This window comes from Hymenobacter sp. BRD128, assembly GCF_013256625.1.
In the GTDB taxonomy this organism is placed as follows: domain Bacteria; phylum Bacteroidota; class Bacteroidia; order Cytophagales; family Hymenobacteraceae; genus Hymenobacter.
The window spans coordinates 1598640-1655345 of sequence record NZ_CP053908.1 but is presented as its reverse complement, the minus strand read 5'-3'; the positions used below and the strand labels follow the sequence as shown (position 1 = coordinate 1655345).

General features: G+C 63.5%; 51 protein-coding genes and 2 pseudogenes (2 of these 53 running past the window's edge). 35 read left to right on the top strand and 18 right to left on the bottom strand.

Annotated features, from left to right (window positions below):
* Window positions 1-834, top strand: the 3' portion of a protein-coding gene (locus tag GKZ68_RS07405; RefSeq protein WP_173112651.1) for a discoidin domain-containing protein. It extends 825 nt beyond the left edge of the window; 834 of the gene's 1659 nt are visible here — the last part of the coding sequence; its start codon lies beyond the left edge, outside the window; its stop codon occupies window positions 832-834.
* 421 nt (window positions 835-1255) lie between these two features.
* Here GKZ68_RS07405 and GKZ68_RS07400 read toward each other — a convergent pair whose 3' ends face one another.
* From GKZ68_RS07400 to GKZ68_RS07380, 5 genes are all read right to left on the bottom strand, one after another.
* The gene (locus GKZ68_RS07400) at window positions 1256-3565 is read right to left on the bottom strand and encodes a GH92 family glycosyl hydrolase (RefSeq protein ID WP_173112648.1); all 2310 of its coding nucleotides are present in this window, start codon (window positions 3563-3565) and stop codon (window positions 1256-1258) included.
* Window positions 3566-3613: 48 nt separating this feature from the next.
* Window positions 3614-4429 carry a bifunctional 2-polyprenyl-6-hydroxyphenol methylase/3-demethylubiquinol 3-O-methyltransferase UbiG gene (locus GKZ68_RS07395; protein ID WP_173112645.1) on the bottom strand — a complete coding sequence of 272 codons (816 nt, stop codon included), beginning with the start codon at window positions 4427-4429 and terminating at the stop codon, window positions 3614-3616.
* Between the two features lie 166 nt (window positions 4430-4595).
* Entirely contained in the window at window positions 4596-5942 is a 1347-nt protein-coding gene (locus GKZ68_RS07390; protein ID WP_173112642.1) for an MFS transporter, read from the bottom strand.
* 181 nt (window positions 5943-6123) lie between these two features.
* Window positions 6124-7695: an ABC transporter permease/substrate-binding protein gene (locus GKZ68_RS07385; RefSeq protein WP_173112639.1), complete on the bottom strand. Its 1572-nt coding sequence runs from the start codon at window positions 7693-7695 to the stop codon at window positions 6124-6126.
* 250 nt (window positions 7696-7945) lie between these two features.
* Window positions 7946-8578: a chloramphenicol acetyltransferase gene (locus tag GKZ68_RS07380; protein ID WP_173112637.1), complete on the bottom strand. Its 633-nt coding sequence runs from the start codon at window positions 8576-8578 to the stop codon at window positions 7946-7948.
* Between GKZ68_RS07380 and GKZ68_RS07375 the strand changes: the two genes are divergently transcribed.
* Window positions 8577-9344 carry an HAD family hydrolase gene (locus GKZ68_RS07375; RefSeq protein ID WP_254244199.1) on the top strand — a complete coding sequence of 256 codons (768 nt, stop codon included), beginning with the start codon at window positions 8577-8579 and terminating at the stop codon, window positions 9342-9344. The genes GKZ68_RS07380 and GKZ68_RS07375 overlap by 2 nt on opposite strands.
* Before the next feature lie 10 nt (window positions 9345-9354).
* Here the strand turns inward: GKZ68_RS07375 and GKZ68_RS07370 are convergent, their stop codons facing one another.
* Window positions 9355-10332, bottom strand: coding sequence for an ABC transporter ATP-binding protein (locus GKZ68_RS07370; RefSeq protein WP_173112634.1), 978 nt, complete (start codon window positions 10330-10332; stop codon window positions 9355-9357).
* Between the two features lie 45 nt (window positions 10333-10377).
* Window positions 10378-10764 carry a VOC family protein gene (locus tag GKZ68_RS07365; RefSeq protein ID WP_173112631.1) on the bottom strand — a complete coding sequence of 129 codons (387 nt, stop codon included), beginning with the start codon at window positions 10762-10764 and terminating at the stop codon, window positions 10378-10380.
* Between the two features lie 249 nt (window positions 10765-11013).
* Here GKZ68_RS07365 and GKZ68_RS07360 point away from each other — a divergent pair, with 249 nt between their 5' ends.
* The 9 genes from GKZ68_RS07360 to trmB all read left to right on the top strand — a co-directional run bounded on the left by GKZ68_RS07360 (window position 11014) and on the right by trmB (window position 22928).
* Entirely contained in the window at window positions 11014-14235 is a 3222-nt protein-coding gene (locus GKZ68_RS07360; protein ID WP_173112628.1) for a tetratricopeptide repeat protein, read from the top strand.
* 66 nt (window positions 14236-14301) lie between these two features.
* Complete coding sequence (locus tag GKZ68_RS07355) at window positions 14302-15927, top strand: hypothetical protein (RefSeq protein ID WP_173112625.1); 1626 nt, start codon at window positions 14302-14304, stop codon at window positions 15925-15927.
* Between the two features lie 260 nt (window positions 15928-16187).
* Complete coding sequence (locus tag GKZ68_RS22385) at window positions 16188-17705, top strand: SPOR domain-containing protein (protein WP_173112622.1); 1518 nt, start codon at window positions 16188-16190, stop codon at window positions 17703-17705.
* A 67-nt stretch (window positions 17706-17772) separates the two neighbouring features.
* Window positions 17773-18480 carry a MotA/TolQ/ExbB proton channel family protein gene (locus GKZ68_RS07345; RefSeq protein ID WP_173112619.1) on the top strand — a complete coding sequence of 236 codons (708 nt, stop codon included), beginning with the start codon at window positions 17773-17775 and terminating at the stop codon, window positions 18478-18480.
* 97 nt (window positions 18481-18577) lie between these two features.
* A complete protein-coding gene (locus GKZ68_RS07340) occupies window positions 18578-19000 on the top strand; it encodes a biopolymer transporter ExbD (protein ID WP_254244198.1) in 423 nt (140 codons plus the stop codon).
* A 92-nt stretch (window positions 19001-19092) separates the two neighbouring features.
* Window positions 19093-20004: a hypothetical protein gene (locus GKZ68_RS07335; protein WP_173112616.1), complete on the top strand. Its 912-nt coding sequence runs from the start codon at window positions 19093-19095 to the stop codon at window positions 20002-20004.
* A gap of 163 nt (window positions 20005-20167) precedes the next feature.
* Window positions 20168-21493 (top strand): folylpolyglutamate synthase/dihydrofolate synthase family protein, encoded by a 1326-nt coding sequence (locus GKZ68_RS07330; protein ID WP_173112613.1) that lies wholly within the window; start codon window positions 20168-20170, stop codon window positions 21491-21493.
* A gap of 32 nt (window positions 21494-21525) precedes the next feature.
* The gene (locus GKZ68_RS07325; RefSeq protein WP_173112610.1) at window positions 21526-22218 is read left to right on the top strand and encodes a potassium channel family protein; all 693 of its coding nucleotides are present in this window, start codon (window positions 21526-21528) and stop codon (window positions 22216-22218) included.
* Window positions 22219-22265: 47 nt separating this feature from the next.
* The gene (trmB, locus tag GKZ68_RS07320) at window positions 22266-22928 is read left to right on the top strand and encodes a tRNA (guanosine(46)-N7)-methyltransferase TrmB (protein ID WP_173112607.1); all 663 of its coding nucleotides are present in this window, start codon (window positions 22266-22268) and stop codon (window positions 22926-22928) included.
* Between the two features lie 79 nt (window positions 22929-23007).
* Here the strand turns inward: trmB and GKZ68_RS07315 are convergent, their stop codons facing one another.
* Complete coding sequence (locus tag GKZ68_RS07315; protein ID WP_173112604.1) at window positions 23008-23634, bottom strand: hypothetical protein; 627 nt, start codon at window positions 23632-23634, stop codon at window positions 23008-23010.
* A gap of 160 nt (window positions 23635-23794) precedes the next feature.
* Here GKZ68_RS07315 and mnmA point away from each other — a divergent pair, with 160 nt between their 5' ends.
* From mnmA to GKZ68_RS07300, 3 genes are all read left to right on the top strand, one after another.
* Complete coding sequence (mnmA, locus tag GKZ68_RS07310; protein WP_173112601.1) at window positions 23795-24955, top strand: tRNA 2-thiouridine(34) synthase MnmA; 1161 nt, start codon at window positions 23795-23797, stop codon at window positions 24953-24955.
* Between the two features lie 98 nt (window positions 24956-25053).
* A complete protein-coding gene (locus GKZ68_RS07305) occupies window positions 25054-25815 on the top strand; it encodes a hypothetical protein (protein WP_173112598.1) in 762 nt (253 codons plus the stop codon).
* Between the two features lie 286 nt (window positions 25816-26101).
* The gene (locus GKZ68_RS07300; RefSeq protein ID WP_173112595.1) at window positions 26102-27388 is read left to right on the top strand and encodes an erythromycin esterase family protein; all 1287 of its coding nucleotides are present in this window, start codon (window positions 26102-26104) and stop codon (window positions 27386-27388) included.
* Between the two features lie 336 nt (window positions 27389-27724).
* Here the strand turns inward: GKZ68_RS07300 and GKZ68_RS07295 are convergent, their stop codons facing one another.
* Window positions 27725-28006: a hypothetical protein gene (locus tag GKZ68_RS07295; RefSeq protein WP_173112592.1), complete on the bottom strand. Its 282-nt coding sequence runs from the start codon at window positions 28004-28006 to the stop codon at window positions 27725-27727.
* On the opposite strand from GKZ68_RS07295, the gene GKZ68_RS07290 reads away from it, so the two are divergent.
* The 17 genes from GKZ68_RS07290 to hisIE all read left to right on the top strand — a co-directional run bounded on the left by GKZ68_RS07290 (window position 28001) and on the right by hisIE (window position 44124).
* Window positions 28001-29185: a S8 family serine peptidase gene (locus GKZ68_RS07290; RefSeq protein WP_254244259.1), complete on the top strand. Its 1185-nt coding sequence runs from the start codon at window positions 28001-28003 to the stop codon at window positions 29183-29185. The two genes, GKZ68_RS07295 and GKZ68_RS07290, sit on opposite strands and share 6 nt — an antisense overlap.
* Before the next feature lie 93 nt (window positions 29186-29278).
* Window positions 29279-29602, top strand: coding sequence for a hypothetical protein (locus GKZ68_RS07285; protein ID WP_173112586.1), 324 nt, complete (start codon window positions 29279-29281; stop codon window positions 29600-29602).
* Window positions 29603-29746: 144 nt separating this feature from the next.
* A complete protein-coding gene (gene rpe, locus GKZ68_RS07280) occupies window positions 29747-30469 on the top strand; it encodes a ribulose-phosphate 3-epimerase (RefSeq protein ID WP_173112583.1) in 723 nt (240 codons plus the stop codon).
* A 114-nt stretch (window positions 30470-30583) separates the two neighbouring features.
* On the top strand, window positions 30584-33082 hold the full coding sequence (locus GKZ68_RS07275) for a carboxypeptidase regulatory-like domain-containing protein (protein ID WP_173112580.1): 2499 nt from the start codon (window positions 30584-30586) through the stop codon (window positions 33080-33082).
* Window positions 33083-33479: 397 nt separating this feature from the next.
* Window positions 33480-34010, top strand: coding sequence for an alpha/beta fold hydrolase (locus GKZ68_RS07270; protein WP_173112577.1), 531 nt, complete (start codon window positions 33480-33482; stop codon window positions 34008-34010).
* Window positions 34011-34319: 309 nt separating this feature from the next.
* Window positions 34320-34451: a hypothetical protein gene (locus tag GKZ68_RS22380; protein ID WP_302052009.1), complete on the top strand. Its 132-nt coding sequence runs from the start codon at window positions 34320-34322 to the stop codon at window positions 34449-34451.
* A gap of 198 nt (window positions 34452-34649) precedes the next feature.
* Window positions 34650-35501, top strand: coding sequence for an ATP phosphoribosyltransferase (hisG, locus tag GKZ68_RS07265; protein WP_173112574.1), 852 nt, complete (start codon window positions 34650-34652; stop codon window positions 35499-35501).
* Between the two features lie 121 nt (window positions 35502-35622).
* Window positions 35623-36933, top strand: a complete 1311-nt coding sequence (gene hisD, locus GKZ68_RS07260; protein ID WP_173112571.1) for a histidinol dehydrogenase — start codon at window positions 35623-35625, stop codon at window positions 36931-36933.
* Between the two features lie 111 nt (window positions 36934-37044).
* Window positions 37045-38109, top strand: a complete 1065-nt coding sequence (gene hisC / locus GKZ68_RS07255) for a histidinol-phosphate transaminase (RefSeq protein ID WP_173112568.1) — start codon at window positions 37045-37047, stop codon at window positions 38107-38109.
* An 8-nt stretch (window positions 38110-38117) separates the two neighbouring features.
* A complete protein-coding gene (locus GKZ68_RS07250) occupies window positions 38118-38567 on the top strand; it encodes an AAA family ATPase (protein ID WP_173112565.1) in 450 nt (149 codons plus the stop codon).
* Entirely contained in the window at window positions 38557-39321 is a 765-nt protein-coding gene (locus GKZ68_RS07245; protein ID WP_173112562.1) for a tRNA(His) guanylyltransferase Thg1 family protein, read from the top strand. Before GKZ68_RS07250 ends, GKZ68_RS07245 begins: the two co-directional genes overlap by 11 nt.
* Before the next feature lie 30 nt (window positions 39322-39351).
* Window positions 39352-40455: a bifunctional histidinol-phosphatase/imidazoleglycerol-phosphate dehydratase HisB gene (hisB, locus tag GKZ68_RS07240; protein WP_173112559.1), complete on the top strand. Its 1104-nt coding sequence runs from the start codon at window positions 39352-39354 to the stop codon at window positions 40453-40455.
* 59 nt (window positions 40456-40514) lie between these two features.
* Window positions 40515-41183: an imidazole glycerol phosphate synthase subunit HisH gene (hisH, locus tag GKZ68_RS07235; RefSeq protein WP_173112556.1), complete on the top strand. Its 669-nt coding sequence runs from the start codon at window positions 40515-40517 to the stop codon at window positions 41181-41183.
* A gap of 62 nt (window positions 41184-41245) precedes the next feature.
* Window positions 41246-41980 (top strand): HisA/HisF-related TIM barrel protein, encoded by a 735-nt coding sequence (locus GKZ68_RS07230; protein ID WP_173112553.1) that lies wholly within the window; start codon window positions 41246-41248, stop codon window positions 41978-41980.
* A 151-nt stretch (window positions 41981-42131) separates the two neighbouring features.
* A complete protein-coding gene (gene hisF / locus GKZ68_RS07225) occupies window positions 42132-42923 on the top strand; it encodes an imidazole glycerol phosphate synthase subunit HisF (RefSeq protein ID WP_173112550.1) in 792 nt (263 codons plus the stop codon).
* 81 nt (window positions 42924-43004) lie between these two features.
* Complete coding sequence (locus GKZ68_RS07220) at window positions 43005-43409, top strand: VOC family protein (RefSeq protein WP_173112547.1); 405 nt, start codon at window positions 43005-43007, stop codon at window positions 43407-43409.
* A gap of 43 nt (window positions 43410-43452) precedes the next feature.
* Window positions 43453-44124 (top strand): bifunctional phosphoribosyl-AMP cyclohydrolase/phosphoribosyl-ATP diphosphatase HisIE, encoded by a 672-nt coding sequence (hisIE, locus tag GKZ68_RS07215; RefSeq protein ID WP_254244197.1) that lies wholly within the window; start codon window positions 43453-43455, stop codon window positions 44122-44124.
* A 136-nt stretch (window positions 44125-44260) separates the two neighbouring features.
* On the opposite strand, the gene GKZ68_RS07210 is transcribed toward hisIE, so the two are convergent.
* A complete protein-coding gene (locus tag GKZ68_RS07210) occupies window positions 44261-45298 on the bottom strand; it encodes a hypothetical protein (RefSeq protein ID WP_173112541.1) in 1038 nt (345 codons plus the stop codon).
* A 264-nt stretch (window positions 45299-45562) separates the two neighbouring features.
* Here GKZ68_RS07210 and GKZ68_RS21980 point away from each other — a divergent pair.
* Window positions 45563-45708 (top strand): annotated as a pseudogene (locus GKZ68_RS21980) (IS3 family transposase); the annotation flags it as partial.
* Window positions 45709-46198: 490 nt separating this feature from the next.
* On the opposite strand, the gene GKZ68_RS21975 reads toward GKZ68_RS21980, so the two are convergent.
* The 5 genes and pseudogenes from GKZ68_RS21975 to GKZ68_RS07190 all read right to left on the bottom strand — a co-directional run bounded on the left by GKZ68_RS21975 (window position 46199) and on the right by GKZ68_RS07190 (window position 51432).
* Entirely contained in the window at window positions 46199-46411 is a 213-nt protein-coding gene (locus GKZ68_RS21975) for a hypothetical protein (protein ID WP_254244196.1), read from the bottom strand.
* A 93-nt stretch (window positions 46412-46504) separates the two neighbouring features.
* Window positions 46505-46570: pseudogene (locus GKZ68_RS22630) on the bottom strand (hypothetical protein); the annotation flags it as partial.
* 1025 nt (window positions 46571-47595) lie between these two features.
* Entirely contained in the window at window positions 47596-50226 is a 2631-nt protein-coding gene (gyrA, locus tag GKZ68_RS07200) for a DNA gyrase subunit A (protein ID WP_173112535.1), read from the bottom strand.
* A gap of 262 nt (window positions 50227-50488) precedes the next feature.
* Entirely contained in the window at window positions 50489-50752 is a 264-nt protein-coding gene (locus GKZ68_RS07195) for a hypothetical protein (RefSeq protein ID WP_173112532.1), read from the bottom strand.
* A complete protein-coding gene (locus GKZ68_RS07190; RefSeq protein ID WP_173112529.1) occupies window positions 50749-51432 on the bottom strand; it encodes an HD domain-containing protein in 684 nt (227 codons plus the stop codon). The genes GKZ68_RS07195 and GKZ68_RS07190 overlap by 4 nt, the downstream gene beginning before the upstream one ends.
* A gap of 102 nt (window positions 51433-51534) precedes the next feature.
* Between GKZ68_RS07190 and GKZ68_RS07185 the strand changes: the two genes are divergently transcribed.
* From GKZ68_RS07185 to GKZ68_RS07175, 3 genes are all read left to right on the top strand, one after another.
* Window positions 51535-52530, top strand: coding sequence for an NAD(P)H-dependent glycerol-3-phosphate dehydrogenase (locus GKZ68_RS07185; protein ID WP_173112526.1), 996 nt, complete (start codon window positions 51535-51537; stop codon window positions 52528-52530).
* A gap of 47 nt (window positions 52531-52577) precedes the next feature.
* Window positions 52578-52964, top strand: coding sequence for a hypothetical protein (locus tag GKZ68_RS07180; protein WP_173112523.1), 387 nt, complete (start codon window positions 52578-52580; stop codon window positions 52962-52964).
* Window positions 52965-53334: 370 nt separating this feature from the next.
* Window positions 53335-53763 (top strand): EamA family transporter, encoded by a 429-nt coding sequence (locus GKZ68_RS07175; protein ID WP_254244194.1) that lies wholly within the window; start codon window positions 53335-53337, stop codon window positions 53761-53763.
* A 32-nt stretch (window positions 53764-53795) separates the two neighbouring features.
* Here GKZ68_RS07175 and GKZ68_RS07170 read toward each other — a convergent pair whose 3' ends face one another.
* The 3 genes in view from GKZ68_RS07170 to GKZ68_RS07160 are tightly spaced (at most 48 nt apart) and all read right to left on the bottom strand, a layout consistent with a single transcriptional unit that may run on beyond the window.
* Window positions 53796-55601, bottom strand: coding sequence for a hypothetical protein (locus tag GKZ68_RS07170; protein WP_173112517.1), 1806 nt, complete (start codon window positions 55599-55601; stop codon window positions 53796-53798).
* 48 nt (window positions 55602-55649) lie between these two features.
* Window positions 55650-56147, bottom strand: coding sequence for a hypothetical protein (locus GKZ68_RS07165; protein ID WP_173112514.1), 498 nt, complete (start codon window positions 56145-56147; stop codon window positions 55650-55652).
* Window positions 56078-56706, bottom strand: the end of a protein-coding gene (locus GKZ68_RS07160; protein WP_173112511.1) for a hypothetical protein. The gene runs 742 nt beyond the window's last position; the window shows 629 of its 1371 coding nt (coding positions 743-1371); the start codon falls outside the window, past its right edge; the stop codon is at window positions 56078-56080. Before GKZ68_RS07160 ends, GKZ68_RS07165 begins: the two co-directional genes overlap by 70 nt.

Below are 56706 nucleotides of genomic sequence, written 5' to 3'. Positions count from 1 at the left end.
GGCACGCTGCGCGTCAACCAGTACGGCTACTCGCTGTATGAGCTGCAGGTATTTGCCGACGGCAGCTACGTCAACCTGGCCCTGAACAAGCTCGCCACGTCGTCGAGCGTCGAGCGCGCGGCGCTGGGGCCGGCCCTGGCCGTGGATGGCGACGCTAAAACCCGCTGGGCCAGCGCCTACCGCAACCCGCCCTACCAGTGTTGCGCACCAGCCAGCACCACCGACTCCGCCATCGGGGCCAACGGCTGGCACACCTACGGCCTCGACTGGTACACCGACCGCATGGAGTTTTTTGTCGATAACAACGTCTACCACATCCACTACTTCAACGACGGCGCGGTGTCGGGCGCCGTAGACGGGCAAAATGAAGAAGCGGAAGTCCTCCTCAACGGTAAAAAAGTGCTGAAGTCGGAATACTCGAATATGTATCCCGAGTGGCACCCCTTCGAGCATAAGCTGTATGCCATCCTGAGCGCCGGCGTGGGCGGCAGCAACAACACCTACGGCGGCCCCATCGCCGCCGGGGCCACTTTCCCGGCCGATGTGTACGTCGATTGGGTGCGCGTTTACGCCAACCAGGTCGTGACGGCCACCGCCGCCCCGGCGCTAGCCCCCTCAACTGCGGCTTTCCCCAATCCCGTAGCTGCCACCTGCCAGCTTACCAACGTGGCCGAAAACACGCCGGTAAAAGTCCTGGACGTGACCGGCCGGCTAGCCCTGCAAACCAAGGTCAGCGGCGGCGCCGTCGACCTAAGCGCCCTGCGCGCGGGCGTGTACGTGCTGGTGGTGCAGGGGCCGGGTGGGACGCAGCGGGTGAAGGTGAGCAAGCAGTAAGCGCAGCTTTAAACCAGTAGCCGACATATAGCTACCAGAACTAGTACGATGGGAAAGGGTATGGACGGCCAAGTAAATCTTAAGTATAATGGCAAGACTAATTCAAGCCATCTGGATTGGTAATGAGGCAGTTGGGGTAACAGTTGGTAGTTCTGGCCCAACGGATGATAACACCGATGTTGAGGTGGGATTTACTGATGGGACTAGGTACGTCGCTACTTTTTTTCACTTATGATAACATTGACCGATTAAGAAGAAGCTATGCCGCGACGGGGGAGTGCTTGCACGGAAAATATTTCTGGGCGAGCGATATGATTTTAATCGACCGTATTGATAGGGAAAGTATTGTGCAGGTAATCAATGACCTAGAGCGAGCAGGCTCCATCGATGGTATTTTTGCGCGGGTAGCCTAGGCTTTTGGCTAGTGGCGCGCCGGCCGTGCCCCCATCACAAACTCCAGCGTGCCGCCCTGCCGCACCTCGCTCACCGGTAGAAACGGGCTAGCCAGCAGCTTGCCATTGAGCCTAGCCGACTGCACGTAGACATTCTTATCGGACTGGTTTTTAACCGTCACGGTAAAGGTTTTGCCCTCGCCGACTTGCAGCACGGCGCCGTGCACGGCGGGGCTGCCGAGCGCGTACTCGCCCGAGGCGGGGGCCACGGGGTAGAAGCCCAGCGCCGAGAAGATGTACCAGGCGCTCATCTGGCCGCAGTCGTCGTTGCCGCCGAGGCCGTCGGGGCCCTGGTGGTACATCTTGTTCAGAATCATGCGAATGCGGGGCTGGGTTTTCCAGGGCTGGTTGGTCCAGTTGTAGAGGTAGGCGGCGTGGTGGGCGGGCTCGTTGCCGTGCACGTAGTTGCCGATGATGCCGTCGCGGGTGATATCCTCGGTTTCGGCGAAGAACTTGTCGGGCAGGTTCATCGTGAAGAGCGAGTCGAGGTGAGGCACAAAGCGGGCGCTGCCGCCCATCTTGGCGATGAGCCCGCTAGGGTCCTGCGGCACGTAGAGGCTGTAGTTCCAGGCGTTGCCCTCGATGTAGGCCGGGTCGCTGGTAGTCAGCACGTCAAACTTGGCCCGGAACGAGCCGTCGGCCGAGCGCGGGCGCATGAAGCCGATGCGGGCATCGTACACGTTCTGCCAGTTGGCGGCCCGCTGACGGAATTCCTTTTCAATATCGGTCCGGCCCAACTGCTTGGCGGCCTGGGCAATGCAGTAGTCGTCGAAGGCGTATTCCAGCGTTTTCGATACGGAGGCGCCGCTCTTGTCCTCGGGCACGTAGCCCTGGTCCATGTACAGGCCTAGCCCGTCGTACCAGCGCTGGCGGGCGGTGGTGACGCAGGCGTCGAGGGCGTGGTTCTGGTCGAAGGGCGCGTTGCCGAGCACGATGGCATCGCAGAGCACCGGCACCGCGTGGTAGCCAATCATGCACCAGTTTTCGTTGGCGTAGTGGCTCCACACGGGCAGCATGTGCTCGGTGCTCTGGTCGAAGTGGGCGAGCATGGATTGCACCATATCGGCGTTGCGCTTCGGCTGCACAAGGTTGTAGAGCGGGTGCAGCGCCCGGTAGGTATCCCAGAGCGAGAAGGTGGTGTAGTTGGTGAAGCCCTTGGCCAAGTGGTTGTTCTGGTCGAGGCCGCGATACTGCCCATCCACGTCCTGGTAGATGGTGGTGCCCGTAAAGGCGTGGTACATGGCCGTGTAGAAATTCTCCTTATCGACCCGGCGCGGCGCGCTAATGGTTATTTTGGCCAACTCCTGCTGCCACTGGGCCTGGCCCTTTTGCCGGTAGTCGGCGAAATTCCAGCCGGGAGCCTCAGCGCGCAGGTTGGCCAGCGCCCCGATGGTGCTCACGGGCGAGAGCGCCATTTTGAGCTTGACTTTATCGCCCGCTAGGGTCGGCCCGAAGTCGAAGTGCAGGCGCAGCTGGTGGGCGGCCAGGTCGGGCCAGTTGTGCGCCTGGTCGAAGCGGCCCCAGAAGCCGCGGTAGGTCTGCTTGGGGTCATAATTCTGGCTGCCGTAGGTTTTGAAAGGCCGCGAAAAACTGAGCGCGAAGTACACCGTGCGGGTGCGGCCCCAGCCGTTGGTTTGGCGGTAGCCGGTCACGAGCGAGTCGTTCTCGAACCGCACAAACGTCCAGACGTTCTTGCCGGGGTAGTTGTAAATCCCGGCCATTAGGTCCAGAATAATGTGGCTCTGGTCGGCTTGCGGGAAGGTATATTGGTGAATACCCACCCGGGTGGTGGCGGTCAATTCAGCCAGAATATCGTGGTCGGCCAGCCGCACTTTGTAGTAAGCCGGCTCGGCTACTTCCGAGGCGTGCGAGTAGGCCGAGCGGTAGCCGCCCAGCGGCTTATCGGCCGTGCCGGGGTTGAGCTGCAGCGGCCCGGTGGTGGGCATCACCAAAAAATCGCCCAAATCGGAGTGGCCCGTGCCGCTGAAATGCGTGTGGCTGAAGCCCACGATGGTGGGGTCTTTGTACTGATACCCCGCGCAGTACGAGTAGATTTCGGGGTTGTACTTGCCGTTTTGCTCGTAGCTGAGCGTATCGGTATCGGGCGAGAGCTGCACCGCGCCGAAGGGCACCGTGGCGCCGGGGTAGGTGTGGCCCATCTTGGCCGTGCCCACCAGCGGGTGGGCATACTGCACGAGGTTTTCGGGGCTAGCGGGGGCGGGGCGCTGGGCCAGGGTGGCCCCCGGCACCAGCAGCGCGGCCAGTAAAACATGCTTCATGGCGCCAAAATACGGGCCTGCCCACCGTTGGCTCGTATTTTGGCGGGGCTAGCCCCGCCGGGCCGCCGTAAAATTCAGGCCGAAATACAGGGTTTCCTTCAGCAGGGAGTTGCGCCGCCAAATAGTAGCTTCACGGGCCAGCAGCTGCGGCACGTTGCCATTTCTAAATAGAAAGGGGGGAAACAGCCGAATGTACTGCACGTCGGCTTCGGCAATGCACAGGCCCTTCTGAGCGAGCTCGCGCTGCCAAGTGGCTAGGTTACGAATGTTCTCGTTGCCAATGGTAATGTGCTTTTTGAGCGTCTCGTCGTAAATTTCGATGATACGCTTATTGCCCCGGCGCAAGTACAGCTTGAAGTTTTGCACTACGTTGCCACCGTTTTCTTCTACCACCACGAGCTGGCCGCCGGGCCGCAGCGTGCGCTGAAAGATGGCTAGCGCGTCTTGCAGCGGCTCGAGGTGGTGCAGGGTGTCCTGGATAATGATGTGGTCGTAGGAAGCCGGCGCGGGCGGTGAGTCAAACAGGTTTTCGTAGCTGTAAGTGAAGCCCGACACGTCGCCAAACTGCGCCCAGTAGCGTAGGCGCTCGGGCAGGTGGGCGTAGTAAAATTCGAGCGTGGTGCCGTGCACCTTATAGCCGTTGAGAGACAAGAAGATAGCCGTGGTTCCGTAGCCGCAGCCGCAGTCCCAGATAGCCGCCTCTTTGTCGGGCAAATGCGCCAGAATATATTCTAGCCGCTGCACTACGTAGGCCTTGCGAAACTCAAAGCTGGCCGGGCTTTCGAGCATCTTGTAGTAGCTGGTAAGCTGGGAGTTGCCACGTAACTCGTCGAGAAACAAGTCAAAAAACGTACTGACGGTCATGAACAACAAAAGGCGCCAGGAAAAGGAAGGAAAAACCGGCGACCAGGGGCGTAGGCTGGCCACGCGGCGAAAATAAGGGCTAGCCGGGACTAGGGAGCCGGTGCCACCCCGGCCGGCGGCCGAAGCCGGCCACTGGCCACTGGTCGTATTACGCTGGTTTTCTTTCCTAAGCGCGCGATACTTTGTAGAGCTTAGCCCCGTACAAAAACACCACCGCGTAGCAAATAATGGGTAGGTAATAGGCGTGGGCCACGCTCACATCGGCCACCGGGCCCATCACGAAGCGCGGAAAAAGTGCCGCGCCCACCACGCCCATCACGATGAACGACGAAGCGAGCTGCTTGTGCCGCCCCAGGTCTTTGAGCCCCAGGCTGTAAATGGTCGGAAACATGATGCTGAAAAAGAAATTGAGCGCAATGAGCGCCCCAAACGATACCCAGCCCAGATGCTGGGCCACCAGCAGGCACATGCCAATGTTGGCCAGGGCCACGGCGGCCAGCAGGCGGTTGGGGGCGATGAACTGCATGAGGTAGGTGCCCAGAAAACGCCCCAGCATCATGCCTACCAGGCTCAGGGAGAAGAAGTAAGCCGCCACGTCGTTGGCCAGGTGCGGCAGGCCGGGGGCTAGCCCCACGGTGCGCGAGAAAAGGGTGCCCACCTGCCAGAAGCCCTGCACGGCCGGCCCCGGCCGCAGGCCCATGTAGTCGGTGCCGTAGTTGATGAAGTACGCCCAGGTGCCGCCCTGCGCCGCCGTATTGAAGAGCTGGGCCACGCAGGCCCACACAAAGTGCGGGTGCTGAAACAATTTCTTGTCGGCCGCCAGGTTGGTGGGAGCTTCGGTGGGGGCTGCCACCTGCTCATCGGCAGGCTCATCGATAAGGGGGGGCACTTTCACGAAGAAAAACGCCAGCCCAATACTGCCCACCACCGCCCCGATGGCCGAGTAGAGCACCTTCACCGACGTGAGGTCGCCGCTGGCGTGGGCGCCGCGCAGCACAAAATAGCCCCCGATAAGCGGCCCCGACACCGCCCCGATGCCGTTGATGGCGTGGGCAAAGTTGATGCGGCGGTCGGAGCTGTGTAAGTCGCCGAGGCCGTCGAGGAAGGGGTGCGCCACGGCCTCCAGGGTAGCTAGCCCGCAAGCCAGCACGAAGAGCGCCAGGCGCAGGTAGCCAAATGAAAGGGCCGTGGCGGCGGGCACCATCAAAAAGGCCCCGGCCGCGTACAGCCCCAGCCCCAGCAGCACGCCTTTCTGGTAGCCAAAGCGCTTCATAAACCAGCCGGCGGGCAGGCCCATGATAAAATATGCCCCGAAAATGGACAGCTGCACCAGCGCCGAGTCGGCCTTGCTCACGTGCAGCACCTCCTGAAAGTGCTTATTGAGAATGTCGCCCATCGTGACGCCCACGCCCCAGAGCATAAACAGCGACACCACGAAGCACAGGGTGAGAATGTAGCGGCGCTCAGTGAAGGGCGGCGTAGCGGCGCGGACCGCAGGAGTAGAAAGAGCCATCGGCAAAAGGAGGGGCCGCCCGGTACCGCCGGGCCAGCCAGAGCTTAACCTTGGCCGGGTGGTTTAGTTAAGCGCCGGGTGAAGAATGTAGGGCTGGCCAGGCGGGGCAGTTCGCAGAGTTGCCGGATGCTTGCAGGGTGGCAGTTAGTGACGGCCCGAATTACCTGGCTCCTTCGGTCAGCTACCGCCCCAGGTAGCCGCCCAAATCGGAGATGCTGGCAATGCCCAGCTGCCGGGCCTGCTGCCGCCGCATCAGCAGACAGTACGCATTATTAAACCCTAGCGGAGCTCGCCAGGCCAGGTCGTAGCGGCGCTGAAACTCGGCTTGCACATACGTAAACACCGCGGCCGGGCGCCCTCCCAGCGAATCGAGCACCGCAGCCGAAGGTTGTAATAGCACTTGTAAGCCAGTGCCGGTGTACTCCGGGTACATATCTATCTGGCCACCGCGCAGCGCCTCAAAGCAAATGGTGGTGCCGCCGAGGCCGGTTTTCGTGGCTACGGCCAGGTCGGTATTGCCCCGAATAAGGGCGGCATACATTTCTGTCAAAATGTATTGCTCGGCAAAAATCTTGGACCCCAGCCGCACTACCGCCGCGCCGGGCGGCAGCGGGCGCGGTGCTTTCCAAAGGCCCTTGCGGCGCAGCCAGCCCAGGGCCACGGCGCGGGGTTCCAGATGTAAATAGTCGACCTGGTAGTTGAGATTGGTCATGGCTGAGTCGGATAGCCGACCGCTGAGCTGGTCGAGCACCGGGCCGAGCTTGGGGTGGGCGCGCAGCAGGGCCGGGCGCACTACGGGCGCCGCGTAGTAGGGCGGTAGGGCGTGGCGGTCGTCGCGCAGCACGCGCAGGCCGTAGGCCCGGATGCGCCCGTCGGTCGAGTAGCCGTCGATGACATCGACCTGGGCGGCGCGGGCGGCTTCGTAGACCAGCGCCGGGGCCAGCACCACGTTGGGCAGGTGGGTGAGGTGGTAGGCTTTGGTGAGGCCCGGCAGGCAGTCGGCCCGGCCAATAAACTCGGGGCTGAAGCCCGCCCGCAGCCGCCCGCTGGCCTGCGGCAGCCAGTAGCCGGCCGCCAGCAGCGGCAGGGCCAGCAGCAGCCCGCCGCCCACGGCGCGCAGCCGCCGGGCCGAAAGTTTTTCCAGCGCGCCCAGCCCCGCATCGAAAGCCAACGCCAGGCCTGCGGCCGGGATGGCGCCGGCCAGTATCATCACCGGGTTATTCAGCGCGATGCCGCCAAAAATGAACTCGCCCAGGCCGCCCGCCGCCACGTAGGCCGCCAGGGTGGCCACGCCCACGTTAATGACCGTGGCCGTGCGGATGCCCGCCATGAGCACCGGCAGGGCGAGCGGCAGCTCCACGCGGCGCAAAATCTGGCTATCGGTGAAGCCCAGGCCGCGGGCAGCCTCCACCACGGCCGGCGGCACGCCCTGAATACCCGCCACGGTATTGCGAATGATGGGCAGCAGCGAGTACAGCAGCAGCGCCAGGATGGCCGGCGTCGCCCCAATGCCAAGCAGCGGAATCAGAAACCCGAGCAGCGCGATGCTCGGCACGGTCTGGAGCACGCCGGCCACTCCCAGCACGGCCGGCGCCCAGCGCGGCCGCCGCGTAAGCCACAGCCCCACCGGCACGCCCACCACCACCCCCAGCAGCAGCGCCGCCGCCGTCAGGGCCACGTGCTGCAGCGTTTGCTGGCCCAGCTTGCCGGCCTGCTCGTGCCAGAAGGTAAAGAGGTCGGTAAGGGTGTGCATATCGTTAGGATAAGAAAGCGAGGCTAGGTGGGAAATTGTCAACCCCAATCATTTCGTCATGCCGAGCGCAGCGCAGTCGAAGCATCTTGGGCGCTTCGTTGAGCGGCTCACGCGTGCCCAGTCAGGATGCTTGCCAGGATGCTTCGACTGCACTACGCTCCGCATGCCAGCGAATGCTAGTGCTTGCTTTAGAAGAAGTTGCCGTAGGTGCGGCGCGTTGCTGGGCTCGCAACGCAGCTGTTTTTTGGCATTACCCGCCGCTTAGCCGCTGCTGAAACCCATCCAGAAACTGGCCCACGTGGTAGCCGTCGGCCAGGGCGTGGTGCACGTTTACGGCCACGGCCATGCGCTGGGCGCCGCCGGCGGGGAACACCTGGCCGAAGGAAATTTTGGGAGCACTGTCGGGGTGGCGGAAGCTGCGGGCGTGCGTCAGGCCCGTGAAGCGCACCCACGGCAGGGCCGAACAGTGTAGCACATCGGGCCGGGCAGTGCGCTCGCTCAGGCCCAGGCCGCTGGTGGCCCGGATGGCCGCGATTTCGGCCTGCGCGCCGGCCACAAAGTCGGCCAGGCTAGCCTGCTGCTCGATAAACGAGAAGCTGAACGTGTGGTCGGGCCGCCCGATGGTGGCCGAGGCGTGCACCCGGTCGTAGGTATACACCTGCCCCTGCTCGATGCGCTGGCGCAAGGCTTCCACTGCATTGGCCGCCTGCACGGCGTGGTAGAGGTAGTAGAGGAAAAACGGCACCCCTAGCCGCCGCGCCTCATCGCGGGCCGGGGTGCAGTCAATTTCCGAAACCAGCCCAAAAAAGGGCTCTTCGAAGGCGGAGAAAAACTCGAAATGCTCGCGGCGGGGCCAGGTGGCCAGGTCAACTAAATGGCGCATGGGCGGCAAGTTCGGTACTTTTGGGGCGAGCGGCCGCCTACTGACCGCCCGTTTTACCCTAGCCATGCTCCAGCGCCCGCCCCAGCTCCTTGCCTTCGACGCCGACGATACGCTGTGGCCCAACCAGCCGCACTTCGACCACGTGGAGCGCGAAATGTGCGCCATCCTGGCGCACTGCGGCGATGCGGATACTATCGGCCGCCACCTCTACCAGGTGCAGCGCCACCACATGCATCTGTATGGCTACGGCGCCAAGTCCTTGATGCTGACCATGACGGAAACCGCCATTCAGCTCACCGGCGGCGCCGTGACGGGCCGCGAAATTCAGCAGCTGCTCGACCTGGGCAAGCGTCTGCTCGACTTTCCCATCGAGCCCCTGCCCGGCGTGGTCGAGGTGCTGAGCGAGCTGAAGCGGCGCGGCCGCCGCCTGATGGTGCTCACCAAGGGCGACCTTTTTGACCAGGAAAGCAAGCTGGCGCGCTCGGGCCTGGGCGATTTTTTCGACTACGTCGAGATTGTGAGCGAGAAGGACGTGCCCACTTACCGGCGCGTGCTGGCCCGCCACGGCGTGGACCCCGCCGCCTTTCTGATGATTGGCAACTCGCTCAAGTCTGATATTCTACCGGTGCTGGCGCTGGGCGGCCAGGCCATTCACGTGCCCTACCACACTACCTGGGTGCACGAAGAAGTGCCCGCCGAGCAGCTTGTAGGCCTCGATTTCGGGCGGGTCGATACCCTAGCTGACGTGCTGGCTTACTTAGCCTAGCTCCGGCTCGCTAGCCCAGGGTTTGGCCAAAAGCGGCCAGCAACGGCCCCAACGCAATGACCGTGGCGGGCGCATCGGCCAGGCGCAAGGCGGGCGCGCCGCTTTCGTTGAGCAAGGCCATTGCCTCTTGCACGCTGGCCGTGAGGGGCAGGGTAGGTGCCTGGGCGGGCGGGGCTAGCCCTGCTCGGTCTAAGTCTAAAAAAGGCAGCACCTCGGCTAGGGTCGTCACCCGCATTTCCAGCGCCAGCCGCTCGGCCCGGAAGAAGCTGCGCACGAAGTCGTTGGCCGGCCGGCGCAGCAGCTCGCGCGGCGGGCCCAGCTGCTGAATCTGCCCATTATTGAGCAGCAGGATGCGGTCGGCCAGCTCAAAGGCCTCCTGCACGTCGTGGGTCACGAGCACCACCGTTTTGCGGCGCAGCTCGTCGAGCTCGCGAAAGTCGCGGCGCACGGCGGCGCGGGTTATCGGGTCGAGGGCGCCGAAGGGCTCGTCGAGCAAAATGACGGGCGGGTCGGCGGCCAGGGCGCGGGCCAGCCCCACGCGCTGGGCCTGCCCGCCCGAAAGCTGGGCCGGCAGCATGGCCGCAAAGCGGGCGGCCGGCAGGTGCAGGCGCTCGAGTAGCTCGGTGGTGCGGGCGGTGGTTTCGGCCGCCGGGCGGCCCAGCAGGCCGGGCACCACGGCTACATTTTGGGCCACCGTGTAGTGCGGCAGCAGGCCCACCTGCTGAATGACGTAGCCGATGCCGCGCCGCAGCGCCTCGGGCGCCTGCCGCCGCACGTCGGAGCCGTTGAGCTCAATAGTGCCGCCATCGGGCTCGATGAGGCGGTTGAGGGTTTTGAGCAGCGTGGTTTTGCCGCAGCCGCTGGGGCCGAGCAGCACCAGCGTTTCGCCCTGGGCGACGTCAAACGATAGGTCATCGACTACCAGCTGCGCCCCGAAGCGCTTGGTGAGGTGCGACACGCGGATAGCGGGTGAGCTGGAAATGGGCATTACCTAACGAATGACGGGGCAAGGTACGCTGCCCGCCCGCGGCACTTAGCCGGCAGCCGGGCGGCGCAGTAGCTCTTGCAGCACCCAGGCATTGCCTTCCGGGTCCTGGAACGCGGCGTACTTTACGCCGCCCATGTCTTGCACCGGGCCCACCGCCACGCCCCGGCCCGCCAGTTCGGCCCGGGCTAGCCCAATAGCCGCTACCACCAGGTGCAGGCCGCGTAGCGAGCCGGCGGGCATGGCCAGGCCCGCCAGCCCCTGGGCCAGCACAATGGAGCAGCCCGAGCCCGGCGGCGTGAGCTGCACCACCCGCACGCCGGGGCTAGGCTGCACGTCGTGGTCGAGCCGAAAGCCGACCTGGTTCTGGTAGAACTGCTTGGCGCGGTCAATATCCGTTACCGGCACGGGAATGAGCTCCAGCTTGAAATCCATTTTTAGGGGCCTGCGAAGTAGGGGGCAACGAACTGGCTGCCTTGCCGCCGCGAAGCTAAGCAGGCGACCGCCGCCCGCCAGCGGGGCCGGTAGCCGCCGGGGTGCGCGTACCAAACCAGCGCCCGGCGGCGTTTTCCCCATCTACTGGGGCGCGCAAATGCCCCAGCCCGCGTTTTTTCGCTACTTTTGACCGTTCGCGAGCAGGACTCCGTTTTGCCCCGCCCGCCCCACCGAACCGCTGCCCTCCACATGAAGCTACCCCCCCGGCTCACGCTGGCCGCCGTCCTGCTGGGCGCCGTCGCGGCCGAGCCCCAGCTAGCCCACGCCCAGCTTACCCAGGCCAATACCACCGCCGACCGCTACTACCAGGAGGGGCTCGACCTGTTCGACAAGCAGCAGTACGGCGCCGCCCAGCAGGCCATGCAGCAGTACATGCAGCAGGCGCCCGCCCGCGTCGGCGAGCAGAGCGGGCCCGCCGCCGCCAGCGGCCGCCAGGAGCGCCTGGCCGATGCCGAGTACTACTACGCCGTGAGCGGCCTCTACCTGCTGCACCCCGATGCCGAGGGCCTCATCCTCGACTTTGCCCGCCAGCACCCGGCCCACCCGCGCGCCGCCGTGGCCTACTTCGAGCTTGCCAAGTTTTACTACGACCAGCAGAACTACGCCCAGGCCAGCACCTACTTTCAGAAAGTAGCCCCCGCTAACCTCAGTGCTAGCCAGCGGGCCGAGTCTGATTTTAAGCTGGGCTATAGTCATTTTCAGCTCAAGGAATACGACCAGGCGCGCATTCTGTTCGACCGCAACAAGTTGGAGGCTAGCCAGTATCGCTACGCCAGCTCGTACTACGCTGGCTACCTGGCCTTCCGGGCCGGCGACTACGCCGGGGCGCGCAAAGACCTGCTCGTGGCCGCCGAAAACGACGCCTACCGCGGCGTGGTGCCGGCCGTGATGACCCAGATTTACTACCGCGAGGGCAACTACGACGGCCTCATTGCCTACGCCACCAAGGCCCTGGCGCAAACGCCGCCGCCCACCAGCGCCGACGAGATTCAGCTGCTCGTGGGCGATGCGTACTACCAGAAGCAGGACTACAAGCCGGCCGGCCAGTATTTCGACCAGTATGCCGCCGCCCACAAGGGCAAAATCGACCCTGGCCTGCAATACAAAATCGGCTTTGCCAACTACAAGGAAGGCGACTACCCGCACGCCATCGCCAACCTCAAGAACGTGGCTAGCCGCCGCGACTCGCTGGGGCAGAATGCGGCCTACCATTTGGGTCTAAGCTATTTGCAGGCCGGGCAGAAAACGGCCGCCCTGGCTGCCTTCGACGCCGCCCGCCAGAGTACGCTGCAAAAGAACCTGTCGGAAAACGCCACGCTTAAGTACGCCCAGGTGCAGTACGAGCTGGGTAATCTGCCCGAGGTAATCGCGGCCCTGCGCGACTTCCGCCGCAAGTATCCGCGCTCGAAAAGTCAGCCCGTGGTCGACCAGCTACTCAGCGATGGCTTCCTCTCCAGCACCGACTATGCCGAGGCCCTGAGCTACCTCGAAGGGCTGGGGGAGGACCGGGGCGCTACCCTCAACGGCACGTACCAGCGCATTGCGTATGCGCAGGCCGCTACGTTATATAACGATGGCAAATACAGCGAGGCGCTGCCTTTACTGGATAAGAGCCTGAAGTACCCGCAGGACGATGCGCTGCGCGCCGCCGCCCAGGTGCTGCGCGGCGAAATCTACTCGGTAGGCCAGCAGTACCCCGAGGCCATCGCGGCCTACGCCGCCGCCGCCCGCTCGGCCCGCCAGGGTGGCGTGAGCGACGAGGAAACCCAGTACGTGCAGTTGGCCCGCTACGGGCTAGGGTATGCCTACTACAACACCAAGCAGTACGACAAGGCCCGGCCCCAATTTCAGGCTTTTTTGAATGACCCGGCGGCCAAGCCCACCGACCCCAACTACTCCGACGCCACCCTGCGCCTGGCCGATACCTACTACGTGGCCAAAAGCTACCAGCAGGCGCTCGATTTGTACGACAAGGTTATTCAGGCCAATGCGCCCGACAAGGACTACGCCTACTACCAGAAAGGCGTAACCCTGGGCCTGCTCGGCCGCAAAGACGAGGCTAGCCAGACCCTGGCCGCGCTGCTCAAGAGCAACCCCGACTCGCGCTACGCCGAGCAAGCCGTGTTTCAGCAGGCGCAGCTCGATTTTCAGGCCGGCGACTACGGTCCCGCCGCCGAGGGCTTCACCCGCCTCATTCAGAACCGGCCTACCTCGGCCCTGCTGCCCGATGCCTACCAGCGCCGGGGCGTGGCCTACGCCAACCTCGAGCAGCAGGACAAGGCCGTGGCCGACTTCCAGAAAGTATTGGCCGACTACCCGCGCAGCAGCGCCGCCCAGCAGGCCCTCTACAGCTTGCAGGAAAGCCTCACGGCCCTGGGCCGCACCGAGGAGTTTGACCAGGCCCTGGCTAGCTTCAAGGCCCAAAACCCCACCAGCAAAGCCACCGAAAGCGTCGAGTTTGAGGCCGCCAAGTCACTGTATCTGGCCGAAAAATATGCTCAGGCGCTGCCCCGCGTGCAGGCCTATTTGCAGCAGTACCCCGATAACGCGCTGGCCCCCGACGCCCGCTTTATTCTGGCCGACTCGTACCTGCGCACGGGCGAAAAAGTCAAGGCGCTGCCGCTGCTCAAAGCCGTGGTGACCGAAAACAAGAGCGAGTTTGTGAACCGCGCCGTGGGCCGCGTGGCCGACCTGGAGCTAGAGAATAAGAACTACCCCGAGGCCATCAAGTACTACGAGCGCCTGCGCACGGCTTCCAGCAACCGCCGCGAGGTGGCCACCGCCACGCTCGGGCTGCTCAAGGCCTATTACGACGGCGGCGATTACGCCAAAGCCCGCAGCACCGCCACCGACCTGCTGGGGCTGGCCGGCGCCACTGCCAACGCCACCAATACCGCCCTGCTCTACCAGGGTAAGGCCGATTTCAAGCTCGGCAACCTCGACCAGGCGACCACCGAGCTGGCCGCCACCGTGGCCGCCGCACCCAGCGACGCCACCGGCGCCGAGGCCCAGTACACCCTGGCCGAGGTGCTCTTCAAGCAGAAGAAATACGACGAGGCCATCACCGAGGCCTTCAAAGTGAACTCCAACTACAGCGCCTACGAGCTGTGGCAGGGCCGCGCCTTTTTGCTGCTCGCTGATGTGTACACGGCTCAGCGCGACATCTTCCAGGCCCGCGCCACCCTCAACTCGGTTATCGATAATAAATTCCCGGTAGCCGAGGTAATCGAAGGCGCCCGCCAGCGCCTCAAGGCCCTGCCCGCCAGCGACGACGCGCCCGCCCCGGCCGCCGAGGAGCCCGCCAAAACGGCCCCGGCTAAGCCTGCCGCGCCCGCCAAGGCTAGCCCGGCCAAGGCCCCGGCCACGACGCCCGCTCCCCCCAAAGCACCCGTTCGCAAACCGGTGAAGTAAGTGGAAAATGACGGGCGATTGCCAAACTCATTTTCTTAGTAGCCCGCTGGTATAAATTCTGTGTTAATGAAACGTTTAGAGGTGATAAAATCAAGCTTTACTACTGCTCCCGGTCGGCCCTGGCTGCTGGTCGCCGGCCTGAGCGGAGCCGTGGCGTTTGGCGCGCAGGCGCAAACTCAGCCCGGCCGGGGCAGGGCGCGCGGTACCATCCAGGACGCCGAGATTGAGATTGTGAAGGACCGGGTGAACACCCTGCCCGAGGCCACGCGCAACTTCGAGAAAATCCGGCTAGCCCCGCCGCCCAAGCCCACCCGGCAGGTTACGTATACTTATCCCGATTTCCGGCTGCCCGCCACCCGCCTCAACCCCTCGGTGCAGGTGCTCACCGTGGCCCAGGAAGAGCTGGAGCCCCTCACCGGCAACTACCTCAAGCTGGGCCTGGGCAATTACGGCTCGGTCTACGGCCGCGCCCACCTGCACTCGACCCGCAACGAGCAGTACAGCTACGGCCTCGACGTGCGCCACAATAGCTCGGCCAGCGGCCCGGTCGATGGCAAGAACTCGGGGGCTAGCCTTACCAGCGCCGCTGCCACCGGCGAGTACTACCAGGGCACCACGGCGCTGGGCGGCGCGCTCGACTTCGCCCGCGACACCTACCATTTCTACGGTTACGACCGCACCAAGCTCATCGATGCGCCCGATGCCGATGCCATCAAGCAGACGTTCACCCGCTTCGGGGCGCGCGCCTACGCCCGTAACCGGGCTACCGATGCGGCCTTACAGTACGAGGTGGGGCTAGGGTACCAGTACTTCGGCGACCACTACGGCGTGAGCGAGAATAACCTGCTGCTCAACGCCAAGGGTGGCTACGCGCTCAGCGAAACCAGCCGCCTTACGCTCGATGCACAGGGCTCGTTTATCTCGGATAAGCAGCCGCTTATCACGCGCACCCGTAATTTCTTTCAGGCTACCCCGGCCTACGAGCTGACCGGAAAAACCGGCCTCTCGCTCACGCTGGGCGCCACGCTAGGGTACTCCAGCGACGCCCTTTATGGCGTGGGCAAGGGCATGATTAATCCGGCCGTGCGCGTGGGCTACGCCGTGGTCCCCGAGAAATTTCAGCTCTACGCCGGCCTCGGCGGGGCCATTCAGCGCGTCACGCGCTACAACCTGAGCCAGGAAAATCCCTGGCTAGCCCCCGGCCAGACCCTGGCCGACACCCACGCCGGCCCCACGGTGTACGCCGGCTTTACCTCGACGCCGGTGAGCGGCCTGGAGCTGGCCGCCCGCGCCACCTTCGGGCGCTCGTGCAATCTGTACTTCTACCGCAACGCGCTGGCCGATACCAGCAAATTTGACCTCGTGTACGACAGCACCACCATCAACGTGGTGAACGTGCACGCCGAGGCGCTCTACAGCGCCAGCGAGAAGGTGCGCGTGGGCTTCAAGGCTGATTATAACCACTACGGCGTCAAGCCGTTGATGCAGGCGTATGGCCGGCCGGCATTCCTGGGCACGCTGTATGGTACTTATAACGTATTCGACAAGCTACTGCTCGGGGCCAATTTTTACTATTACTCGCCCAATTACGGGGCCAGCTATCCCCCGCTCCAATTCAGCCGGTTCCCCCTGTTCCAGGAGCTATACTGCGCGTTGAAACCCCTCGCCAGACCAACTCGGTTATCGACCTGAGCCTGCGGGCCGATTACCGCATTACGCCAAAATTCAGCATCTTTGCCCTCGGGAATAATCTCACCAACCGCCACTACCAGCGCTACCTGAACTACCAAAGCCAGGGCGTAAATGTGATTGGAGGGGTAACGTACTCATTCTAAGCAACTGGCTAGCCTGGTTGCGCATAAAAAGGAGGCTGTCGCTACGAAACTGACCGCGGCTGGCCCTAACTTTAGCCGCCTAACCTATTCCCCGCCCGTTCGCCCAGCCATTTACCGATGAACTTAGCCGACCACCTACGCCCCCTGCTCCGCGACCACGACTGCGTGATAATTCCGGACTTTGGCGGCCTGGTGGCCGAGTACACGCCGGCCAGGGTGCAGCCCGGCGGCCGGCACGTACTGAGTCCGCCCACCCGCCAGGTGGCTTTTAATCAAGGCCTTACCCGCAACGACGGCCTGCTTGTTGATGTGCTGCGCCAGCACCTGGGCCTGCTTGCCGCCGAGGCCCGCGAGGCCCTGCGCCAGGCCGTAGCCACTCTGCACCGCGACCTGCAAACTCAGCAGCGCGCCGAGCTGCCGGGCATTGGGGTGTTTCGGCAGCTGGCGGGCCGGGGCTTGCAGTTTGAATACACCGGCACCGACAACCTGCTCACCGCGGCCTTCGGCCTGCCCGAGCTCACGGTGCACCCCGTGTCGGTGACCGATGCCCGCCTGGCGCGCGAGCAGCAGGCGCAGCTGGTGCCGCGCCTGCGCGCGGCGGGCCGGGGCGTGCGGCTGCGGCGCGCCGTGCCCGGCGCAGCCATTGGCCTGCTCGCGGGCCTGGCCGTAGCTGGTTTGTACTTACTGAACCTGCACCCCACGGTGCTGCCTACGGCCTGGCAAAGCCACCTGCCCCGCTGGGAGCAGGCCGCTAGCCCGGCCGCCCCGCAGCAGGCCGCGCTGGCGCAGCCCAGCTTCGCGGCGCCGGTGGCGCCGGTAAGCCTCCCCGCCGAAGAACCGATGGTGTCCACTAGCTCACCCATTGAGCCAGTAGCCGAGGCGGTCAAGAACGGCTCTCCCACGCCCGCCGAGAAAAAAGTAATTCCCACCGTAGTAGCCGCTAAACCTGCGCCGCCGCAGACGGCCCCGGCCCAGACCGACCCGGTTGACGCGCTGCTGGCCCGTCGCGCCGCGCCCACTCCCGGGCGCCCCCGTGGTAAGGCGCGCAAGGTGCCCGCCGCCGCTGCCATTGCCCTGGCCGACGAAAGCAACATCGCCAAGCCCGTGCCCCTGGCCATGCGTAAGGCCGGTACGCAGGCCCCTTTACTGACCACTTCCTACGCGGCGGCCATGACGGCCCCCCGCCCGGCCGCCGTGCCGACTGCTCCCGCGGCCGTAAGCCCGCTCGTAAACAAGAAGCCGACAGCAGCTAAGGCATTGCCAGCCAAGCCGGTAGCCGCCGCTAAGCCAATAATAGTCGCCGCCAAGCCGCTAGCAGTGGCCAAACCAGCATTAGCCAAGTCGGCAACTGCCGCCGCTGCCGCTCTCGACGCGGGCAGCGCAATTAAAAGCCGCACCGGGCGTTATTACCTGGTAGTAGCCGCCTACGGGTCAATGGCCCACGCTGAGCAGGGGCGACGCAACCTGCTGCACGCCGGCCACGCCAATGCCAAGATTATTCTGCCTTATCCCGGCACGCGCCACTACCGGCTGTCAGCCGCCGATTTTGCCGACCGCCCCGCCGCCCAATCAGCCGCTACCCAACTACGCCGCAACCCGCACCTCGACAAAGGATTGACCGTTTTTCCGTACTAGGTTCTGCGCCGCGGCTAGCCCTTACGCCCAGCGCTTTCCTGTTTTTCCGTTCTCCTTCTTCCGCTGAATGTCCGTTTTACTGCTGCAAGCCGGCGCTGCCGTTACGTCGGTGGCCACTGATACCGCCGCCGCTCATGCCAATGCGATAGCCAACGCCACGCCCGGCCTCTCGCTCATCGACCTGATTTTGAAGGGGGGCTGGATAATGCTCCCCATTTTCCTGCTGCTCATCGTCTCGATTTACATCATTGCCGAGCGCTACCTCACCATTCGCAGCGCCGGCGGCAACCCCGAGTCGTTTATGAGCGGCATACGGGCGCTCATGGTGAAAGGTGACTTGCAGGGGGCCAAACTCTACTGCGCCCAGAACCCCTCGCCGCTGGCCCGCATGGTCGAGAAGGGCCTGCGCCGCATCGGCCTGCCCATCACCGAAATCGAGGCGAGCGTCGAAAACGTGGGCAAAATCGAGATTGCCCGCCTCGAAAAAAACATCAGCATCCTGGGCATCATCGCGGGCATCGCGCCCATGCTGGGCTTCGTGGGTACGATTATCGGCGTTATCAAAATCTTCTACGCCATCAGCAGCAGCGGCGAGTTTGGCATCACCCAGATTGCCGGCGGCCTCTACACCAAGATGGTAACTTCGGCGGCCGGCCTCATCGTGGGCATCATCGCCCACATCGGCTACCACTGGCTCAGCATCCTGGTCGAGCGCATGGTATTCCGCATGGAAAACTCGGCCATCGAGTTTATGGACATCCTGCAAGACAATTAGGAATTACGAATTATGAAGGAGGAAGTGCCTTGCTGACGCAGCAGCGTCTGACGCGTCAATTCCTCCTTCATAATTCCTCATTCATAATTCAAACGAAGTGAATCTCTCCCGCCGCCGTCACGCTACTTCGCACGTCGAGACCAGCTCGATGAACGACATCATGTTTTTCCTGATGCTGTTCTTCCTGATTGTGTCTACGATGGTGAATCCTAACGTTATCAAGCTGTTGTTGCCCAATGCTAAGAGCAGCAAGCAGGTAATGAAGCAGCCCATCACGGTAAGCATCAACGCGGCGGGCGAGTATTTTGTCAACAAAAAGCCCGTGACGGCCGCCACGCTCGAACCTGAACTGCGCGCCCTACTCGTGCCCGGCCAGCCCGCCGAGGCCCAGCCCTCGGTAGTGCTGCGCGTCGATGCCGGCCTGAACGTGCAGAAGCTGGTGGACGTACTCGAAATCGGCAACCGCTTGAAGCTGAAGATGGTCATGGCCACTCAGGCCCAGCAGGCAGCCGGAAAATAGTAAGAGGTAGGAGTTAAAAGTTAGGAGTTGGCAGCGTGGCAGCTCTAACCCTACCTCATAACTTTTAACGCATACTTCTTAACTCCAAAACAATGGCCCTCGACTATCCCGAAGAGCACCGGCGCGAAGCCTTGGGCATCACGGCGGCCGTGGTGCTGTTGCTAGCCCTCATCTGCTTCTTTCTCAAGTTTAACGGTCCCAACCCGCCGCTCGAAGCGTTGGGTGGCGACGGCGTGGAGCTGAACTACGGCCTCGACGCGGCGGGCTCGGGCGACATCCAGACGATGGCCACCGCCAACGCCTCCCAGAACCGCGAAGACTCGCGCCCGCCCGCCGCCCAGCCCAGCCCCATGCCCCAGCCTGCCCAGCCCCGCGTGGAGGCTAGCGCCCCCGCCCAGCCCGCCGCCCAGGAAAAAGTAATTACCAGCGAGGCCGAAGACGCCGGCGCCACCGTGCCGCCCGTGGAGAAAGCTGCCCCCAAGCCCGCGCCCGAAGTGGTGCGCGAAACGCCTAAGCCCCGCGAGCAGCCCCGCACGCTCTACACGCCCAAGGGCAGCGCCGCCGGCGTGGCTGGCGGCAACGGCGTAAATGGCAGCAGCAGCGCGCCCACCGGCAATAGCAACGGCGACCACCCCGGCACCGTGGGCGACCAGGGCGACCCCAGGGGCTCGCTCAATGCCAAGGCCCTCTACGGTGAGCCGGGCAGCGGCGGCAGCGGCTCGCGCCCCGGCAGCGGCGGCGGCTCGGGCCTGGAAATGAGCGGCTGGCGCTTTGAGAATACGCCCGTCGTCGAAGCGCTGGACGACAACCCCGGCGTGGTCCGATTCAAAATTAAAATCTCGGACGATGGCGAGGTGGAATCGGTAACCAAGGTGTCGGGCAACGTGTCGCCGGCCCAGGAAAAGCTTTGCCGCGATAAGCTGCTCGACGCCAACTTTGTGAAAACCAATGCGGGCGCGGGTGGCGCCACGGGCTTCTACACGTTTCGCTTTACGGTGAAATAGCGCGCGTTAGTAAGAGATGTAAACTCAGAACGTCATGCTGAGCTTGTCGAAGCATCTCGCCCGCATCGTTAGGATGAGTAACCCTAACGGCGCGAGCGAGATGCTTCGACAAGCTCAGCATGACGTTCTGAGTTTAGCAGTTGTTAAGCAATAACTAGTTACTATGAACTACCCCGAAACCCTGGCCTGGCTTTACGCGCAACTGCCGATGTACCAACGCGTAGGAGCGGCGGGCTTCAAGAAAGGCTTGGGCAACACCGAGGCGCTGGCCGAAGCCCTGGGCCACCCCGAAGCCCGGTTCAAAAGCGTGCACGTGGCCGGCACCAACGGCAAGGGCTCCAGCTCGCACCTGCTGGCGGCGGTGCTGCAAAGTGCCGGCTATAAAGTGGGCCTCTACACCTCGCCGCACCTGCGCGAGTTTACCGAGCGCATCCGGGTGAACGGGCAGGAGCTGGCCCCCGACTACCTGGTGCAGTGGGTGGCTAGCCACCAGAATTTATTTGCCACCGTGCAGCCCTCGTTTTTTGAGATGTGCGTGGCCTTGGCCTTCGACTACTTCGCCGCCGAGCAGGTTGATGTGGCGGTGGTGGAAGTGGGGCTAGGGGGCCGGCTCGATTCGACCAACATCATCACCCCCCTGGTGTCGCTGATAACCAATATCAGCTACGACCACCAAGCCATGCTGGGCGACACGCTGCCCGAAATAGCCGGCGAGAAGGCGGGCATTATCAAGCCCGGCCGGCCGGTGGTAGTGAGCCAGACCCAGCCCGAGGTGGCGGCCGTATTCGAGGCCAAGGCCCGGCAGGAGGGAAGCGCGCTGCTCTTTGCCGACGCGCGCTATGAGGTGCACCCGGCCGCCGAAACTACTGCCGATGACTATATCAGGGGCACGCAAGTACTGAACGTGTACCGCGAAGGTCAACCGTACTTAGAAGGGGTGCACCTGGGCCTGCTCGGCGACTACCAGCGCCTGAACCTACCCGGCGTGCTGGCCGTGCTGGATGAGCTGCGCGCCCAGGGATTCGTTATTCCGGAAGCTGCTGTGCGCCAGGGCCTGCGCGAGGTTACGCGCCTTACCGGGCTGCGCGGGCGCTGGAGCATCATCGGCCAGCGCCCGCTGGTGGTGGCCGATACGGGCCACAACGAAGGCGGCCTGCGCCTGGTGCTGGCGCAGCTGGCCAGGGTGCCGCACCGGCAGCTGCATATGGTTATCGGCACCGTCAACGACAAGGACGTGACCAAGGTGCTGGCCCTGCTGCCGGGCGAGGCCACGTATTACTTCTGCCAGGCCGATATCCCGCGCGCCCTGCCGGCCGATGAGCTAGCCGCGCTCGCCACCAGCCAGGGCCTCACGGGACGGGCCTACGGGCCGGTGCCGGCGGCCGTGGCCGCCGCCCGCGCGGCGGCCGGGCCCGACGACGTGGTGTTTATCGGCGGCAGCACGTTTGTGGTAGCCGAAGTAACTGAGCTGTACGAGCAAGCGGGCTAGCCGGTATGTTTGCGCCGCCAGCTTCCCCGCCCATGAACTACCTGCGCCACCCCTATTCCCGGCTAGCCCGCCACCGCTACAAGCTACTAATGGGCAGCCTGTTGCTGCTGGTGCTAGGGTCGGGCTTTGCGCCGGCCGCCGCCGACCCGCACGTGTTTGCGGCCCTGCTGCTGCAAAACCTGGCTGTGGGCGTGCTGGTATTTGCCGAAGAGCGCCCCTGGCTGCTGCTGGTGTGCCTGCTGGTGGTGCTGGGCCTGGAGGTAGCGGCCCAGCTGCGGGGCTGGCCGTCGGTGCGCGCTTATACGGGGGTGGTATACAGTGTTTTCTGCTTTGCCATTACGCTGCGTATTTTGCGCAAGGTGCTGGGGGCGGGGCGCGTATCGGCCGAGCTGCTGGCGGCTACCATGTGCGGCTTCGTGCTGCTGGGCATGGTGGGCACGTTCTTGTTTATTCTCATCGAGGTGGTGCAGCCGGGGGCGTTTGCCAATGTGCCGCCCGAGCCGGGTACGGTGCAGGCGCTCAACTACTTTAGCTTCGTGACCCTGCTCACCGTGGGCTACGGCGACATCGTGCCCCTCACCAACGTGGCCCGTAAGGCCACCGTGCTGCTCGGGCTGGTGGGGCATTTTTACGACCTCTTTGTGGTCAGCGTCATCGTGGGCAAGTACGTGGGCCGGGTGGTAGAAAAGGTGGAGGAAGAACGCCCCGCCGCGCCCGACAACTAGGCGGCGACCGTAATTTTGCAGCCCTTTTTAGTTAACAAACGCCCGCCGTGCCCCGCATCAAACTTCAGCGCTTTGCCGATAACGCCACCCGCCCCGACATCGTAGAGCCGGGCAAAGCCACTTTTGGCCGCCTGGCCGGGCATTGGCGCGGCGATTTTTTTCACAACGACCACCCGCTGGTGCTCGAAGTAGGCTGCGGCAAGGGCGAGTACACTGTGGGGCTAGCCCAACTCCACCCCGAGCAAAATTTCCTGGGCCTCGACATCAAGGGCGAGCGCATTTGGCGCGGCAGCACCCGCGCCGAGGCGCTGGGCCTGCGCAACGTGGGGTTTGTGCGCCTCATGGCCCACCAGCTCACCGAGCATTTTGCGCCCGGCGAACTCAGCGAAATCTGGATAACTTTCCCCGACCCGCGCCCCCGCGACCGCGACATCAAGCGCCGCCTCACCTCGCCGCGCTTCCTTAATATGTACCAAATACTGCTGGCTCCCGGCGGCGTGGCCCAGCTCAAAACCGACAGCGCCGGCCTCTTCGACTACACAATGGAAATGCTGGCCAGCCGCCCTGCCGCCCAAATCGAAGTAGCTACCCGCGACCTCTACGCCGAAACCGACCCGGCTTTTGCCGCGGCCCAGGGCATCCAGACGCACTTCGAAGGCAAGTACCGCGCCGTGGGCGTGCCCATCAAGTACGTGCGGTTTTCGCTGTAAAAAATAGCTGATTCGCCAAAAAGCCCAGCCCGTGGCTGGCTAGCCCCGGGCTGGGCAGTAGAATGTTTTTCAACAAAGGCTAGGCCTCTTCCAGCGCTTCAAACACGGCTTCGAGCTCGGTGAAGTCGCGCAGGCCGGGCTTTATTTCGTCGCCGCCGGCCAGGACGAGGCCGGCCGGGTGCACCTGCTGAGCGAGGTCGGCGGCCTCGGTGGGGTTGGTGGGGCCGGCCAGCCACAGCGGCGCCTGGCGGGCCAGTTGGTGCCAGTAGGCGTAGTCGCTAGGGTAGTAGTGGGGCGGGGTGGTGAAGAGCGCGAAGCCCTGCGGAAAAGCCGCCGTGAGGTCGGCCAGCGCGGCCGCGAAGTGCGCCTGCTTGATAACGAGGTCGCCGGGCACCTCTACCAGGGCGGGCACGGCTAGCCCTTCGGGCCAGGCCTGGCGGGCGCGGTCGAGGCGCAGCAGCACGCCGGTGAGGCCACATTCTTCGACCAGGCGGTTGATTTCGGGCCCGGCCACGTGGCCGAATTCGCCGATGATGTCGACGCCGGCCACCCAGCCGGCCAGCTCGCGGGCGGTGGCGGCGGCCACGGCGTCGGGCAGGTTGGCATCGAGCGTGAAAATGAGGCCCTGGGCGCCCATGCCGGCGCAGTAGCGGGCGTCGGACAGGTTATTGATGCCGCGCACGAGCACGGGAATGGCAAGAGACATTTTTCAGTGAGCAGTTAACGTTAACAAGGAGCAGTGAGCAGTGCGCTCCCGAGCCGCAAAGGTCGCTCCGACAAGTGTTCACTGCGCACCATGCCCTGTTCACTATCTTTGCAGCGGCGCCAGTCGGAACGTTCACCTCCCTGAGTGGCTAGCCCTCTTAATGAACCCAACCCCAACCAAGGGCCGCGTCCTCGTGGCCATGAGTGGCGGCATCGACTCGTCGGTGGCCGCCGTGCTGCTGCACGAAGCCGGCTACGAAGTAGTGGGCATGACGATGAAAACCTGGGACTACGCCAGCGCCGGCGGCTCGAAAAAGGAAACCGGCTGCTGCTCCCTGGACAGCATCAACGATGCCCGCGACATTGCCGTGCGCCTGGGCTTCCCGCACTATATCATCGACATTCGGGAGGAATTCGGCGATTTTGTCATCGACAATTTTACCGACGAATACCTGGCCGGCCGCACCCCCAACCCGTGCGTGCTCTGCAACACCCACATCAAGTGGGATGCCCTGCTGCGCCGCGCCGACCAGCTCGGCTGCGAGTTCATCGCCACCGGCCACTACGCCCAAATCCGCCAGGACGAGGCTAGCGGGCGCTTTATCGTGAGCAAAGGCCTCGACGAAAATAAGGACCAGAGCTACGCGCTGTGGGGCGTGACGCAGCAGAGCCTGAGCCGCACGCTGTTTCCGCTGGGCGCTATGCGCAAAGCCGAGATTTACGACGAGGCGCGGCGCCGGGGCTTCACGGCCCTGGTCAACAAGCCCGAGAGCTACGAAATCTGCTTTATTCCCGACAACGACTACCGGGGCTTTCTGCGCCGCCGCGTGCCGGGGCTGGAGGCCCGCGTGGCCGGCGGCCGGTTTGTAGACCGCGACGGCCGCGACCTGGGCCCGCACGAAGGCTACCCGTTTTACACCATCGGGCAGCGCAAGGGGCTGGGCATTGCGCTGGGCTTCCCGGCCTACGTCACGGCCATCCGGCCCGATACCAATGAGGTGGTTTTAGGCAATTACGATGAGCTGGCCAGCACCGCCACCACCGTGCACAAGCTCAACATGGGCAAGCTGGCTAGCCTGGCCGGCCGCGGCTTGGTGCCGGCCGTGGTGAAGGTGCGCTACCACCACGCCGGCGCGCCGGCGTTTCTGGAGCAGGTAGAGGCCGACCGCATCAATATCTACTTTCCCGAGCCGGTGCACGCCATCACGCCCGGCCAGGCGGCCGTGTTCTACGACGGCGACGACGTGCTGGGCGGCGGCTGGATTCAGCGCCACGTTATCGGCGAGGTGCCGGCGCTGGTGGCTAGCGCTGCGCTGGCCTAGGCTGCCGGTATACCACCTAGTTATAGCTGACCGTTAGTACCTTGCCGGCTGCTTCCTTAGGTGGCCGGCAAGGTATTTTTATGAACAGATTTTCTTGTATGAATCTACGTTTTGGCTTGTTATCCGCCCTAAAATCCGGCCGGTGGCTCGCCCTGCCGCTGCTGCTGGCCGGCTGCCGCCACGAGTCGGTCGTGCCCAACCCGGTAGTCGATTATTTTCCGGTGGTGGTGGGCACCTACCGCACCTACGCCGTGACGGACTCCGTGTGGACCAATGCCACGCCCGCGGCCACGAGCTACCAGTTTCGGGAGCGCGTGAGCGAGCAGTTTACCGATGCGGCTGGCAAGCCCGCCTACCGCCTCGTGCGCTCCAAGCGGGCCAGCGCCAGCGCCGCCTGGGTCGACGACAGCGTGCTGGTGGTGCAGCCCTCGGCCCAGGCCGTGCTGCTCACGCGCAACAACGTGCGCACCGTGGAGCTGATTTACCCCGCGCGCGCCGGGCGGGGCTGGAACGTCAATGCCCTCAACGGCTCGCCCGATACCATTACCAGTCAAACCCGGATTTACGGTCCCAGCGTGGGTACGCCCTATACCACGCCCGCTAGTGGCAGCCAGCCAGCCAAAACCTACGACAATACGGTATTGACTAAGCTGACGCTCGACGGCGGCATCGAGAATCTGAATGCCCTCAACCAGATGGGCCTGCGGCAGGTGTATGCCAACGGCGTGGGCCTGATACTGCGGCGGCGCTTCAGCTTCGCTACTTACACGACGAACCCCGACGGGTCAACGAACCTATTTAAGAATGTTCAAAGCGGCACCGCGCACGACGAAGTGCTCATTGATTCGGGCACGATTTAGGTGGTGCTCAAGTTGAAGCCAACGCCCACCGGCCGGCTTGCTACCCAGCGAGCCGGCCGGTGGGCGTTGGGGCCGGGCGGCACCCGGCAAACTACCTAGTTTAGCAGCTCTTATCCTGAGTTCGCAGCCGATAAGTGGAAGACACTGACTCTAAGCCCCCTACGGCAACTGCCTGGTGGTACATTTGCAGCCCGCCACCCCCCAACGACGTAGTGGTGCCCACGCTATGCGTGCCGGAGCTGCGCAGGTAGGCGAGGGGGGTAGGTACGTTTTTTTTCGTCGCCCTATGAGCAGCCCCTTCCCGAACGGCCGCCCCACTACTCCAGCCAACTGGCCGGCCCGCAGCTGGCTGGGCTTACTTTTGCTGCTGGCTTTCAGCCAGCTACAAGCTCAGGCCCCGGCCGATATTGCCCGCCTCAACCAGCAGGTCGCTCCGATTACAGCGGTGCGGGCCGGCAGCGGGTTTGCCGACCTGGCTCCGCTGGCCCCCGTGGTGGCGCCGGCGCGGGTGGTGGGCCTGGGCGAATGCACGCACGGCTCGCACGAAGTATTCCAGCTCAAGCACCGGCTGCTGGAATACCTGGTGACGCAGCAGGGCTTCACTACGCTAGCTCTCGAAGTCGATTACGGGTACGCCGAAATTTTGAACGAGTACATCCAGACGGGGGCGGGCGACTCGCTCACGGTGCACCAGGCCGTGGGCTTCCACATCTGGGACACTACCGAATTCTGGGACATGGTGGAGTGGCTGCGCGCCTACAACCAGCAGCACGCCGCCAAGATTCGCTACGTGGGCATTGACATGCAAAATCCCGAGCCCAACCTGCTCCGCCTAGCGCACTTCGCCACCCAGCGGGCCGATACCGTGCTCCAGCGGCAGGTACGAAGCCTGCGCACCGCCTATACCGCGCCCAATCAGGCTTCGGCCGCCGCTAAGCAGCGCCTCGTGCGCCTTTCCGACGAGCTGGTGCAGCACCTGCAGGCGGTGGTGGCCCCGGCGGCGATGCAGCAGCATGGGCAGGTACTGCGGCAGCGGGCCGAGCTACTGGGGCAAAACTTTGCGAAGTATAACACGGTGCGTGACCAGGCAATGGCCACCAACGTAGCTTGGCTGCTTCAGCAAGAGCCGACGGCCAAAGTCGTGGTGTGGGCGCACAATCAACATATTCGGCGCGATGATGACCAGCCACGACTGGGCCAGCTTCTGGCCAAGCAACTGGGGCCGGCCTACGTGGCCGTGGGCTTCGCCACGGGCCACGGCACGGCCAGCGTCTTCGACCCGGACGGGTCTTTCCGGGCCCTCGGGCTAGCGCCTCCCGTTCCCAACTCCTTTGAGACGTGGCTCGACCAGGCTACCCCGCCCACCTATTTCCTGCAGCTGCGTAGCGCCGCCGTGGCCGACAAGTGGCTGACCACGCGCCGCAAGTTTCGGCAGATTGGTGAAACGGCGCCCAACGGCCTGAATGGCCAGTTTATGTGGTATGCACCCCTGTCCAAAGCATTCGATGCCCTGGTTTACTTGCACGAGACATCCGCGTCGCAACCCTACCCGGCCGCGCACCCGGCCCGGTAGCCTAGCGCGGCCGCCTTCTGCACTATGCAACGTACTTACTTCGTCCGGGCAACGAATACGTAGCGCGTAAATTCTCCCAGTTGGAAGAAAAATCCTTCATATGAAAAATGTATTCGGCTCAGTAGCCCTGCTGCTGACCACCCTGCTGGGGGCCGCCCCGGCCAGCCACGCTCAAACAGCTTCGCTGGTGCGCCGCTACTTCGTGTATTTCAAGGACAAAGCCGGCACGCCCTACACCGTAGGCCAGCCGCAAGCCTTCCTTTCGGCGCGGGCGCTGGCCCGGCGCAGTCGCCAGGGCATTGCCGTGCGGGCGCGCGACTTGCCGGTTAGCCCCGCCTACCTGGCCCAGGTGCGCGCCGTGAGCGGCCGCCCGCAGGTGCTGCTTACTTCGCGCTGGCTCAACGGCGCGGCGCTGGCCTGCGACTCGGCCACCCTGGCGCGGGTGCAGCAGCTGCCCGGCGTGCGCAGCGCCCAGCTGCTGAGCCTGGTGCCGCCCCAGGCCCCGGCGCCCGCCCCGGCCGTGACGCCCACCCCGCGCCGCCCGCCCCCGCCAGCCCCCGCGCCACCTACGGCAAAGCCTACGCCCAAAACCAGCTCATCGGGGCCGTGGCCATGCACGACGCCGGCTACCGCGGCGAGGGCATGCAGATTGCCATCTTCGACGCCGGCTTTCCGGGCGCCAACCAGATTACGGCCCTGCAAAATATTCAGACTCAGAGCCGCGTGGCCAGCACCCGCAACTTCGTGGACGGCGGCCGCAGCGTGTATTTACGCAACGGCCACGGCACGGCCTGCCTCAGCCTCATCGGCGGCGAGCTGCCGGGCTACTACGTGGGCACCGCGCCGCGCGCCACGTTTCACCTCTGCATCACGGAGGATGTGGACAGCGAGTCGCCGATGGAAGAAGCCAACTGGCTGGCCGCCGCCGAGTACGCCGACTCGGCCGGGGTGGATGTTATCAGCTCGTCGCTAGGCTATAACACCTTCGACGACGCGGCCCTCTCGCACACCTACGCCCAGCTCAACGGCCGCACGGCCATCGCCAGCCTCGCCGCGCTCGGGGCCGCCCGCGCCGGCATGGTAGTCGTAAACTCGGCCGGCAATGATGGCAACAACAGCTGGCACTACATCGGCGTGCCCGCCGATGCCGATAGCATTATCACCGTGGGCGCCGTCGATTCGCTGCGCAACCACGCCGGCTTCAGCTCCTACGGCCCTACGGCCGACGGGCGCCTTAAGCCCACGCTCGCCAGCATGGGCGTAGCCTCGGCCGTGCTGGCGCCGAGCGGGGTGGCGGTGCGCGGCAACGGTACCTCCTACGCCTGCCCCGAATTGGCCGGGCTGGTAGCCGGCTTCTGGCAGGCTAATCCTACACTGACGGCCCAGCAGGTTATCGCCGCGCTCGAAGCGGGTGCTTCGCAGGCCCAAAATCCCGACAATACCCTCGGCTATGGCATCGTCGATTTTAAGGCGGCCTACAACCTGCTGCACCCCGGCGCCCCGCTAGCCGCTAAAACTGCCGCCCCCGCCGGCGAGCCGCTAGCCGTGTTTCCCAATCCCAGCCACCTCGATGAGCTGATGCTGGCCCTGCCGGCCAGCCTGCGCGGGCAGGCGCTGCGCGTGCGCGTGCGCGACAGCAAAGGCGCGCTCATCGGTGAGCAATTGCTGCCGGCCAGCCCCGCCGCCACGGTGCCCCTGCGCCTGCCGGGCCGCGCGCTGGCCCCCGGCACCTACCTGTGCGCGGTGCAGCCGCTGGCCGGCGGGCCCGCGCAAACGGCCCGGTTCATCCGACAGTAGCTTGCTAATTAAATTGGCTTAATGCGCCTAATAATATTGGCTGTATTCAGAAAAAGCCGTATCTTTCAAGCGTCAATCAGACCACCCGTTTTCATGTTACAGCTAATGACCACCAAGCGCATCGGGCGCCGCCAGTTTCACTTCACCGTGCAGGGCGGCAACCTGCACGAAGCCGTGGCCGAGTACGACCGCCTGAGCTTTCCCGACGTGGCGGCCTGCGGCCTCTGCGGCTCCGACAACCTCGACCTCACCTCGCGCGTGGCCCAGGGTAAATTTAAATATACCTCCGTCAAATGCCTCTCGTGCCGGGGCGACCTCACCTTCGGCAAAAACAAGGACGACGACCAGTCCTATTTCCTGCGCCGCAAGGATAGCGGCGAGCTCGACTGGCGCCCCTTTGAGAAGAAAGCCGAGTAGCGTGTAGGAATTAAAACTAACAAGGGAGAATTAAAAATGAGAGATGTTCATTTTTAATTCTCCCTTGTTAATTCCAAGCGTGCCAGGTATGGCTAGGGTCGGGCTGGTGTGCTCCTGCGGGCCGGCGGCGTATTTTTGGGGCCTATGAGCGCTACTACTTCCCGCCCCGCCGCCCGCCGTGAGCCGCTGCTAGCCCCCTCGCTGCTAGCCAGCGACCTGGCCAACATCCAGGCCACCGCCGAGCTGCTGGCCACCGCCGAGGCCGACTGGCTGCACTTCGACGTGATGGACGGCCGCTTTGTGCCTAATATTTCCTTTGGCCTGCCCATTCTCGAAGCCCTGCGGCCCCACGCCCGCCAGCCCATCGACGTGCACCTGATGATAGCGCGGCCCCAGGACTACCTGTCCGCCTTCCGCGACGCGGGCGCTACCCACCTGACGGTGCACTACGAGGCCTGCCCGCACCTGCACCGCGTGGTGGAGCAGATTAAAAGCCTGGGCTGCACCGCCGGCGTGGCCCTGAACCCCGCCACCCCGGCCAGCCTATTAGTAGACATTGCCGCCGACCTCGACCTCGTGCTGGTGATGTCGGTCAACCCCGGCTTCGGCGGCCAGCAGTTCATCCCGCACACCTTGCAGAAGGTGGCCGAAGTAAAGGAATTACTGCTCGACGCCGGCTCGGCGGCCCTCATCGAAGTCGATGGCGGCGTGAGCCAGGCCAATGCCGCCGCCCTGGTGCAGGCCGGGGCCGACGTGCTGGTGGCCGGCAGCTTCGTGTTTAAGTCGGGCGGCGGGCCGGTGGCCACCCTGGCCGGCTTGCGCCAAACCTTGCGCGAAGCTGCTCAAGAGCAGGCCGCAAATAACTAAGCTGGCCGCATACGGAAAGCTGCGCGACCGGAGTTGAAAAAGCCGACTGGCCCGCCGCCGGGCCGGCTAGCCCCGGCGTAGCTTTACGGAACCGTTTTTTCTGCTGCCTCTGCGTTGAAGCCTCTACCTCTTTTTATCCTCTTAAGCAGCCTGCCAGCGGCCGGCCCGGTGCTGGCCCAGCAAGTTTCCGCGCCGGCTGCCGCCCAGACTACCGTGCTCACCGGCACCGTGCGCGATGCCCAGGGCCAGCACCTGGAGCTGGTAGTAGTGGGCCTCGAAGGCCAGCCCGGCGGCGCCACCACCGATGCGCAGGGCCGCTTTACCCTGCGCCTGCTGCGGCCGGTGAGCGGCTTGGCCGTGCTGGTGGTGCGCCGGCTAGGGTACCAAACCCTGCGCCAGCCGCTGCGCCTGCCCGAGGCGGCCGGCCAGCCGCTGCGGCTAGCCCTGCAAGTCGATGCGCGGGCCCTGGGCAGCGTGACGGTGCGCGCCCGCGCCGCCGGGGCCGACACCCGCGAGCAGGCCAGCCTGGTGCAACTCGACCCCCAGACGGCTAAGGTGCTGCCCTCACCCTTCGGCGATTTCAACGCCATTCTCAAGACCCTGCCCGGCGTGGTGAGCAACAACGAGCTCACGAGCACCTACAACGTGCGCGGCGGCAACTACGACGAGAACCTGCTCTACGTCAATGGCTTTGAGGTGTACCGGCCGTTTCTGGTGACGCAGGCGCAGCAGGAAGGCCTGAGCTTCATCAACCCCGACCTCGTGCAGAAAGTCGATTTCAGTACCGGCGGCTGGCAGCCCAAGTACGGCGACAAGCTCTCGTCGGTGCTCGATATTCAGTACAAGGAGCCCGAAAAATTCGCGGCCTCGGCCACGGCTAGCCTCGTGGGCGCCGCCGTGCACACCGAGGCGCGCTCGGCCGGCGGCCGGGTGAGCTACCTGGCCGGCGTGCGCTACAAAAATGCGCAGTACGTCTTCAACGCCCTCAAGCAGAATCAGGGCCAGTACAACCCGACGTTCTACGACGGCCAGGCCTACGTAAATATCGGGCTGGGCAAGCAGGATAATATGCAGAAAACCAGCCTGGGTATCCTGGGTGTGGTAGCCCACAACGACTACCGCTTCGTGCCGGTGAGCGGGCAGGTGACATTCTCGACGGCCGTCAATCAGTTTTCCCGGGTCAACATTTACTACGACGGGCGCGAGCGCATGCAGTACGATACCTATCAGACGGGCTTCGACTTGCGCCACAATTTCCACCCCGGCTTGCAGCTCGATTTGCTGGCCTCGGCCCTGAGCACCCGCGAGTTTGAGTTTCGCGACGTGGAGGCGGCCTACACCTTCGCCGACGTCAACCGCGACCCCAGCAGCCCCGATTTCAACCAGACGGTGCGCCAGCGCAACATCGGCTCCTCGTTCAACCACGCCCGCAACGACCTCACGGCGCGGGTATTTACGGCCGAGCTGCGCGGCCGCTGGAACCCCGGCGGCGACCCGCTCGGCCCGCACACGGTGCGGTTTGGGGTGAAAATTGGCCGCGAAAGCATTCACGACCAAATCGATGAGTACAGCTTTGCCGACTCGGCCGGCTACGTGCCCGACGCCCGGCGCACCCGCCTGGCGGCCGACCTGAGTTTGCTCAGCACCCGCACCCAGGGCTACGTGCAGCATACCTGGCAAATCGACTCGCTCAAAACCCTGACCTACGGCGTGCGGGCGCACTACTGGACGGAAAATCAGCAGCTCGTCATCAGCCCGCGCCTGCAATTCTCGTCCCGCGACCGCCGCCACCCCGAGCGCAGCTGGAAGCTGGCCACCGGCCTCTACGCCCAGCCGCCGTTCTACCGCGAGCTGCGCAATTTCCAGGGCCAGCTCAACCCCGAGCTGCGCGCCCAGAAATCGCTGCATTTCGTGGTGGGCCGCCAGGTCGAGCTGCACCTGATGAACCGGCCCTTCCGGCTCAACACCGAAGCCTTTTATAAGTACCTCACCGACGTTATTCCCTACGAGGTCGACAACGTGCGCCTGCGCTACTACGCCACCAACCAGGCTACGGCCTACGCCGCCGGCCTCGAAACCCGCCTGAGCGGCGAGTTTGTGAAGGGCGTGGAGTCGTGGCTGAGCCTGGGCCTGCTCACCACCCAGGAAAAGGGCGACACCACCGCTACCTACGACGCCACTGGCAAGCGCACCGGCTACCAGACGCTCGGCTACATCCGCCGGCCGCAGGACCAGCGCCTTACGGCCAGCATCTTCTTCCAGGACCACCTGCCCGACAACCCTTCGGTGCGCGGCTACGTGAACCTGGTGTTTGGCACCGGCCTGCCCTTCAGCCCGCCGGGCCTGCCGCAGTACCGCGGCGACGGCGCCCTCACCACGGCCTACCAGCGCGTCGATATCGGCTTCTCCAAAGTGGTGAGCTTGCGCGTAGCTCCCCAGCCGCACCTGTACTCGCTCGAAAGCCTGTGGCTAGGCCTGGAAATCCTCAATATCTTGGGCGCCAACAACGTGGCCGGCTACAGCTACCTGCAGGACGTAAACGGCCGCACCTACGCCGTGCCCAGCTACCTCTCGCAGCGTGTAGTCAATCTGCGGGCAATAGCGCGGTTCTGATTTATTCCTAAGCTGTTTAGCTAGATAGGGCTAAAAAGTTGGGGGTGGCCTAGTGGCTAGTCCTACCTTTGCAGTAAGCGCGTTGGGTAATGCCCCACGACCAAAACGGGTTTCCTAATAAGACGAAACCCCAGCCTGAGGTTTGGTATCAGCTTTTACAGCCACTGGCCCACACGGTGGTGGCTAGCTTCTGCTGCACCTGCGCGTTGTGGGCGCGCTGGGCCTCGGCCCGTTAGCCTCCTTTTTTCCGCATGAAACGCCTGCTGCTGCTCCACGGCTACACCGAAGACCGCACCATTTTTGACCCCCTGCTGCCGCTGTTGCCTCCGTTTGAGGAAGTACTTTCGCTGGACCTGGCCGAAGAGTTTGCCGCCTGGCACCCCAGGGCGGGGTCAATGTGGTGCGCCTGGCCCGGCACCTGGCCACGCGCTACCACATCGGGCCCACCGACGTGCTCATCGGCCACTCGATGGGCGGCTGGATTGCGGCCCATATCAAGGAGCTGACCGGGGCTACGGCCATCTTGCTCAGCTCGTTTACCGACCAGGCCAAGATTGTGGCGGCCATCCGCAGCCCACGTCTGCTGGGTTTCACGGCCTTGTCGGGCCTCATGCAGAGCCGGTTTATGCTCAACCGCTTCAAGCGCCAGTACCGGCGCGACGAGTCGCGGGCCCTGCACGCGCAGCTCGTCGAGGGCATGGCTGGCCTGCGCCGCCGCTACGTGCACCAGCAGCTGCAGGTGCTGTTTGCGCCGGTGCCGCCGCTCACCAGTCAGCCCGAGTTGCGCCTGCACGCCCGGCGCGACAACGTTATTCGCCTGCCCGACGAGCCCTTCGTAGCATTGCCCGGCGACCATTTTGCCCACTACTTCTACCCGCAGCTGGCGGCCGACGCCATTCGCGACTTTCTTCAGCCGGCCGACGGCTAGGTTATAACTGCTGTGTTCGATGTGGTAAAGTAAAGCGGGCTTGGCCGCGTCTGGGGTTGGCAGGAAAACCCCTATTAGGAATGGCACTCAAGGCAGCTATTGCGCGACCGCTGGGCGGCGTTTCATGTGGTGCGGGTAGCGGCCGCCGTGGTCGGGCTGGCCTGCCTGGTAGCCGGTGCGCTGTGCAGCTAGGCCCGTGGGCAGAGGTGGGGAGCGGGCTGGTCCTGGTCGGTAACCTGGCTAGCCTCAGGGGGTGTTTTTGCGTAAGGGCCTTTGGATTTCGGTCCCGCTGCCTACCTTTGCCCCACGATGACCCCCGCCTACTGCCTCACGTCTGCCTTCAGCCCCGCGCTTGCGGCCCCCTTTTCGGGGCTGGCGGCGGCCTGGCAGGCTACGCAGCCGTTGGCCGCCGCGCCGCAGCAGCATCACCACCATCTGTAGGAGACCGGGCAACCGGGCTGGCCGCTACCCTGTAGCCTTTGCCAGCCGCTCGCGTCTCCACCGCCGCCCCGCCACTGGGCCGGGAAATAACTTTTTCCTCGTTTGGGTATTATACGAAGGCGTTTCCGGGGCCTAGCCGCCGGAACGCCGTTCAATCTGGCCGCTGGCCCGCCCCGGGTCGTCGGCGCTTTCTTTCTCATGCTGCGTTTAGCCATTCAAAAGTCCGGCCGCCTCTCGGAGGACTCCCTTCAGCTCATCCGCGAGTGCGGCATCAGCTTCGTTTCGTCGTCCTATAAGCTCAAGGTCGAGGCCAGCAACTTTCCGCTGGAAATCCTCTACCTGCGCGACGACGATATTCCCGGCTACGTGCAGGACGGCGTGGCCGACCTCGGCATCGTGGGCCAGAACGTGCTGGTCGAAGCCGGCTGCGCGGCCCTCGAAGTCGAACCCCTGGGCTTCAGCAAGTGCCGCCTGAGTCTGGCCGTGCCGCGCGGCGCCGAGTACAATTCGGTGGCCGACTTGCAGGGCAAAAGCATTGCCACGTCGTACCCCAAGCTGCTCGGCGACTACCTGGCCGGCCAGGGCGTGCGGGCCCACCTGCACACCATTTCGGGCTCGGTCGAGATTGCGCCCAGCATCGGGCTGGCCGAGGCCATCTGCGACATCGTGAGCAGCGGCTCGACCCTGCTCGGCAACGGCCTGCGCGAAGTCGAAACCATCTTTCGCTCGGAGGCCGTGCTCATCGCCGCTCCCAACCTCAGCCCCGACAAGCAGGAGCTGCTCGACCAGCTGCGGTTCCGGATGCAGGCCGTGCGCCGGGCCCAGCGCTCGAAGTACATCGTGCTCAACGCCCCGCTAGCCGCCCTCGATGCCGTAAAGGCCCTGCTGCCGGGCATCAAGTCGCCCACCGTCACGCCCCTGGCCGAAGACGGCTGGGTATCGGTGCAGTCGGTGGTGGAGGAAGACAAGTTCTGGCACATCGCCGGCGAGCTGCAGGCCATCGGGGCCGAGGGCATCCTGGTGCTGCCCATTGAGAAGCGCGTCGGGTAGATACTTAAACAGAACGTTCTGCTGAGCTGGGCCAAGCATCTCGCTTGCGCCGGTAGGGATAGTAACCCACCGAAGCGGCCAAGATGCTTCGCCCAGCTCAGCAGGACCAACGCTCGTTGCTATGCAGATTTTTCGCAATCCCGACCCTAGCCAGTGGCCCGCGCTGCAGCAGCGCCCGCTGGCCGAAAGCAACGCCGCCGTGCTAACCCGCGCCGGCGAGATTTTCGACGACGTGGCCCGGCGCGGCGACGAGGCCCTGCGCCAGTACGCCGCCCAGCTCGACGGCGTGCCCAGCCTGGCTAGCCTGCGCGTGAGCGCCGAAGAGCTGGCCGCCGGCGCCGCTCAGGTGCCGGCCGAACTACAGGCGGCCATCCGCCAGGCCATTCAGAACATCACCACCTTTCACGCCGCCCAGCGCCCCGCCGCCGTGGAGGCCGAAGTAGAAACCATGCCCGGCGTGCGCTGCTGGCGCCGCAGCGTGGCCGTGCCGCGGGTGGGCCTCTACGTGCCGGGCGGCTCGGCGCCGCTGTTCTCTACCTTATTGATGCTGGGCATTCCGGCCAGGCTGGCGGGCTGCCGCGAGATTGTGCTGTGCACGCCGCCCGGCCGGGGCACGGGTGCCATCGCGCCGGCCATCCTTTTCGCCGCCCAGGAGCTGGGGCTGACCACGATTATCAAAGCGGGCGGGGCGCAGGCCGTGGCCGCCCTCACCGTGGGCACGGCCTCGGTGCCGGCCGTGGATAAGATTTTCGGCCCCGGCAACCGCTACGTGACGGCCGCCAAGCAGCTGGCCGCCCAGCGCGGCGTGGCCATCGACATGCCCGCCGGCCCGAGCGAAGTGCTGGTGATTGCCGATGCCAGCGCCAACCCGGCCTTCGTGGCGGCCGACCTGCTCTCGCAGGCCGAGCACGGCCCCGACTCGCAGGTGGTACTGCTCACCGATTCGGAGACGGTATTAAACAGCGTAGTTACGGAGTTAGAGCGCCAGTTGCCGCGGCTGCCCCGCGCCGAAATCGCCCGGCAGGCTCTTACCGAAAGCCGCGGCCTGCTGCTGCCCGACGTGGCCACGATGCTAGCCTTCAGCAACCAGTACGCCCCCGAGCACCTCATCCTGGCCGTGGCCGCTCCCGAGGCGCTAGCCGCTGATATCTACAACGCGGGCTCGGTGTTCATGGGCCACCTCACGCCCGAGGCGGTGGGCGACTACGCCTCCGGCACCAACCACACGCTGCCCACCGGGGGCTACGCCCGGGCCTATAGCGGGGTGTCGCTCGATTCGTTTTACAAGAAAATCACCTTCCAGCAGCTCGCCCCCGCCGGCCTGCTCGCGCTCGCCCCGGTAGTGGAGCCCATGGCCGAGGCCGAGGGCCTGCGCGCCCACGCCCAGGCCGTGGCGTTGCGCCGGGAGGCGCTGGGCGTATTAACTACTTAAAAGAACGTCATGCTGAGCTTGTCGAAGCCTCTCGCTCGTGCCGCTTGGGTCACTACCCTAACGAGGCGAGCAAGAGGCTTCGGCAAGCTCAGCATGAGCAACGACTTCGCTATGTCTTTCGATTTAGAATCCCTCATTCGCCCCAATATCCGGGCCATGAAGCCGTACTCATCGGCCCGCGACGAGTTTCAGGGCGATGCCCAGGTGATGCTCGACGCCAACGAGAACAGCCTGGGCAGCACCGGCCCGGCGCGGTTCAACCGCTACCCCGACCCGCAGCAGCGCGCCGTAAAAGCCGAGCTAGCCCGACTGAAAGGCGTGGACCCGAGCCAGATTTTCCTGGGCAACGGCTCCGACGAGGCCATCGACCTGCTGGTGCGCCTCACCTGCACGCCGGGCGGCCAAGACAGCATGTTGCTGCTGCCGCCCACCTACGGCATGTACGAGGTGGCCGCCAACCTCAACGACGTGCGCATCGAGCGCCTGCCGCTCACGGCCGATTTCCAGCTCTCGCCCGCAATCGTGGCCGGTGTGCTGGCCTCGCAAGCCAAGCTGGTGTTCCTGTGCTCGCCCAATAATCCCACCGGCAATCTGCTGCACGCCGAAGCTATTGAGGAAATTCTGCGCGGCTTCCCCGGCCTGGTGGTGGTCGATGAGGCCTACGCCGACTTCGCCGCCGCCCCCAGCTGGACGACGCGCCTGGCCGAATTCCCGAACCTGGTGGTGCTGCAGACCTTTTCCAAGGCCTGGGGGCTAGCCGGCCTGCGCCTGGGCATGGCCTTCGCCTCGCCCGCAATCATCGGCTACCTCAATAAAATTAAGCCGCCCTACAACATCTCCGAAGCCACCCAGCAGCACGCGCTGGCGGCGCTAGGGGCGGCGCCGCACTTCGAGAGCTTGCGCGGGCAGCTGCTGGCCGGCCGCGAGTGGCTGGCCGCGCGCCTGCCCGCGCTGCCCATCGTAGCCGAGGTTTTCCCCTCCGATGCCAATTTTTTGCTCGTGCGCTTCCGCCCCGATGCCACGGCCGTGTACGATTATCTGCTGGGCCGCGGCATTGTGGTGCGCAACCGCACCACCCAGCCCGGCTGCGCGGGCACGCTGCGCCTCACGGTGGGCTCGCCCGAGGAGAACGAGAAGCTGCTGGCGGCGCTGGAGGAATTTGAGGTGGCTAGTTGAGTGAATCTATGCAACTCGTACTCTTCTGCGGCATTCAGGCTACCGGTAAATCTACGTTTTACCAGCAGCGCTTCTTTCATTCTCACGTGCGTCTCAGCCTCGATTTGCTGCGCACGCGCCATCGGGAGCAGCGCTTGCTACAGGTGTGTCTGGAAACGCAGATGCGGTGCGTGGTGGATAATACCAATCCCACCCGGGCGGGGCGGGCGAGTTATATCGCGCCCGCCCGCGCCGCCGGGTTTGAAGTGGTTGGGTATTTCTTTCAATCAATCGCCGCCGAAGCCCTGGTGCGGAACCAGCAACGGCCCGGCGAGCGGCAGATACCCGATAAGGGCATTCGGGCCACGCGCAACCGGCTGGAGCTACCCACCCGCGCCGAAGGATTTGATACGCTCTATTTTGTGCGTGTGCAAGGCAATCAGGAATTTGCGATAACTGACTGGCAAGATGAAATTTGACGACCTTGACGCTCGCCTGCGCATCTTCGAGACGGCGCACGACCACTGTGCCCTGCCCGGCCTCTATCTGGTAGCCCGGCTCGATGGGCGCGGCTTCACGCGCCTGACCAAGGAGGTACACGCCTTCGAAGCACCCTTCGATGAGCGGATGCGCGATTACATGGTGGCTACCACCCGCCACCTGCTCGATTGCGGTTTTCGACTGGTGTACGGCTACACGCAGAGCGACGAAATCTCGTTGCTGCTGCATCCGGCCGAAGATTCCTTTGGCCGCAAGCTGCGCAAATATACGTCCGTGCTGGCGGGCGAGGCGTCGGCTAGGTTCTCGCTGCAGCTCGGGGCGCCGGGGGTATTTGATTGCCGTATCTCGCAGCTGCCCCGCCGCCAGGACGTGGTCGATTATTTTCGATGGCGGCAGGAAGATGCCGGTCGCAACTCGCTTAATGCGCACTGTTACTGGCTGCTGCGCAAGCAGGGCCGCTCGGTGGGCGAGGCAACGGGCCAGGTAAAAGGGCTGCGTACTGCGGCCAAGCACGACCTGCTGTTTGCCCACGGTATTAATTACAACGACCTGCCCGCTTGGCAAAAGCGCGGCGTGGGCTTATACTGGGAAGACTACCAGAAAGCGGGGACAAACCCACTTACGCAGCAAGTCCTGGAAACCACCCGCCGCCGGCTGACCACCAATGCGGAACTGCCGCTAGGGGAGCGTTACGAAGCATTTATCAACGCGCTGCTCCTCCTAGCTGACTAAGTACGATTTCTTTGCTCGCTTTATTCTGACATGAAAAAAGTTCTCTTCATCGACCGCGACGGCACCATCCTCATCGAGCCGCCGACCGACTTCCAGATTGATGCCTGGCATAAATTCGACTTCGTGCCCGGCGCCATCACGGCCCTGGCCCAGCTAGCCCGCGACGGCGAGTACGAGCTCGTCCTGGTTACCAACCAGGACGGCCTGGGCACTGCTAGCTACCCCGAAGAAACCTTCTGGCCCTACCAGCAAAAGATGCTGGACATCCTGAAAGGGGAGGGGGTTGAGTTCGCCGAGATTCTCATCGACCGCAGCTTTGCCCACGACCCGGCCCCGACGCGCAAGCCGGGCACGGCGCTGCTCACCCGCTACCTCGACCCGGCCGCCGGCTACGACCTCAAGCACTCTTACGTGATTGGCGACCGCCGCACCGATGTGCAGCTGGCCGAGAACCTGGGCTGCCAGGCCATCCTGCTGCACGCCGAGGCCGACGAGCGCGCCGCGCTCAGCACCACCGACTGGGCTAGGGTGTACGAGCACCTGCGCCGCCCGCCGCGCAAGGCCCACGTGATGCGCAACACCAACGAGACGCGCATTGAGGTTATCCTTAACCTCGACGGCACCGGCCACACCGACTGCCAGACCGGGCTAGGCTTCTTCGACCACATGCTCGACCAGCTGGGCAAGCACAGCGGCTGCGACCTCTACGTGCGCACGCACGGCGATTTGCACATCGACGAGCACCACACCGTGGAAGATACGGCCATTGCCATCGGCGCGGCCTACCACGAAGCTCTCGGCGACAAGCGTGGCGTGAACCGCTACGGCTTCCTGCTGCCCATGGACGATGCGCTGGCCCAGGCCGCCATCGATTTCTCGGGCCGGCCCTGGCTGGTCTGGGCCGCCGACTTCCGGCGCGAGCGGGTGGGCGACGTGCCAACGGAGCTTTTTTACCATTTCTTTAAAAGCTTCTCCGACGCGGCCCGCTGCAACCTCAACATTAAGTGTGAGGGTGACAACGAGCACCATAAAATCGAGGCAATTTTTAAGGCCGTGGCCAAGTCCATTAAGCTGGCCCTGGTGCGCGACCCGGCCGGCCAGCACGTGATTCCCAGCACGAAAGGAATCTTGTAAGCTATATTTATCATTTGGGTAAACTTGAAAAAGTTGCCTGCTTAACCAAATGTTTGAGTATGAACATCGCCGTCATCGACTACCAGGGAGGCAACGTGCAATCGGTGCTTTTTGCCCTGGAGCGGCTGGGCATGAACGCCACGCTCACCTCGGACCCCGCCGTAATCCGGCGGGCCGACCGGGTGCTTTTTCCGGGTGAGGGCGAGGCCAGCTCGGCCATGCAGTCGCTGCGGGCTGCGGGCCTGGATAAGGTGCTGCCCACGCTTACGCAGCCGTTTCTGGGCATCTGCCTGGGCATGCAGCTGCTAGGCCGCCACAGTGCCGAAGGGCCGGCCGGCGGCACCGAGCTGCTGGGTATGCTGCCCTTCGACGTAGTGCGCTTCGCGCCGCCCGACGCGGCGCACAAAGTGCCCCACATGGGCTGGAATAACCTGCACGACCTGCAAACGCTACTTTTCGCGGGGCTGGGCAATCCGACCGCCCCGAACTTCGAGTCGGACTCGCACCACCTGCTCGCACCCACGGCGGCCGACTACGTGTACTTCGTACACAGCTACTACGCACCGGTGGGCGACTATACTATCGCCCAGGCCAGCTACCCGGCTAGCCAGCCTTTCAGCGCGGGCGTTCGCTACCGCAACTTCTACGGCGTGCAGTTTCACGTGGAAAAAAGCGGCCCGGTGGGCGAGCAGATTCTGAAGAATTTTCTGACGGCTAACCTCACCTAGTAGTAGTATTTAATACATGCTGTAAGCGTGGGTCGAAAGGCTGGCGCCAGTATATTTCTCAAATGGATATAATTCCTGCCATTGACCTTATCAACGGCGCGTGCGTGCGCCTGACCGGCGGCGACTTTGCCCGGCAGACTACCTACGCCGCCGACCCCCTGGCCCAGGCCCAGTACTTCGAGCAGCTCGGGGCTACGCGACTGCATTTAGTGGACCTCGACGGGGCCCGCGCCCGCGCGCCGCGCCAGCTGTCGGTGCTCGAGCGCCTGGCCCGGCACACCGGGCTGCACATTGACTTTGGCGGCGGTATCCAGACGACGGCGGCGGCCGAGGCGGCGTTTGCGGCCGGGGCGGCGCAGCTCACGGCCGGCAGTATCGCGGCCCGCGAGCCAGCGCTGGTGGGGAAGTGGCTAGCCCGCTTCGGGGCCGGGCGCATCATCATCGGGGCCGATTTTAAGGACGGCTACATTGCCGTGAGTGCCTGGACCGAGCAATCGGACCGCACGCTGACCGGCTTTATTGACGCTTACCTGGCGGCCGGGGCCACCACCTTTATCTGCACCGACGTGAGCCGTGACGGCCAGCTGCAGGGGCCCGCCACCGAAACCTACACCGCGCTGCGGCAGCAGTTTCCGGCGGCGCAGTTTGTGGCCAGCGGCGGCGTCACGACCGTGGCCGACGTGGCAGCGATGCGCGAGCTGGGCCTGGCGGGGGCCATCATTGGCAAGGCCATTTACGAAGGCACAATTACGGAGCCGCAGTTGCGGGCAGAGCTGGCCAGGGACTTGTTGAACTAACCGTTGTTCCGGCCGCCGGGGGGCTCCGCTGTCTGGCCGGGTACAGTACTACACGCGTGCGTGGTTTCTGCCGATAGTAATTATTGCCTGCATACGAATGAGGCTACGGCCTCTTTTGAAGAACTTTGACCTGATTTTTTCGCAGATACCTATGCTTACCAAACGCCTCATTGCCTGCCTCGACGTGCAGAACGGCCGCACCGTGAAGGGTACTAACTTTGTGAACCTGCGCGACGCCGGCGACCCGGTGGCCCTGGCCGCGCGCTACGCCCAGGAGGGCATCGACGAGCTGGTGCTGCTCGACATCACGGCCACCGTGGAGAAGCGCCGCACTCTCATCGCGTTGGTGCGCAACGTGGCCCGCGAGGTCAACATCCCTTTCACCGTGGGCGGCGGTATCGGGGCCGTGGCCGACGTGGAGGCGCTCTTGCTAAACGGAGCCGATAAAGTAAGTCTCAACTCCTCGGTGCTGCGCGAGCCCGGCCTGATTGATGAGCTGGCCCGGCGCTTCGGCTCGCAGGCCATCGTGGTGGCCGTGGATGCCCGCCAAGCCAACGAGGCCGCTGCTAGCCCTAGCCCCGCCGACGAAGTCTGGGAAGTCTTTACCCACGGCGGCCGCCACCCCGCCGGCCGCGAAGCCGTGGCCTGGTGCCGCGAAGCCGCTGCGCGCGGCGCGGGCGAAATCCTGCTGACGAGTATGAGCCACGACGGCACCCGCGACGGCTTCGCCCTGGGGCTAACCGGGGCGGTGGCGGCCGCCGTAGGGGTACCCGTTATTGCCTCGGGTGGGGCGGGGGCGGCGGCGCACTTCCGCGACGTGCTGCAGCCCGGCGGGGCCGAGGCGGCGCTAGCCGCCAGCGTCTTTCACTTCGGCGACATATCGGTGGCGGGTCTCAAAAACTACCTGCTGGCCGAAGGAGTGGCCATGCGCCCGGTAGGGTAGGCCGTAAATTTTTGCTGCCTGAAACGGGCGGGCCCTCCTGCTGTCTAGTATTTCTGTCTAGTGTCAATTTCTTTACTGGTTATGCATCAACAACTTGCCCACGTAGCCTTGGTGGTGCGCGAATACGACGAGGCGCTGGCCTTTTATACCCAGCGGCTTGGCTTCCGCGTCGTGGCCGATACGCCCCTGGGCGGCGGTAAGCGCTGGGTGCTGGTAGCCCCGCCCGGTGGGCAAGGGGGCAGCGCCCTGCTGCTGGCCCAGGCCGATGGCGCGGAGCAGCTAGCCAGGGTGGGCAACCAGACCGGCGGCCGGGTGTTCTTGTTTCTTACTACCGACGACTTCTGGCGCGATTACCACGCTATGCAGGTCGCCGGGGTGCGCTTCCGCGAAACGCCCCGCGAAGAAGCTTATGCGACAGTAGCCATATTTGAAGACCTCTACGGCAACCTCTGGGACCTGCTACAACCCAAGTCGCTGCCGGCTTAATTCTTTCGTTGCGGCCCGGCCGCTGTCCATTATGGATTCTCTTATGGAGCTAGACTTTCAAAAAATGCCCGACCAGCTTATCCCGGCCATCGTGCAGGATGCTGCCACCGGGCAAGTGCTCATGCTGGGTTATTTTAATGCCGAGGCCTGGCAGCGTACCCAGGCCGAAGGACGGGTTACGTTCTTTTCCCGCTCCAAACAGCGCCTCTGGACCAAGGGCGAAACCAGCGGCAATTACCTGCGGGTAGTAAGCTTACACGCCGATTGCGACCAGGACACTGTCTTGGTGCTGGCGCATCCCGACGGGCCGACCTGTCATCGGGGCACTACCAGCTGCTTTGAAACGGCCGCGCCGGCTGTTGCCGCGGAGCCCACCGCGCTGCCGACGCCTGCCATTGGCTTCTTGGCCGAGCTAGAACAGCTTATTGAGCGCCGCCAGCAGTACCCAGCTGAGGAGCCCGGCTCCTACACGGTGCGCCTGTTCGAAAAAGGCCTGGCCCGGATTGCTCAGAAAGTAGGGGAGGAGGCTATTGAAACCGTCATCGACGCTATGGCTGGCAATAAAGCGGGCGTGGCTGGTGAAGCGGCCGACCTGCTCTATCATTTGCTGGTGCTGCTGCGCGCTAGTGGCTCGTCGCTGGCTGAGGTTCTGGCCGTGCTACGGCAGCGTCACCAGGTAATTGGCAGCGGCCAGCGGCGGCCGCTACCCGACTAACCTAAGGGCTAGCCAGGCAGTTATTGGTCCTACTAGTTCCCCTAGTAGGACCTTTTTTTTGAACATCTCAACTTAACATAATTAATAGATAAATTTTAATTTGCTGAAAACAAAGCCTGTAGCTTAAATATGAATTCTATTGTTTAAGCCGCCTCTCAATCTTGTCGAGTAAAGCCCGGACTAAAGCCAGGTCTTCAGCATCAATTACCTCCAGCGCAGTATTAAGGCCAGGGCCGGCAACTTGGATACGAAAGATGAGGCCGGTTTCCGTGGGGATTTCGCTCGGTGTCACTATAGCGCTGGCAGCGCCGGTTGTTGCATTCACGTCGGTCGAGCGGTAAACAGGGGAGATGTATGACGACTCAGTAGGGCCGGAGTCACTGTTGCCGGTTGGTAAGGATACCGGGGCAGTTCCTAGGCCAAATAAGCTGGCAATGGCATCACTGGTGGCTTGTGGTGCCGTCCGGACCGGCGGTAGCAGCGTGGCTCTGGGTAGCGGCAGTGCTTCCGCCGGGGCAGGGGCTGTCACCCTGGCAACCGGGGTATTAGGTAGCACTTCTGCAGAAGCCAACTCGTTTTCCGGCTCGCTGGTTGTTTCCTCACTGTCGAAGGGAATAATGGGGGCTGGCGACTGGCGGAACACGTTGGGAGACGGGGATGGACTGGCGAGTTCCCGGCGCGGGGGCTGCTGGGCGGCCAGTTGGTCAATATCTGCTACGATGTTGTGCTCGTCGAGCAATCCAACCATGCGTGCGCCGTCTACAAAAGCTTTGGCGACACTCTGGGCGTTTATTTCCTCCACGTCAAACTCCCGAATTAAAAGTACATCGAGCATCGCAACGGGTAATTCGCGTGAGCGAAATTTCCGGCACAGCTGCGTGAATAGTGGAGGGGTCAGAAAAGCTTCTCGATGAAACAGTAATTCCTCCTGTTTGTCGTAGGCATGTTTAATGCGTCGGAAAAGCGTGGTAGTAGTAAGCATTTCCCGCTTACTAGTCAGCAGACCAAACTTTACGGCCGAACCAACAATGGCTTTAAATGACCCGCTTACTTTCCGGTTCAGTTTACGAGCGCAGGTTTCCAGGGCGCATTTTCCGCCTGTGTCGTCTACTACCTCGCTAACCTCCCAGGCACCGGTATAATTCGTGCGGGGATAGTCAATTAGTTTAGGCATTGTGGTAAAAAATAAGTAGTATTACAAGTTAGTCTAAAAGTAGGGAGGAATTAATAATATACCTAATAAGTATAAAAAAGTACAAAAAATAAGTTAAATTTTGTACTTTTTTATACTTAATGTTATTAACTATTGTACTTAATTTTTATGCTGCATACTTTTGTCCTGGTAATAGGGGGTAGTTTCAACTACTGTCTTGTAACAAGAGCAACCTACCTAAAAATATTTAATCCAGCTACTCAGCGATAGGAAGGAAACCAGCATCTCAAACAGTTGGTAGCCGACCTGAGCTTGGACAAGCAGATGCTACAGGACGTGCTCAAAAAAAAGTTCTAAGGCCCGTGCAGCGTCGTCACGCGGCCCAACACTTAATGGACGCTTATTACATCTCGGCTCGCCGCGCCTGCCGAGTAATTGGTTTGCAGCACGCGAGCTTTGCTTATAAAGCACGTGGGCGCGATGATACCATTTTAGCCAGCGCTTGTGCGAACTGGCGCAGGTGCGCGTACGCTATGGTACGTAGCCTAAATTTTCATTTTCCGTGTACTGGCAGAGTTGAACTATCCATAACAATTAATCCCGATACTCATGCAGCTTTTGTTGCTAATCAGTTAACCAGTCACTGATGCTATCCTACATGTAAAGCTATTGTCACTACGTAGCTACGTAGGTTAAAGCCAGCTGAAGTTACAATGAGCAGCACACGCTTCGACTTGTGGAACAATGTTCTTCTAGTTATTAATTGAGCTAAATCATTAAGCGATTTATTTGTCTTATAATTTATATTATGTTAAATTGCTAAGGCTAGCCACTCCTCTCCCTTATGACATCCACATTGAGATACAAAAAAAGCCCGGCCATATTGGCCGGGCTTTTAATTTCAGCAGCTATATCTAGCGCCTACTTTTTGAGTGCCTGCAAACGAGTCGCCATCTTTTCCGAATCGGCATTGCGGCCCAACCGGAAGTACACTTTTTGCAGTGCACTGATGGTGCTTGGGTCATTGGGCTGAATCTCCAACGCCTTCTCAAAATACGGTACTGAGGCTTCAAAATACTTTTTACCCTGCACCTCCAGCGGCTTACCTTTCAGCTGGTAGGTTTTCAAATCCATCTTGCTAGCCTTGGTATAAAGGTTAGCAGCCTGGTTGAAATTGTATATCCCCATGTTGAACTGCGAATCGAAATTATTCGGGTCCAGTTCAATGGCCTTCTTGTAGTCGGCCTGGGCCAAGTCATTTTTACTCTGTTTATCGTAGAGTGAGCCCCGCACTGCGTATAGGTTGGCGTTATTTGGGTCGGCCGCAATGGCTTTGCTGATTTTATCCAGCGCTCCGGCACTGTTCCCCCACTCATAGCCACGTTCAGGTCCTCAATAAGAAAGGTCTTGTTGTTAGGATATGCAGCCAGGGCCTGTTGCAAAACTTTCTGAGCCTCCGCATCATTTTTCTCCTGCCGGGCCATTTGCAACAATTGGGTATAGACTCCTACCGGCGCTGGCTTGGTTTTGTACGCATCCATTCCCAGCAGTTGATTGTAGGCTGACTTAGCGCCCGCGTAATCCTGCTTAGCCGAGTAGGCATAGGCTCCGTAGAGCACGGCCGTAGTATCCTGCGGATTCATTTGCGAGGCCAGCTTATAATTGGCAATGGCCTTGTCGTAATCCTTGTCGTTATAGCTCTTCACACCGGCGTTGAAGGCTAGCCCATAAAGATTCTGTAAGCGGGCGGGTACCTGCTTGCCGTACTCACCAGTCGGCCCGTCAAGCGCCAGAGCTTTTTGATAGGACTCAGCTGCTTTTTGCAATGCTTCGCCAGGCTGCATATTCGCCGTGTATTTAGCAAACAGCGCCTGAGTGCTGGGGTCTACCAGCTGGTAATAGATTTCGCCCCGCGTAAACCACGCTTTGGGTTTATCCTTGTCTTTGGTTTTGTCGCTGGCAACCGCCTGGTTAATGCTTTCCAGTGCCTTATCCAGCTGCCCGGCTTTCTGGCTCAGAATAGCATTGGTAATTGCCGAGCTTTGTGCCAGCGCAGGCGTAGCCAGGCCCACAGTGCCCATCAGGGCCGCCGTAGCGGCTAGCGTCAGAAGGGATTTTTTCATTGGGAGGGAAAAAAGAAAATGGTTGAGAGAACAAAACTACACCCGCCCGGCAAACAGGATGCCAGCCGCGGTTTGCGCAGGCCCGCCTAAGCGGCTTACTACTAAAGCCGGCTAAAATCCTACGCGCCCGGTCAGGCACTAGAAAGGGGCGACCCACCTGGGGGCCGCCCCTCACCTATTAAAACCAGCTGACGGCTACTCTTGCTCGTCGATTTCGTCGGCGTCGGCGTCGGCGTCGGCGTCGGCGTCGGCTTCTTCTTCGTCGAGGTCGGCTTCGTCAGCTACCGCCAGCTCCTCATCCACTGGTAGTGCGGCTTCACTGCCGAGCAGCGCGGCACCGGTCAGCGCATCCGTAGCCAGAGGCTCCAGCTCTTCAACTTCGGCGGCTGCCACCTTGGCCACCGAGGAGATTTCGTCGTTGGCCGCTACCTTAAACAAACGCACACCCTGCGTGGCCCGACCGATAGTGCGCAGCTCACTCATGCTCAGGCGAATAGTGAGCCCCGAACGGTTGATAATCATCAAGTCGTCGGCGTCGCTCACGGCCTGGATGCTCACCAGCTTGCCGGTTTTATCCGTTACCTGCATGGCTTTCACGCCCTTACCCCCGCGGTTAGTAATGCGGTATTCGTCGAGCGCCGAGCGCTTGCCATAGCCGTTATCACTCACTACGAGCAGTTCCTGGCTGGCATCAGCGATGCAAACCATGCCCACCACTTTGTCGTCGGCGTCGTCTTCGCTGAGCGTGATGCCGCGCACCCCGGCCGCCGTGCGGCCCATCTGGCGCACTTTTTCTTCGGGGAAGCGCACCGCCCGGCCCGAGCGCGAGGCCAGAATCACCTGCGAGTTGCCAGAAAGCAGCTGCACGTCGAGCAGGCGGTCGCCTTCGTTGATGGTGATGGCGTTGATACCCGCCGCCCGGGGGCGCGAATACGCCTCCAGCGGGGTCTTTTTCACCGTGCCTTTCTCGGTGCAGAACATGAGGAAGGTATTCTCCAAATAGTCGGCCGAGCGCAGGTTGCGCACGTTGAGCACTGAGCGCACGGCGTCTTCCTTAGGCTTGTCGATGAGGTTTTGCAGCGGCGTACCCTTGCTTGTTTTAGCGGTTTCGGGCACTTCGTAGGCCCGCAGCCAGAACATGCGGCCCTGCTCGGTAAAGATGAGCAGGTACTCGTGGGTGGTAGCCACGAACAGGTGCTCGGTAAAGTCGTCCTGCTTGGAGCCGGCGCCGCGGGCCCCCACTCCTCCCCGACCTTGCGTGCGGTACTCATCGAGGCTGGTGCGCTTGATATAGCCCTCGCGGCTCACGGTAATCACCATGGCCTCGTCGGCAATCATGTCCTCCATCGAGAAGTCGCCGCCCGCGTGGTTGATGCTCGTGCGGCGCGCGTCGCCGTAGCGGTCGCGCATGTCGAGCAACTCCGTCTTAATAAGCGCCCGCTGCTCGGCTTCCGAAGCCAGAATGGTGTTCAGGCGGTCGATGAGACGCATCAGGTCCTCGTACTCGGCCACGAGCTTATCGCGCTCCAGGCCGGTAAGGCGCTGCAAGCGCATATCCAGAATGGCGCGGGCCTGCACCTCGCTCAGGGCGAAGCGCTCGATGAGGCCTAGCCGGGCCACCTCGGGGTCGCGCGACTCGCGGATGAGCTTAATCACCTCGTCCAGGTGGTCGAGCGCGATAAGGAGGCCCTCCAAGATGTGGGCCCGCTTCTGGGCCTCGGCCAGCTCGAAGCGCGTGCGGCGCACGATAACTTCCTCGCGATGCTCAACGAAGTACTTGATGAGGTCGCGCAGACCCAGCGTCATCGGGCGGCCTTTGACCAGGGCCACGTTGTTGACGCCGAACGACGACTGCAACTGGGTGTACTTAAACAGGTTGTTGAGCACCACCGTGTTCAGGGCGTCGCGCTTGAGCTCGTACACGATGCGCATACCGTCGCGGTCGCTTTCGTCGCGCAGGGCGGCGATGCCCTCGATTTTCTTATCGTTGATGAGCGCGGCGGTCTTCTCAATCATCGAGGCCTTGTTCACCTGGTAGGGAATCTCGGTCACGATAATCTGCTCCTTGCCGCTGGGCAGGGTTTCGAAGTGGTGCTTAGCCCGCATCACGATGCGGCCCCGGCCGGTTTCGAAGGCCTGCTTCACGCCCTCGGAGCCGTAGATGATGCCGCCGGTGGGAAAGTCGGGCGCCGTAATGTGCTCCATGAGCTCGGTCACCGTGATGTCCTCGTTGTCGAGGTAAGCCACGATGCCGTTCACCACTTCGGTCAGGTTGTGCGGGGCCATGTTGGTGGCCATGCCCACGGCAATGCCGCTGGTGCCGTTTACGAGCAGGTTTGGAAACTTGGCGGGCAGCACGCTGGGCTCTTCGAGCGAGTCGTCGAAGTTGGGCTGGAAGTCTACCGTATCCTTGTCGAGGTCCCCGAGCAGCTCGTCCGACAGGCGCTTGAGGCGGGCCTCGGTGTAGCGCATGGCGGCCGGCGAGTCGCCGTCAATCGAGCCAAAGTTGCCCTGGCCATCGACCAGCGGGTAGCGCAGGCTCCAGTCCTGGGCCATGCGCACCATCGTGTCGTAGACCGAGCTGTCGCCGTGCGGGTGGTACTTACCCAGCACCTCGCCCACGATACGGGCCGACTTCTTGTGGCTTTTGGTGTAGCTCACCCCCAGCTCGCTCATGCCGTAGAGCACGCGCCGGTGCACGGGCTTGAGGCCGTCGCGCACGTCGGGCAGGGCCCGCGAGATGATAACCGACATCGAGTAGTCGATGTAAGCCCCGCGCATCTCGTCTTCGATATTTATCGAAATAATTTTTTCGCCTTCGGCCATTCTATTTGTGGCTGTTAGCTGACCGCGGCTCGCGGTCGGCTGTTTGTTCAAGAAAAAGTAGCGGCTCGCCTACGTATTGGCTGGAGGCCACGCCCGGCTAGGTGCCTGCTAGTATGCGTGCGCAATTTACGCCAAAAAAGCCGCTTTTCCTAACGTTTGCGCCACTTTGCGCGCTTGCTCGTCTACCCCACGACGTTGGGGGCTGCTGCTACCCTAGCCCCGTTAAAAAGCTGAATCAACCAAAAAGCGCCTAGCGCCCAGCTTATTTAAGGCTCTTGCTGTGGTCGCTCTTTTTGCGCTTGCTGTCGCCGTCGTGCTGGTTCTTGTATTTCTCGCCCACGGCCGGGTACTGCATCTTCCAGATGGGCCGGGCGCGGTACTTTACCCCGTTGTGGTAGTGGGCTTTGCGGGCGTGGCAGGCGTCGATGGGGCACGTGCGGCAGCTGGCTAGCCCCAGGCCCGCCAGCAGCGTCAGCAAGAAGAAAACCCGGCGCCGGCCGGCGGTAAGGAACGTACCCATCATCATGCCGTAAAAGTAACGCCCGGTAGCTGGGCTGCATCTTCGCTAGCCCACTCCCGCAGAAACTGGGCCACAAACTCTTCCATGAAGTGGTGGCGCTGCTGGGCTAGCCGGCGGGCGGCGGGCGTGTGCAGGCGGTCTTTGAGGTGCAGCAGCTTCTCGTAGAAGTGGTTGATGGTGGGCGCCGTGCTTTGCTTGTACTGCGCAAAGTCGGCGTGCGACACGGGCGGCGTGGCCGGGTCGTGCATGGGCCGGCCCTTGTGCTCGCCGTAGGCAAACGCCCGGGCCACGCCAATGGCCCCGATGGCGTCGAGCCGGTCGGCATCCTGCACCACGGCCGCCTCGGGGCTGCTGACGGGCGTTTCAACCCCTAGCCCTTTAAAGCTGACTTCGCGAATAACCTGCTCCACGCGGGCAATGGTGGCCTCGGGCACGTGCTGACCGGCCAGCCAGGCGCGGGCGGCGCGGGGGCCGGCCTCGTAGTCGCCGCCGTGAAACTTCCAGTCGGCAATATCGTGCAGCAGGGCGGCCAGCTCGGCTACTTCCAGGTCGGTGCCGGGCGTTTGGGCGGCCAGTGCCCGCGCCACCTGCCACACCCGCCGGATGTGCGCCCAGTCGTGGCCCGAGCCTTCTTCTTTGAACTTCTCCTCAACAAACGCGGCCGTGGCGGCAATAATGGAACGCATGACAAAAGTAGATTTTCGGCAAAGATGCGGCCGTTGGCGCTAGTTTGCGGGCTGAATTCCCCTCCCGACTCCCCACGGGCCGGCTCGCCCCGCCCCTGCTCTATGGAAAAAATTGCCATGATTGGCGGCGGCTCCTGGGCCACCGCGCTGACCAAAATCCTCTCCGAAAACGGCGCCCGCGTCGACTGGTGGCTACGCTCGAAGGACGACGTGCAGCACCTGCTGCGCACCGGCCACAACCCGCGCTACCTCTCCGCGGTGCTCTTCGACCGCAACCTGGTCTTCCCCACTACCGACCTCTCGGACGCCGTGCTCGAAGCCGACTGGCTGGTGCTGGCCGTGCCGGCGGCCTTCGTGCAGCCGGTGCTCGACAAGCTGGGCCGCGATGCGCTGCGCCACAAAATCGGGGTGGTGTCGGCCATCAAGGGCATGATTCCGGGCAAGAATGTGCTCGTCACCGACTACGTGCAGGAGCGCTTCCGGCTGCCCGCCGCCCAGCTAGGGGTCATTGCCGGGCCCTGCCACGCCGAAGAGGTGGCCCTCGAAAAGCAGAGCTACCTCACCATCGGCTCGCCCGACGTGGGCGGGCTCGGGCTAGCCTTTTGCCAGCTGCTGCGCAACCGCTACGTAAGCGCCCATCCGGCCGCCGACCTCGACGGCATCGAGTACTGCGCCGTGATGAAAAACATCATTGCCCTCACCGGCGGCATTGCCCACGGCCTGGGCTACGGCGACAACTTCCTGGCCGTGCTGGTGAGCAACGCGGTGCAGGAAATCCGGCGCTTTCTGCAGGCCATCTCGCCCCAGCCCCGCGACCTCTCGGCCTCGGCCTACCTCGGCGACTTGCTGGTGACGGCCTACTCGCAGTTCTCGCGCAACCGCACCTTTGGCAGCATGGTGGGCCGGGGCTATTCGGTTAAGTCAGCGCAGCTCGAAATGAACATGATTGCCGAAGGCTATTACGCTGTCAAGAGCATTCATGAGCTCAACCGCCAGCTCAAGGTGAATATGCCTATCACTACGGCCGCGTATAACATTTTGTATGAGCGTATTGCGCCGGCCGTGGAACTGGAGATTTTGAAGGAGAAGCTACGATGAAGCGAAATTTATTTCTTCGTATTGCAGCAACTAATTTAATAAGTTGCTTGCGTATTTTGGCCGGCGCAAGTGCGTTAGGAACGATTTGCAGCTGGTTTGGCATCGGTGGATTAAACTGTACGGAGGGCTTTATGAGCTGCTTGTTCAGTTCCCTCTTTGCACCACTCCTATTTCTTCTCTCGTTTGGCTTACTTTTTTGGCTAGGGTTTTTAGTTCTAACATTACTTGCTGACTTTATTCTCTTTAACCTCGCGCTTGAATCTAGTCTCGTCATCATCCTGGAAACGCTGCTTATCGGCGGGCTTTTTGTATTCTGGGGCTTTTACTACGATTACCCGCTTTGGTTCTTCCTAGTGGGAATTTATGTTGCTTCCCAGTGGCTGCGCTGGAAAACCATTCTACATTTACTCGAGCAAGATAAAACGCAAGCCTAAATCTTCTCTTGAGAGCCCCGAAACCAACTTGCTTTCCAACCTGTTATATTTGCAGCAGTTATAAAAAAATAAGGGGCCGGGCACCCGGCCCAACCCCTTACCCAACTACCGGAGAATGTAGGTGAGCAGCGCCACCGCCACGGCTTTGGCTAGCCCACTTGCAAACCCCACCAGCACAGCTTTACCCACTGCCTGTAGTAGTTTTGTCGCGTTGTCCCGTTTCATTGGAGTGAAGTGAAGGGTTCCGCATAAACCCCCGCTTCTGAAACCCCGACTGTTAGCGCAGCCGGGGTTTCCCTTTTTCAAGGGCTACCGTAGGCCGGGGACATACCCAACGCGCGTGCGGCAAAGATAGCCGCGTATGAATTTTATGACTAACTGGCTCCCGCTCGCCCTGCTCACGGCCCTGTGCCTGGCGGGCTACAACTTCTTTATCAAGCTGGCCGCCGCGCACCTGCCGCCGGCCGTGGGCGCGGTGGTGCTGCAGCTGGTGGCCGCCGGGCTGGGCGCCGCGTGGCTGCTGCGCCTCCAGTTGCTGGGGCAGCCGCTGGCCGTGTCGGGCCGGGGCCTGGGGCTGGCGGCGCTGGCCGGGCTGAGCGTGGGGCTAGCCGAGATTCTGACGTTCGTGGTGTTTAAGCGCGGGGTGCCGGCCTCGGTGGGCACGCCCGTGATTGTGGGCGGCTCGGTGCTGCTGGCGGCTTTGCTAGGGCTGGTGGTGCTGCGCGAAAGCCTTACGCTGGCGCAGGCCGGCGGGCTGGGGCTGATTGTAGCGGGCATCGCACTGCTGGCCCGGGGCTAGCGACGGCCCACGCCAGCCGAAACCCGCTAGCCTCAATCCCGAATGAGGGGCTGCGCGGGCGACACGGGCACGATAAGTACCGGCGCGCTGCGGTAGCGGGCGGGGCGCCGGTCGGCGGCCGGGTACTCGCCCGGTTTTAACACCTCTACCTCGCCCGTCGGGGCCGGGCCGGCACCGGGCGCATCGTAGGGCACTACCAACGGCAGCGGGCGCTGGCCGGCGCTCAAGGCGTAGTGATGCCAGTAAAGCGCGTAGGCGCGCGGCTCGACCCAGATGCGAGGCAGCGCCTGGCTTTGCAGCCAGCCGTAGGCCGCGTGCAGCTGCTGCTGCTGCTGGGCAAGCTGCCCGATGATGGCCTGCTCGCGGTGCAGCCGGTAGCCCCCGTAGGCGCCCAGCACCGCCAGCAGGGCTAGCGGCTGCCACCGCCCCCCTGGCCCGCTGCCCGCCCGGCTAGCCCTAAACCGCACCCAAGCGGCTTGCAGCAGGATGGCAAGCAGCACGAAAAACGCCAACAGTACCACCAGCAGCGTGCGCGCCGGCGGATACACCCGCTGCCCCAGCACCAGCGGCAGCCACAGGCCTAGCTGTAGCCACAGCAGCCAGCCCAGCCGGCGCGGAGGCTCCGGTAGCCGGCCCGCGCGCAGCGCCACCGGGGCTAGCCCCAGCACCAGGCAATAGGCAGCGGCACTCAGCCCGCGCTGGCCCAGCAGCTCGGTCGCGGTGCCCAGCAGCCAGGGAGCAATGCCCTGGCGGAACTCCGGCCAGGCATGGCGCGCCACGTAGGGATTGGCCAGCAGCGCCGGCCAGCCCGACACTGCCCCTACCGGCGCGTAGAGTACGCCAGCCACCGCCATGATACCCAGCGTAGCCACCACCAGGTGCCCCAGCTGCACCCGCCCGGCCCGGCCCGGCAGCCGGCCAAACCCTACCAGCAACCCCAGCCCCAGCCCCAGCAGCACGTAGAGATGCGTGGGCACGGCGTACAGCCCCCCTACTGCGCTCGCGCTAAACACGGCCCAGGCCAGCTGCCGCGTAGTGCGCCGCCGCCAGGCCGGCCGCAGCAGCTCGGCCGTGGCGAAAAGCCCGGCCAGCGCCGCCGCCAGCGCCCAGGCGTAGCCGCGGCCGGCCACGGCGTAGTACACCCCCAGCGGCGAGAGCCAATACAGCCCCAGCCCCAGCGTGGCCACCCCAAAGCGCAGGTAGCGCAGCGCCAGCGCATACACCAGCGGCAGCGTGAGCACCCCGAGCAGCGTCGGCAGCAGCCGCAGGGCTAGCCTCGGCGAAGCACCCGGCAGCAGCGCGTGCACCAGCCCCACGAGCAGATTGGCCAGGATGTGGTTGTTGGGAAACGCGTAATAGCTGGCCGTGACGGCCGCCCCCGGCACCACAAAGTAGTCGTAAGATGCTATCTCGTCGAGGCTCAGCGGGTAGCCGCCGGCGTAGTAGAGGCGGGCTACCAGCACTCCGCCGAGCAGCCCACCCGCCAGCGCCCGCTCGGCCCGGCCGAGCTGCCGCACCGGCCGCCACAGCGCGGCCCACCAACGGCGGGCTAGCAGCCACGGGTGGCCGGCCGCCGCGCGCGCGCGCGGCCTCCCCAGCCACCAGAGCCCACCCAGCGCCAGCAGCAGGGCTGCGCCCAGGCCCAGGCGCAGCCCCTGGTAGCGCAGTGGCGTAAGAGCGGCGGGCACCAGGTCGCGGCGCAGGGCAAAGAATATTCCGTACTGCGGGTGCATCACCGACGCGGCCAGGCTGGCATAGCCGCGCACCCCAAGCAGCAGGGCTAGCCCGCCCGCGGCCACGAGCAGCAGCAGAAATTGAAACCGAAGAAGAAAACGCATGTGCTGAATTAGAATCAGCCGGCAGCCCGGCCCACTACCCCGCCCGATTTACCGACCTGCGGGACCAGGAACTACGAAAATATCGAATGCCCCATGAAACGCCGGGGGCCCGGGCGGCGCGCCGGGCACGGGCCGGCCACCGGCCGGGCGCACCAGGTAGCGGTAGCGCACGCCGGGGCGCGGCTGGTCATCGATAACCCAGGGCTGGTCCCGAAACTCGGTGTGGGCAAAAAATCGTAAATAATACTGGTACACGAGCACGGGAGCCAACACCGGCCCCACGGGCTGGGTCGCCAGCCAGGCCATCGGCTGCCGATAGGTTTGCCAGGCGCGCACCTGCTCGGCGTTGTGGCGCTCCAGCAGGTACACCTGGCTGGCGGTAAAAGCCAGCCCTCCGGCCGCCAGCAGCCCGCGCAGCACCGGCGCCCACCCGGCCCGCTGCGCGTGGCGCAGCGCCCAGTCGGCCAGCAGCACCACTAGCAGGCACCACAGCAGTGATTTATAAAAAAGCGTGCGCTCGGGCGCGGCCACCCGCTGCGCCACCACCAGCAGGTAGGGCGCGGCAATAAACCACGCGCTCGGCGGCCCCAGCCGCAGCACCGGCCGGGCCTGCGCCGGGGGCAGCTGCCCGGCCCGCGCCCGCCGCCACAAGGCCCCCCGCCGCCCAGCGCGGCCAGCAGCGGCAGCCCCCCCAGCCAGCGGTGCCCGCTGAGCCAGCCCTCACTCAGCCACAGATACCCCGGCAGCTGGCGCCAGAACTCGCCCACGGCCAGCGGCAGTACGTACGAATTATAAAAAAAGGGCTGGGGGCCGGAAATCAGCAGCAGCGGCGCGTAAAGCAGCCCGGCGCCCAGCAGCGTCAGTCCGCCCAGGCCCAGCACCGGGAGCAGCCCCTCCCACGCCCCCCGGCGGCGTAGCGCCGCCAGCCCCAGCCAGCTGTAGGCCGAAAACAAAAAATAGCCGTGCGTGGGCACCACGTACAGCCCGAGCACCCCGCTCAGCACCAAGCCGGCCCAGGCGGCGCGCGCGCGCCGGGGCCCGGCGCTAGCCGGCCTCGTGAGCTCCAGCACGGCAAAAAAGCCAACGGCCCCCAGCCCCACCAGCA

Bases quoted from the DNA above. Each gene is read 5' to 3' on its own strand.
- GKZ68_RS07330 (WP_173112613.1), top strand. From the start codon at position 20,168: ATGAACTACCCCGAAACCCTGGCCTGGCTTTACGCGCAACTGCCGATG.
- GKZ68_RS07190 (WP_173112529.1), bottom strand. From the start codon at position 51,432: ATGCGTTCCATTATTGCCGCCACGGCCGCGTTTGTTGAGGAGAAGTTC.
- GKZ68_RS07185 (WP_173112526.1), top strand. From the start codon at position 51,535: ATGGAAAAAATTGCCATGATTGGCGGCGGCTCCTGGGCCACCGCGCTG.
- GKZ68_RS07230 (WP_173112553.1), top strand. From the start codon at position 41,246: ATGGATATAATTCCTGCCATTGACCTTATCAACGGCGCGTGCGTGCGC.
- GKZ68_RS07365 (WP_173112631.1), bottom strand. From the start codon at position 10,764: ATGGATTTCAAGCTGGAGCTCATTCCCGTGCCGGTAACGGATATTGAC.
- GKZ68_RS07400 (WP_173112648.1), bottom strand. From the start codon at position 3,565: ATGAAGCATGTTTTACTGGCCGCGCTGCTGGTGCCGGGGGCCACCCTG.
- hisC (WP_173112568.1), top strand. From the start codon at position 37,045: ATGTCTTTCGATTTAGAATCCCTCATTCGCCCCAATATCCGGGCCATG.
- hisB (WP_173112559.1), top strand. From the start codon at position 39,352: ATGAAAAAAGTTCTCTTCATCGACCGCGACGGCACCATCCTCATCGAG.
- GKZ68_RS07380 (WP_173112637.1), bottom strand. From the start codon at position 8,578: ATGCGCCATTTAGTTGACCTGGCCACCTGGCCCCGCCGCGAGCATTTC.
- GKZ68_RS07360 (WP_173112628.1), top strand. From the start codon at position 11,014: ATGAAGCTACCCCCCCGGCTCACGCTGGCCGCCGTCCTGCTGGGCGCC.
- GKZ68_RS07335 (WP_173112616.1), top strand. From the start codon at position 19,093: ATGGCCCTCGACTATCCCGAAGAGCACCGGCGCGAAGCCTTGGGCATC.
- GKZ68_RS07220 (WP_173112547.1), top strand. From the start codon at position 43,005: ATGCATCAACAACTTGCCCACGTAGCCTTGGTGGTGCGCGAATACGAC.
- hisF (WP_173112550.1), top strand. From the start codon at position 42,132: ATGCTTACCAAACGCCTCATTGCCTGCCTCGACGTGCAGAACGGCCGC.
- rpe (WP_173112583.1), top strand. From the start codon at position 29,747: ATGAGCGCTACTACTTCCCGCCCCGCCGCCCGCCGTGAGCCGCTGCTA.
- GKZ68_RS21975 (WP_254244196.1), bottom strand. From the start codon at position 46,411: ATGGATTTGAAAACCTACCAGCTGAAAGGTAAGCCGCTGGAGGTGCAG.
- hisIE (WP_254244197.1), top strand. From the start codon at position 43,453: ATGGAGCTAGACTTTCAAAAAATGCCCGACCAGCTTATCCCGGCCATC.
- GKZ68_RS07285 (WP_173112586.1), top strand. From the start codon at position 29,279: ATGTTACAGCTAATGACCACCAAGCGCATCGGGCGCCGCCAGTTTCAC.
- GKZ68_RS07355 (WP_173112625.1), top strand. From the start codon at position 14,302: ATGAAACGTTTAGAGGTGATAAAATCAAGCTTTACTACTGCTCCCGGT.
- GKZ68_RS07195 (WP_173112532.1), bottom strand. From the start codon at position 50,752: ATGATGATGGGTACGTTCCTTACCGCCGGCCGGCGCCGGGTTTTCTTC.
- gyrA (WP_173112535.1), bottom strand. From the start codon at position 50,226: ATGGCCGAAGGCGAAAAAATTATTTCGATAAATATCGAAGACGAGATG.
- GKZ68_RS07315 (WP_173112604.1), bottom strand. From the start codon at position 23,634: ATGTCTCTTGCCATTCCCGTGCTCGTGCGCGGCATCAATAACCTGTCC.
- GKZ68_RS07370 (WP_173112634.1), bottom strand. From the start codon at position 10,332: ATGCCCATTTCCAGCTCACCCGCTATCCGCGTGTCGCACCTCACCAAG.
- hisH (WP_173112556.1), top strand. From the start codon at position 40,515: ATGAACATCGCCGTCATCGACTACCAGGGAGGCAACGTGCAATCGGTG.
- GKZ68_RS07170 (WP_173112517.1), bottom strand. From the start codon at position 55,601: ATGCGTTTTCTTCTTCGGTTTCAATTTCTGCTGCTGCTCGTGGCCGCG.
- hisD (WP_173112571.1), top strand. From the start codon at position 35,623: ATGCAGATTTTTCGCAATCCCGACCCTAGCCAGTGGCCCGCGCTGCAG.
- GKZ68_RS07245 (WP_173112562.1), top strand. From the start codon at position 38,557: ATGAAATTTGACGACCTTGACGCTCGCCTGCGCATCTTCGAGACGGCG.
- GKZ68_RS07210 (WP_173112541.1), bottom strand. From the start codon at position 45,298: ATGCCTAAACTAATTGACTATCCCCGCACGAATTATACCGGTGCCTGG.
- GKZ68_RS07345 (WP_173112619.1), top strand. From the start codon at position 17,773: ATGTCCGTTTTACTGCTGCAAGCCGGCGCTGCCGTTACGTCGGTGGCC.
- GKZ68_RS07395 (WP_173112645.1), bottom strand. From the start codon at position 4,429: ATGACCGTCAGTACGTTTTTTGACTTGTTTCTCGACGAGTTACGTGGC.
- GKZ68_RS22385 (WP_173112622.1), top strand. From the start codon at position 16,188: ATGAACTTAGCCGACCACCTACGCCCCCTGCTCCGCGACCACGACTGC.
- GKZ68_RS07385 (WP_173112639.1), bottom strand. From the start codon at position 7,695: ATGCACACCCTTACCGACCTCTTTACCTTCTGGCACGAGCAGGCCGGC.
- GKZ68_RS07175 (WP_254244194.1), top strand. From the start codon at position 53,335: ATGACTAACTGGCTCCCGCTCGCCCTGCTCACGGCCCTGTGCCTGGCG.
- GKZ68_RS07390 (WP_173112642.1), bottom strand. From the start codon at position 5,942: ATGGCTCTTTCTACTCCTGCGGTCCGCGCCGCTACGCCGCCCTTCACT.
- GKZ68_RS07250 (WP_173112565.1), top strand. From the start codon at position 38,118: ATGCAACTCGTACTCTTCTGCGGCATTCAGGCTACCGGTAAATCTACG.
- GKZ68_RS07305 (WP_173112598.1), top strand. From the start codon at position 25,054: ATGAATCTACGTTTTGGCTTGTTATCCGCCCTAAAATCCGGCCGGTGG.
- GKZ68_RS07300 (WP_173112595.1), top strand. From the start codon at position 26,102: ATGAGCAGCCCCTTCCCGAACGGCCGCCCCACTACTCCAGCCAACTGG.
- GKZ68_RS22380 (WP_302052009.1), top strand. From the start codon at position 34,320: ATGACCCCCGCCTACTGCCTCACGTCTGCCTTCAGCCCCGCGCTTGCG.
- GKZ68_RS07375 (WP_254244199.1), top strand. From the start codon at position 8,577: ATGGGCGGCAAGTTCGGTACTTTTGGGGCGAGCGGCCGCCTACTGACC.
- hisG (WP_173112574.1), top strand. From the start codon at position 34,650: ATGCTGCGTTTAGCCATTCAAAAGTCCGGCCGCCTCTCGGAGGACTCC.
- GKZ68_RS07290 (WP_254244259.1), top strand. From the start codon at position 28,001: ATGCACGACGCCGGCTACCGCGGCGAGGGCATGCAGATTGCCATCTTC.
- GKZ68_RS07325 (WP_173112610.1), top strand. From the start codon at position 21,526: ATGAACTACCTGCGCCACCCCTATTCCCGGCTAGCCCGCCACCGCTAC.
- mnmA (WP_173112601.1), top strand. From the start codon at position 23,795: ATGAACCCAACCCCAACCAAGGGCCGCGTCCTCGTGGCCATGAGTGGC.